The sequence below is a fragment of the Streptomyces erythrochromogenes genome, from assembly GCF_040684695.1.
Lineage (GTDB): Bacteria > Actinomycetota > Actinomycetes > Streptomycetales > Streptomycetaceae > Streptomyces > Streptomyces erythrochromogenes_C.
This window is the reverse complement of sequence record NZ_JBFBGM010000038.1, coordinates 1-55,357: the sequence shown is the minus strand read 5'-3', so window position 1 is coordinate 55,357 and position 55,357 is coordinate 1. Positions and strand designations below refer to the sequence as shown.

Sequence of the window (55,357 nt, the reverse complement as noted above, 5' to 3'; positions counted from 1 at the left end):
CGGGCGCTCGTGGAGGGCCTCGGGGCCGACACCGTGCGCGCGGCCCTGCTGCCGCTGCTCGCCCTCGTCGGGCGGCCCCGCACCTTCGCCCTGGACCGGGCGGAGTACGAGCCGGACGTCGACCACACCTTCGACCCCTACAACGCCAACGCCCTGCGCGGCCTGGTCTGGCTGCTGGCCCTGGTGCCGGCGCACCCCGACACCGTGCGCGCCCTCGGTGCGCTCGTGGAGACCTCGCTGCGCAAGGTTGCCGGGATCGGCCCGCGCAACCCCAAGGCGGCCAACGCCGCGGTGGGCGCCCTGGCCCGGACGGACGGGGAGGCCGCCCTCGCCGAGCTCGCCCGGCTCGGCACCCGGGTGACCTACCGGGGCACCCTCAAGCTCGTCGACGCGGCGCTCCAGGAGCGGGCCGCCGCGCTCGGGCTGAGCCGTGAGGAGATCGAGGAACTGGCCGTTCCCGCGTACGGCCTCACGCAGGTGGGCACAGCCGCGTTCCGCTTCGACGGGGCCGCCGCGCAGCTCGACGTGCACGGGACCCGGGCCGTACTCGCCTGGCGCAACGCCGCGGGCAAGCAGGTCAAGACCGCGCCCGCCACCGTGCGGCGGGACCACGCCGAGGAGCTGCGCGCGCTCAAGGCCCTGGTCAAGGACATCGAGAAGTCGCTGTCGGCGCAGGCGGAGCGGCTGGACCGGCAGTTCCTGGCCCGCCGCCGCTGGGCGTACGGGCAGTGGCGCGAGCGCTACCTCGACCACCCGCTGGTGGGCACCCTGGCCCGGCGGCTGATCTGGACCGTGGACGGGACGGCCGTGTGCTTCGCCGACGGGGCGCTGCGCACCCTCGCCGGAGCACCGCTCGCGGGCGCCGCCCCCGCCGAGGACGTCACCGAGGACGCCACCGTCGAGCTCTGGCACCCCGTCGGCCGGGAGCCCGCCGAGGTGCTGGCCTGGCGGGAGTGGCTGGAGCGGCACGCCGTGACCCAGCCCTTCAAGCAGGCCCACCGCGAGGTGTACCTGCTGACCGATGCCGAACGCACGACGCGGACGTACTCCAACCGGTTCGCCGCGCACGTCCTGCGCCAGCACCAGTTCAACTCGCTCGCCGCGGCCCGGGGCTGGCACAACAAGCTCCGCCTGTGCGTCGACGACTCCGCCCCGCCCGCCACCCGTGAGCTGCCCCAGTGGGGGCTGCGGGCCGAGTACTGGATCGAGGGCGAGGGCCACGAGTACGGGATCGACACCACCGAGTCGGGGACCTACCTGCGGCTCCACACCGACCAGGTGCGCTTCTATCCGATCGACGCCCCGCCGAACGGGGCGAGCACCTACGGCGGCGGATACGCGATGTGGCGGGTCGACGGACGGCCGGCCGTCGATCCGCTGCCGCTCACGGAGGTGCCGGAGCTGGTGCTGAGCGAGGTGATGCGCGACGTGGACCTGTTCGTGGGCGTGGCCAGCGTCGGCAACGACCCGACCTGGTCCGACGGCGGGCCCGAGGGACGTTTCCGCGACTACTGGACCTCCTACGGCTTCGGCGAGCTGGGCGCGAGCGCCGAGACCCGGCGGGCGCTGCTGGAGCGGCTGGTGCCGAGGCTGGCCGTGGCGGACCGCTGCACGGTCGAGGGCCGCTTCCTGCACGTCCGCGGTGAGCTGCACACGTACAAGATCCACCTGGGCTCGGGGAACATCCTGATGTCGCCGAACGACCAGTACCTGTGCATCGTGCCCGGAGGTTCGGGCGGGGCGGGCGCCGCCGACCCCGGCTACCTGCCCTTCGAGGGCGACCGGACCCTGGCCGTCATCCTCTCCAAGGCGCTGCTCCTCGCGAAGGACACGGAGATCACCGACCCGACGATCACCAGCCAGCTGCGGCGCCGCTGACGGCGCCGCCCGCGACGCACGAGGGCCCCGCCCCCGGAAGAACCGGGGACGGGGCCCTCGTACAGGCAGGGACCCGGAGGTCAGAAGCGGCGCGTGATCAGCGCACGCTTGACTTCCTGGATCGCCTTCGTGACCTCGATGCCGCGCGGGCACGCGTCGGTGCAGTTGAAGGTCGTGCGGCAGCGCCACACGCCGTCCTTGTCGTTCAGGATCTCCAGCCGCTGCTCGCCGGCCTCGTCACGCGAGTCGAAGATGAAGCGGTGCGCGTTGACGATCGCCGCCGGGCCGAAGTACTGGCCGTCGTTCCAGAACACCGGGCACGAGGACGTGCACGCGGCGCACAGGATGCACTTGGTGGTGTCGTCGAAGCGCTCGCGGTCCTCGGCGGACTGCAGGCGCTCGCGCGTCGGCTCGTTGCCCTTGGTGACCAGGAACGGCATGACGTCCCGGTACGCCTGGAAGAAGGGCTCCATGTCGACCACGAGGTCCTTCATCACCGTGAGGCCCTTGATGGCCTCGACGGTGATCGGCTTCTCGGGGTTGATGTCCTTGATCAGCGTCTTGCAGGCGAGCCTGTTCTTGCCGTTGATCCGCATCGCGTCCGAGCCGCAGATGCCGTGCGCGCACGAGCGGCGGAAGGTCAGCGTGCCGTCCAGGTCCCACTTGATCTTGTGGAGACCGTCGAGCACGCGCTCCTTCGGGTCGATCTCGATCTGGAAGTCCTGCCACTGCGACTCGTCCGAGATCTCGGGGTTGAAGCGGCGGATCCGGAAGGTGACCGTGATGTACGGGGAGGCCGCGGCCGCCTCTTCCATCTTGTCCAGGGTGGGGGTAGCCATCAGTACTTACGCTCCATCGGCTGGTAGCGGGTCGTGACGACCGGCTTGTAGTCGAGCCGGACCGAGTCCGAGCCGTCGGCTCCGACCTCGCGGTACGCCATGGTGTGGCGCATGAAGTTGACGTCGTCGCGGTTGGGGTAGTCCTCGCGGTAGTGACCGCCGCGGGACTCCTTGCGCGCGAGGGCGGACACGGCCATGACCTCGGCCAGGTCGAGCAGGTTGCCCAGCTCGATGGCCTCCAGCAGGTCCGTGTTGAAGCGCTTGCCCTTGTCCTGGACGGACACGTTCTTGTAGCGCTCGCGCAGCTCCGCGATCTTCTCGACCGCGGTCTTGATGGTCTGCTCCGTGCGGAACACCATCACGTTCGCGTCCATCGTCTCCTGGAGCTCCAGGCGCAGGTCGGCGACCCGCTCCTTGCCCGTGGAGTTGCGCAGGTGCTCGACGAGGTCGACGACCTGCTGCGCCGGGTTCTCCGGGAGCTCGACGAAGTCGTTCTCCTGCGAGTACTTGGCGGCGGCGATGCCGGAGCGCTTGCCGAAGACGTTGATGTCCAGCAGCGAGTTGGTGCCCAGGCGGTTCGCGCCGTGCACCGACACGCACGCGACCTCGCCGGCCGCGTACAGGCCCGGGACGACGGTGGTGTTGTCCGACAGGACCTCACCCTCGACGTTGGTCGGGATGCCGCCCATGGCGTAGTGCGCGGTGGGCTGGATCGGGATCGGGTCCGTGTACGGCTCGATGCCCAGGTAGGTGCGCGCGAACTCGGTGATGTCCGGGAGCTTCGCGTCGAGCTGCTCCGGCGGGAGGTGCGTCAGGTCCAGGTACACGTGGTCACCGGCCGGACCGCAGCCGCGGCCCTCACGGATCTCGGTGTAGATGGAGCGCGAGACGACGTCACGGGACGCGAGGTCCTTCATGACCGGCGCGTACTTCTCCATGAAGCGCTCGCCGTCCTTGTTGCGGAGGATGCCGCCCTCACCGCGGGCGCCCTCCGTCAGCAGGATGCCCATGCGCCAGATGCCCGTCGGGTGGAACTGGAAGAACTCCATGTCCTCCAGCGGCAGGCCGCGGCGGTAGCAGGCCGCCTGGCCGTCACCCGTGAGGGTGTGCGCGTTGGAGGTCACCTTGAAGAACTTGCCGGTGCCGCCGGAGGCGTAGATGACGGCCTTCGCCTGGAACACGTGGATCTCGCCGGTGGCGAGCTCGTACGCGACCACACCGGCCGACTTCTTGACGCCGTCCTCCTCGACCAGGAGCTGGTCCAGGACGTAGAACTCGTTGAAGAACTCCACGCCCTCCTTGACGCAGTTCTGGTACAGCGTCTGGAGGATCATGTGACCGGTGCGGTCCGCGGCGTAGCAGGACCGGCGGACCGGCGCCTCGCCGTGGTTGCGCGAGTGGCCGCCGAAGCGGCGCTGGTCGATGGTGCCGTCCGGGGTGCGGTTGAACGGCAGGCCCATCTTCTCCAGGTCGAGGACCGCGTCGATGGCCTCCTTCGCCAGGATCTCGGCGGCGTCCTGGTCGACCAGGTAGTCACCGCCCTTGACCGTGTCGAAGGTGTGCCACTCCCAGTTGTCCTCCTCCACGTTCGCCAGCGCGGCGGCCATGCCGCCCTGCGCGGCGCCCGTGTGGGAGCGGGTGGGGTAGAGCTTCGTCAGCACCGCGGTGCGGCTGCGCTTCGTCGACTCGATGGCGGCGCGCATGCCGGCGCCACCGGCGCCGACGATGACGGTGTCGTACTTGTGGATCTTCATTGGTTTCGCCTCAGCCCCGTTGCCTAGCGGATGTTCGGGTCGAAGGTGAAGATCACCAGCGTGCCCAGAAGGATGGTGAACACCGTGGCGGTGTAGAGCAGGCCCTTCAGCCACAGCCGCGTGTTGGCACGCTCCGCGTAGTCGTTGATGACGGTACGCAGGCCGTTCGAGCCGTGCAGCATCGCCAGCCACAGCATCAGCAGGTCCCAGACCTGCCAGAACGGGGACGCCCAGCGGCCGGCCACGAAGGCGAAGCCGATCTTGGAGACGCCGCCGTCGAGCACCAGCTGGATCAGCAGGTGGCCGATGACGAGGACGACGAGCACGATGCCCGAGAGGCGCATGAAGAGCCACGCGACCATCTCGAAGTTGCCGCGGGTCGAGCGGGGCGTCTTGCCCGTGCGCTTGCGCGGGGCCTCGATGTACGGCGCGGGGTTGTCGACGTCGTAGAGGGAAACACCCTCCACGTCGCCGATGACCTTGGCGGAAGAAGTGTCAGAGGACATGCGCGTCACTTCCCGAACAGTTCGAGGTAGGCGTGGCCGAGCACGGGGTAGAGAGCCCCGACCATCAGCACGACCCAGATGCCCACGACCCACCAGAGCATCGTCTTCTGGTGGCGCGGGCCCTTGGACCAGAAGTCCACGGCGATGACACGGAGACCGTTGAGCGCGTGGAACAGGATGGCGGCGACGAGGCCGTACTCCAGCAGCGCGACGATCGGAGTCTTATAGGTAGCCACGACATCGTCGTACGCCTCGGGGGAGACGCGGACGAGAGCGGTGTCGAGGACGTGTACGAACAGGAAGAAGAAGATGAGGACGCCGGTGACTCGATGAGCCACCCAGGACCACATTCCTTCCCGGCCGCGGTACAACGTTCCAGCCGGCACGGAAAACCCTCCGGAAGCGGGGCGGGGGCCAGCCGGCTTCTTTGTCGGTCGGGCCCGGCCGGGTACGGTCCACCGGCCCCGGACATCGTAGCGACGAGTTGTCGGTTCCCTCGCGCGGGGTCCGGCTGTGTGATCAAACAGGCACGTACGGGCTATCCCACAGGGGCGAATAGCCCGATTTCAGCCGCAGACGCCCCGTCGGAGCGAGTCAGTCGGCGCGTCAGGTCCAGCAGCCGGGACTGCGCGACGCGGCGCAGCTCGTCCGCGGAGATCGAGCGCTCCTCGTCCACCTCGTGCCCCATCCTGCGGCGGATCGCCCCCAGCAGCTGGTCGGCCCGCTCCTCCGGCGGGTGCCCGTCCAGGCAGATCACGAAGGCGTGGCCGAACTTGCGTTCGTACTCCGCGTGGGCGGCGTCGAGCGCCAGCAGCGCGGCGTACGGCGCCCCGTGGCCCAGTTCCGCCGAGTGCTCCGCGGCCAGCGCCTCGGTCAGGTCGGCCTGCGAGAGGTCGTACGAGGCCTCGTCGGCGGCGGCGAGCAGGGCCCCGGCGTCGGGGTAGGGGCGGTGCGTCGCCACCCGGTGCGCCCAGCGGCGGCTTCCGCAGCACTGCAGGAGGGCTGCCCGGGCGGCCTCGGGGGACAGGACGTTGAACCGCGTCAGTCCGGGGCCGTGGGAGGGGTCGGAGCAGCCGCGGGCCTGTGCCGGAAGGTGGCTGGACAGCGGGGGGCTCCTCGGGGCGTGGCGCGGGTGTGCCGCAACGCTATCGACGCAGGGCAGGGTGTGTCGTACCCATGCGGGGATTTCACCCGGAAGTGAGCCGAAAGGATGACGTGAGCGCGACGGGCAGGCATGGTGGGATGCCCGAAAGGGGGAGGGCGACCGAGGCCGCCACCCCCCACAGGAGAGGCCCCGGCCGCCATCCGTCACGGGCTCGTGCGACAAGCCCGTACCCCTGTCAGCGCCTCGGGTGCGTTTTGTGTCACACCTCGCTCCGCGCAGGATTGGTTGCACGTTGTATCACTCGTGGACGAGAGGTGCTTGAAAGCCGTAACGTGCTGATTTGCGCCACACGTACAGGACAGGTTGGGGACTTTGCTGGGGGACGACGCGGAGCTGACCGCCGCGGTGCTCGCGGCACAGGACGGCGACGAAAATGCGTTCCGTGCTGTGTACCGTGCCGTGCACCCACGCCTGCTCGGATACGTACGCACGCTCGTCGGGGACGGCGATGCCGAGGACGTGACCTCCGAGGCCTGGCTGCAGATAGCCCGCGACCTCGACTCCTTCACCGGTGACGCCGACCGCTTCCGCGGCTGGGCCGCCCGCATCGCCCGCAACCGGGCTCTGGACCACATACGCATGCGCGGCCGGCGCCCCGCCATCGGCGGCGACGACACCGAGCTGACGAGCTGGGCCGCCGAGTGCGACACCGCCGGCGCGGCGATGGAGTCCCTCGACACCGGGCGCACCATGGCGCTCATAGCCCAGCTGCCGCAGGACCAGGCCGAGGCCGTCGTCCTGCGGGTCGTGGTCGGCCTGGACGCCAAGAGCGCGGCCGAGACCCTGGGCAAGCGGCCCGGCGCCGTGCGCACCGCCGCGCACCGCGGCCTGAAGAAACTGGCGGAACTGCTCGCCGCGCAGGGCACGGACGGCGGCTTCGACGCAGGTCAGGGCACCGGCTCCAAGGCGGGAGCCGCGGTCGGCCATAATGCCGGTGGCCATGCGTGGGACGGCGGGGGCGGGAGGGATCTCGACGCCGTACCCGCACAGCGTGGCCGGGGTGGCAGCTACGCAGAACAAACCGGTGTGACGCATTCACGTTGGCGGACGCAGAAGGACATGTGATGGCCGACGAGCGCGACAGGTGGCTGGACGAGGCCGCGGCGGAAGCATTCCTGCGCGGCGGACCGGCGGAACCTGTGGGGCCCGCCGCCGATGCACGTGCCGCGATGGAAGCTGCCCGGCTGCGGGCCGCCCTGGACGCCCTGGCCGCGGTGGCGGCGGCTCCCGGGGGCGGGGAACTGCCCGGTGAGGGTGCGGCGATGGACGCCTACCGCGCCGCGCGCGGCGCCGCGCGCCGCACCGGTGTGCCGTCCGTCACGGACACCTCCGGCGAACCCCTGATCGACCTCGGCCGTGTCATTCCCGCACCCGTACCCGCACGCCGGCGCGCCCGGACCGTGAGCTTCGGCCTGGCCGCGGCCCTCGCGAGCGTCGCCGCGGGCGGACTGGCCGCCGCGGCCGGCGCCGGGCTGCTCGACCGGTCCCGGCACGACACCGCGGGACCGGGACCGGCGATGTCCGTGAGCGCCGGCGAGAGCCCGGCCCCGGGCCTCGGCACCAGTGCCCCCACGCCCGCCCCGAAGCTCCTGCCCACCCCGCAGCCGGACGGCTCGAACCCGGCGTTCGCCCCCGCGGTGCCCTCGCCGAGCACGGACGGCCGTACGCCGCCGGGCACGGGAACCGGCCCCGACACCTCCTCGGGCTCCTCGACGAGCGGCGGCTCGGGCAAGCACGAACCGGACGACCGCACCGGTCCGGGCGACGGGGAAGGCAGCCGCGACAACCTGGGCACCGGCGAACTCGGCAAGGACCGCCAGCGCGAGCTGGACAGCCGGCTCAAGGCCGACCTCTGCGAGGAGTACCGCAAGGGCCGCCTCAACGAGGACCGGCGCGAGCGGCTTTCGCGTCTGGCCGACGGGCTCCTGCGGATACCGGCCTACTGCGCCTCGGTGCTGGAGCGCGACGCCGACGGCACCAAGCGCCGCGACTCCCCGCTGGGAGGCGACGGGACGCTCAGGGCTCCGAGCCTGACGCCCGCCGTTCCGCAGGGCTCCACGCCCCTGCACACGGTCCGCTGAAACATATGCCGACCTGCCTGTAACACTTTTCGAATCGACGGCGCAGTACTTATCGAGCCGACTGGTCATCGGCCGCGCATGAGCCGGGGTTCCCCCCGTACCCCTGGGCTCTGCGCAACCGGCGCGGGCGGGGCACGTTCCCCCGGCCCTGCCCGCGCCCTTTACTTCGACCCGCCGGACGGGACAGCCGCTCAACGCGACAGGCCGCCCTGTGCGCAGCCCGCCGCACCGGCGGGCCCTGCACAAGGCGGCCTGTCGCGTTTCACCGGCTCGGGGCCGGCCGCACGGTCGGGGCCCGGAACCCGGGCCCCCGTCATCACCCTCAGCGGGCTCACCAGTAGACGACGACCTTGTCGCCGACCTGCACGTCGTCGAAGAGCTTCGACAGCTTGCCCTTGTCGCGGACGTTCACGCAGCCGTGCGAGGCGCCGTTGTAGCCGCGGGCCGCGAAGTCGGCCGAGTAGTGGACCGCCTGGCCGCCGCTGAAGAACATCGCGTACGGCATCGGCGTGTGGTAGATCGTCGACGTCCAGTCCTTGGCCTTCCAGCCCACGTTGAACACGCCCTCGCGGGTCGGGGTGTTCTCGGAGCCGAAGCGGACGTCCATCGTCGAGACGACCTTGCCGTCGATCATCCAGGCGAGCGTGCGGCTCTCCTTGCTGATGCACATGACGCGGCCGGTCATGCAGCGCGGGTCGGGCGCGGCGACCTCGTTGACGGTCGGCGGGCGCAGCTCGTCGGCGGTGGGCTTCTTGCTGGAGCTCTGGATCTTCTTCCAGGTCTTCTCGTCGACCCCGCCGGTCGCGTCCAGACCGTTCTTCGACTGGAAGGACTTCACCGCGGCCGTGGTCTTCGAACCGTAGAAGCCCGTCGGCGCCACCGTCATCAGCTTGAGCTGCTTCAGGCGGGCCTGGAGCTCGCGGACCTGCTCGCTCTCGTCGCCGTTGGCCATGATCTGCTTCACCGAGGGCGACGGCGAGGCCGACGCGGAGGCGGACGCCGAGGCCGAGGCCGACGGCGAGGGCTCGCCGGGCTTGTTGTCGGTGGACGGGGAGGCTTCGGGGGTGGCGCCCGCCGTGGGCGAGGACGGTGCCGCGGAGGAGGAGCCGGCGGACTCCGTCTTCTGCGGGCCGCAGGCGGTCGCGGCGAGCGCGACGGCGGTGGCCACCCCGATCGTGCGGATTATGACTCTCTGGCGCTGCATTGCAGTCCCCCGGTTTCTACGTCGTGTATCTAGGTGATGCCTGGCGCGCGCGGAGAGTTGCACAGGGTGCCGGGATGTTGCGCCATTGTGACCAGCAACCGTCCGCAGCCTTAAGAAGCGACGCGCGGGCAAGGTTGTATCAGCCCCGGGCCCGGTTGCTCTACGGAGGACTTCGTCACATGGCCAGCACGGAGAGCGGAATCCCGGTCGAACCGGTCTACGGGCCGGGCGATCTGACGGAATGGGACCCCGAGGTCCAATTGGGTGCACCTGGGGACTTCCCCTACACCCGGGGGATTTATCCAAACATGTACACCGGTCGGCCGTGGACCATGCGGCAGTACGCCGGCTTCGGCACGGCCACCGAGTCCAACGCCCGCTACCGCCGGCTCATCGAGGGCGGCGGCACCGGGCTGTCGGTCGCCTTCGACCTGCCGACCCAGATGGGCCACGACTCCGACGCGCCCCTCGCCCACGGAGAGGTCGGCAAGGTCGGGGTGGCCGTCGACTCCCTCGACGACATGCGGACGCTGTTCGACGGGATCCCCCTGGACCGGGTCTCCACCTCGATGACGATCAACGCGCCCGCCGCGCCGCTCCTGCTGCTCTACCAGCTGGTCGCGGAGGAACGGGGCATCCCGGGCGCGGAGCTGACGGGGACGATCCAGAACGACGTCCTGAAGGAGTACATCGCCCGGGGGACGTACATCTTCCCGCCCGGGCCCTCGCTGCGCCTGACGGCCGACACCTTCCGCTACTGCCGGGCCGAGATCCCCCGCTGGAACACCATCTCCATCTCCGGCTACCACATGGCCGAGGCCGGCGCCTCGCCCGCGCAGGAGGTGGCCTTCACCCTCGCCGACGGCATCGCCTACGTCCGCACCGCCCTCGCCGCCGGGATGGCGGTCGACGCGTTCGCACCCCGGCTCTCCTTCTTCTTCGTCGCCCGCACCACCCTGCTGGAGGAGGTCGCGAAGTTCCGCGCCGCCCGGCGGATCTGGGCCCGCGTCATGCGGGACGAGTTCGGGGCGCGGGACCCGAAGTCGATGATGCTGCGCTTCCACACCCAGACCGCCGGAGTCCAGCTCACCGCGCAGCAGCCCGAGCTGAACCTCGTACGCGTCGCCGTGCAGGCCCTGGCCGCGGTGCTGGGCGGCACCCAGTCGCTGCACACCAACTCCTTCGACGAGGCGATCGCGCTGCCCACGGAGAAGTCGGCCCGCCTGGCGCTGCGCACCCAGCAGGTCCTCGCACACGAAACGGACGTCCCGCACACCGTGGACCCCTTCGCCGGGTCGTACGCGGTCGAGCGGATGACGGACGAACTGGAGGCGGCGGCCCTCGACCTGATGCGGCGGGTCGAGGAACGGGGCGGGGCGGTGGCCGCCATCGAGGCCGGCTTCCAGAAGGCGGAGATCGAGCGGAACGCCTACCGCATCGCGCGGGAGACCGACAGCGGGGGGCGGGTGGTGGTGGGGGTCAACCGCTTCGCGCTGGAGCGCGAGGAACCGTACGAGCCGCTGCGCGTGGACCCGGCGATCGAGGAGCGGCAGTGCGCGGCGCTGGCGCGGCTGCGGGCGGAGCGCGACGGGGCGGCGGTGACGGCGGCGCTCGGGGCGCTGCGCGAGGCGGCGGCGGGCACGGCGAACGTGCTGTACCCGATGAAGGAGGCGCTGCGCGCGCGGGCCACGGTGGGCGAGGTCTGCGGGGCGCTGCGGGAGGTGTGGGGCACCTACGAGCCCACCGGTTCCACATGGTGAAACCCATTGGACTGTCAGGTGTGTCTCCATGGGACACTCCTGCACATGCTGGGTGTCACCGATCTGCCGACGTACCTCGCCGGCCTCGTCCTGATCATTCTCCTGCCGGGACCGAACTCGCTCTACGTGCTGTCCGTCGCCGCCCGCCGGGGCGTGCGCACGGGCTACAAGGCCGCCGCCGGGGTGTTCACCGGTGACGCCGTCCTGATGGCGCTGACCGCCGTGGGCGCCGGGGCGCTGCTGCGGGCCAGCCCGCTGGTCTTCACCGTGGTGAAGTTCCTCGGCGCCGGGTACCTGGCCTGGCTCGCCGTCGGGATGATGCGGGGCGCCTGGGCCCTGTGGCGGACGCGCCGGGAGCGGGACGAGGAGCGGGCCGCGGGCCCCGGCGACGCGGCGGAGAACGAGCGGCCCTACCGCCGTGCCCTGCTGATCAGCCTCCTCAACCCGAAGGCCATCCTCTTCCTGATGTCCTTCTTCGTGCAGTTCGTGGACCCGTCCTACGCCTACCCCGCGCTGTCGTTCCTGGTCCTCGGCGGGCTGCTGCAGACCGGCAGCTTCCTCTACCTGACGCTGCTGATATTCGGCGGCACCCGCCTCTCGGAGGCCTTCCGCCGCCGCAAGCGGCTGTCGGCCGGGGCGACCTCGGCGGCGGGCGTGCTGTTCCTGGGCTTCGCGGCCAAGCTCGCCACCGGCTGACGCCCCTCGGGACGCGCCGGGTCGGGACGCCTCAGTTCAGGACGCGGCGCAGCGTCCGGGCCATGCGCCGCACGGTCCGGCTGCGCGGCAGGAACGACAACTGGGCGGGGATGCCGCCGGGCAGGCCCAGCGAGGTCAGCCGGCGGCGCGTGAAGTACCGCCAGGTGTCCGGGGTCAGGTGCGCGGCCAGGTACGCCTCGGCCGCGGCCCGCCGCGCGGACAGGACCTGCGGCTGCATGGTGAACCCGACGGCGGCCAGGAGCCCCGCCCGGTCCGCTCCCGCCCGCCCCAGGGACGCGGGCGTCCAGGCGCGGACCGCCTCGGGGTCCGCCAGGTCCGGCAGCAGCGCGTCCACCAGCACCAGCGGCACCCGGTTGCTGTTCTGGTACGGGGCCAGGCGGGCCAGCACCGGCCCGGTGCCGGTGCGTGCCACGGGCAGCCCGTACAGCGTGGCGGCGGTCAGCAGTCCCGTCGAGAAGCAGCCGACCACCAGCGCCGGGCGCAGCCGCCGGTAGAGGGTCTCGGCCAGGACCGGGCTGCTGGTCACGGTGAGCCGGGCGCCCAGCCGTTCGGCCTCCGCCGCGGCCTTGCGGGCGTACGCGGCGGGCGCGCCGGGATGGGGCTTGAAGACCAGCTCGCGGTGGCCGAGCGCGAAGGCCCCCCGGACCATCGAGGCGTGCAGCTCCTCCTCCTCGTCCGGGGTCATCAGGTCGAGCGCCGACAGGTACTGGCCCAGCAGCAGGGCCGGGGACTCCCCGCCGCCGTCCAGGTCCGCGCCGTGCGGCGGGAGCTCCGCGAGGACCTTCAGGAAGGACTCCGCGGGCACCAGCTCCGGCCGCGCCCCGAACTCCGTCAGCAGCAGCGGCTCCAGGCCGGGCACGAGGTCCAGGTGGAGCACCCGCCGTACGCGCATCCCGAGCTGCGGGTCGAGGCGGAAGCGGGTCGGACCGTAGCTCATCAGCCCGTCGGCGTAGACGTCGACCGCGGCGCCCGGGAACAGCCGGCACAGGGACTGGGCCGGCGGCACCTGGAGCGACTCCACGATCAGCTCGACCCGGTCCTCGCCGAGCCCCCACAGCGCGCGCAGGTGCCGCTCCCAGATCGGGACGTCCTCGGCGCGCGGGGCCCAGGTGCTCGGGTGCTGCGGCTCGATCACGGCGTTCCAGTCGAGCACCTCGTCGAAGCGGGTGCGCAGCGCGGCGAAGCCCGGCATGCCGGCCACCCCCGGGGCCACCTCGGCCGTGACGGCGTGATTGCTGGTGAGCAGGATCCGGCGGCCCGCGGGCGGGAAGGAGCCCGCGTCGACGCCCGCCGCGAGCGTGGCGGCACCGTAGAGGGTGGAGGCCAGGAAGATCTGCGTGAGCATCAGGCGGTCGCCCCCGACGGGGTGCGGCGGCTGCCGCGCAGGCGGCGCAGGAGCGCGGAGCGTTCGGCGTCCATCGAGTCCAGGACCTGGTCCAGAACGTCCTGGGGCATGCGGCCGAGCGCGGCGGCGCTCATGAGGCGGAGTTTCTTGGCCACGGCCGGTTCATACCTTTCGATGGATCCGAAATGGTGCGCGATAATTGCGCAGTACGTTCGTACGGATTTCGGGAGAAGCAGATCGGAGTCCCGGTCTTCGGTGACGCCGGCGAGGACCTCGTCGAATGCCCGGATGAAATCGAGCTGCCGTTCGTCCTTGATCTGCGTCAATGACGTGGAAACACCGCGCCGGTAGAAGATCCCGGGCAGCCCGACCGCGGCGAAGGACTCGGCCTCCCGGTGCAGCCGCCAGATCCACGGCCGGTCCTCCGCCGTGCGCAGCCCGTCGGTGAAGTGCAGCAGGCCGCGGTCCAGCAGCCGCCGGTGGTACATCCCGGCCCAGGCGTACGGGTAGTCGACCGACGTCGCCCGGTCGGCGGGCAGGATCGCGCCGCGCGGATCGGCGACGACGGACTGCGGGCCGAAGGGCACGCGCTGCACGCTCCGCGTCCGGCCCGTGCACCGCACATGGTCGGTACGGATGAAATCGCAGTTCAGAGCCTCAATGGCGGCCAGCATCCGGGCCAGGTGGCCGGGGGCCAGCCAGTCGTCGCCGTCCAGGAAGGCGAGGTACTCGCCGCGGGCCGCGTCCAGCCCGGTGTTCCGCGCGGTCGCCAGGCCGCCGTTGCTCCCGTGTCTGAGGTGCACCGCCCCGGGCAGCCCGCCCGCCGCCCGTTCCAGCAGGTCCGACGTCCCGTCCGTCGAGCAGTCGTCGACGAGCAGGAACTCGAAATCCTCCCGGGCGTTCAGTTCGAGACTCTTCAGGGCGTCCGGTGCGTACGTCTGCACGTTGTAGAACGGCACGACAACAGAGAGCTTGGGCACCTGCGAGACATTAGGACGCCGCCCGTCATTGACTGTGGCCCGGACGCGGATTTCATGTGAACGGCGCGGGGCGGGCGGGTTAACCCGTGCGCTTTCGCATTCAGTCGACGCTTTGTTAACCCGCTGTTGTGCGTTCGTTGGGCCGATCACCGAAATCGCCGAATAGCTTCTGCCGCGTGCCAGAACGCAAACGCGTCGCCGTACTCGCCGATTCCGATACGAGATGGAAATGGGGCGCGACCACCGCCCGCCACCTCGTGCCCGACCACGAGCTCAGCGGATACCTGCTGCGCGGCCGGGCCACGCCGACCGCGCGCCAGCTCGGCGAGGTCGGGGTGCGGGCCGACCGGCTGGCCGAGGTGACCTGCGCCGAGTTCCTCGCCGAGATCGAGCGGGAGCGCTACGACGTGGTCGTCCTCGCGCTCGTCGGCGGAGCCGTCCAGGCCGTCCTGCACGGGGCCCGTGCCCTGTGGCCGGCCCCCGCCCGGCGCCCCGTACTCGTCACCGGATACGTCGGGGTCGTATACGAGAAGCTCGCCGACGGGCTGCTGCTGCGGCACGGGGCCGATCTCGTCCTCGCCAACTCCCGCCACGACGCCGAGCGCTTCCGCGCCGTCTACGAAGGGGTCGGCGCGGACGCCGGCGCCGTCACCGAGACCGCGCTGCCCTTCCTCGGCGGGGCGCCGTACGAGCCCGCCGGGAGCCGCGCCCACACGGTGGTCTTCGCCGTGCAGCCCTCCGTGCCCGACAGCCGCGCCGACCGCGCCTACCTGCTGGAGCGGGCCGCGGGCCACGCCCGCAAGCACCCCGACCGGGAGGTGCTGATCAAGCTGCGCAGCAAGCCCGGGGAGCACACCACGCACCTGGAGGAGCAGCCGTACCAGCGCCTCGCGGAGCGGATCCCCGGCGGCCTGCCCGCCAACTGCCGCCTGGTGTACGGGAACATGGGCGAGGTGCTGGACGGCGCCGACCTCCTGGTCACCGTCTCCTCCACAGCCGCCCTCGAGTCCCTGCACCGCTCCATCCCCACGGCGGTCCTCACCGACCTCGGCATCCGCGAGGCCCTCGGCAACCACCACTTCCTGGGCTCCGGCTGCCTGGCCTCCTGGGACCAGCTCGACTCGGGTCTCCTCCCGGAGGGCGACCCGGTCTGGCTGGCCGCCCAGGGCGTACACATCCCCGGCGCGGGCGGTGCGGGCGGCGACGCCCACGCCGTCGCCCGGGCCAAGGTCGCCGGCCTGCTCGCCGCGACCCGGCTGCCCTCGCCCGCCCCCTATTACACGCTCGCCACCGCCCCCGGATACCTGCCCGGCATCCTGGCCCGGCACCGCCTCGCACCCGACGGCACCCCGATGCCGGGCGCCGCACGGCAGGAGGCGGGGGAGTCCCGGCTGCGCCGCCGGCTCCGCGCCCACCTGCGCGAGGCCGCCCGCGGGGCCTACCGGCACGGGGTGCAGCGCGTCGCCCCGGTGATCCGCAGGCTGGGGGAGCTGTGAGGGTCCTCGCCGTCATCCCCGCCCGCGGCGGATCCAAGGGGGTCCCCGGCAAGAACCTCGCCGAGGTCGCCGGCACCCCGCTCGTCGCCCGCGCGGTCCTGGCCTGCCGGGCCGCGCCCACCGTCACCGACGTCGTGGTCTCCACCGACTCCGACGCCATCGCCGGGGCCGCCCGCGCAGCGGGCGCCGACGTGATCGCCCGGCCCACCGCGATCTCCGGCGACACCGCGAGCAGCGAGGCCGCCGTCCTGCACGCGCTCTCCGCCTTCGAGGAACTGCACTCGCTCACCGTGGACGTGGTCCTCCTCGTCCAGTGCACCAGCCCCTTCCTCGCCACCTCCGACGTCGAGTCGGTCGCCGTGGCCGTCGCCTCCGGGGCGGCCGACTCGGCCCTGACCGTGGCCCCCTTCCACGGCTTCCTCTGGCGGGACGACCCCGACGGCACCGGGACCGGGACCGGGGTCAACCACGACCCGGCGTACCGGCCCCGCCGCCAGGACCGGCCGCAGGACCTGCTGGAGACCGGCGCCGCCTACGCCATGGACGCCGCCGGCTTCCGCACCGCCCGCCACCGCTTCTTCGGCCGCACCCTGCCCGTCCCCACCGACCCCGCCCGGGTCCTGGAGATCGACGACCCGCACGACCTGGCCCGTGCCCGGCTGCTCGCCCCGCTGCTCGACCCGCGCCCCGGCGGCGCGCACGCGGACCCGCAGCCCGACGCGGAGCCGGCCCCGCACCACCCCGACCCGCAGCCCACACCCCGAACGCCCCCGCACCGAAGGACGCCTCCTGCCATGACCTCCCTGCCCGACCCCCGTCTGCGTACCTTCGGCTCCCGCACCGCGGGCCCCGGCCGCCCCGTCTACGTCGTCGGCGAGATCGGCATCAACCACAACGGCGACCTCGGCAACGCCTTCGCCCTCATCGACGCCGCCGCCGAAGCCGGCTGCGACGCCGTGAAGTTCCAGAAGCGCACCCCGGAGATCTGCACCCCGCGCGACCAGTGGGACATCGAACGCGACACCCCGTGGGGCCGCATGACCTACATCGACTACCGCCACCGCGTCGAGTTCGGCGAGGACGAGTACCGCGCCATCGACGAGCACTGCGCCAAGCGGGGCATCGACTGGTTCGCCTCCCCGTGGGACACCGAGGCCGTCGCCTTCCTGGAGAAGTTCGACGTCCCCGCCCACAAGGTGGCCTCCGCCTCCCTCACGGACGACGAGCTGCTGCGCGCCCTGCGCGCCACCGGCCGCACCGTCGTCCTGTCCACCGGCATGTCCACCCCGCAGCAGATCCGCCACGCGGTCGAGGTGCTCGGCAGCGCCAACATCCTCCTCTGCCACGCCACTTCGACGTACCCGGCCAAGGCCGAGGAGCTCAACCTGCGGGTCATCGACACCCTGCGCGACGAGTACCCCAACGTCCCCATCGGCTACTCCGGCCACGAGACAGGCCTGCAGACCACCCTCGCCGCCGTCGCCCTCGGCGCCACCTTCGTCGAGCGCCACATCACCCTCGACCGCGCGATGTGGGGCTCCGACCAGGCCGCCTCCGTCGAGCCCGGGGGCCTGGCCCGCCTGGTCCGCGACATCCGCACCATCGAGACCGCCCTCGGCGACGGCGTCAAGCGGGTCTACGAGTCCGAGCTCGGCCCCATGAAGAAGCTCCGCCGCGTCCGCGGCGAGCTCGCCTCCGTCTAGGGGGTGTCCCGTCCGGCTCCGGTCCGGCGCGTACCGGCCCCGCCCCACGACAAGGAGTACGTGTGAGCAGCTCCGCCTCCACCCTGGCGTTCGTCGAGAGCCCGGTCCAACTCCTCAACGTCCTGGAGTGGGCGTACGCGCGCGCCGCCGCGCCCGGCAGAGCGCTGGACGCGGTCCCGAGCCAGCGCGGGCGCCGCGCCGCCGGACCGGGGCCGGAGCCCCGGCCGCGCCCGGCGGGCACCCTCGCCCCCGTGCGGATCGTCGTCCTGCCGCCCACCGACCCCATGTCCCGCGGCCAGCTGCGCCGGATGGCGGCGCTGGCCCGGGACGAGGGGTGCGAGGTGCAGTGGCAGGAGGCGCGCGGCAGCCGGCTCGCGCCGCTGAAGGCGCTCGCCGCACTGGCGCGCGACGTCCGCGCGGCGAGCACCGTCGTCGTCGGCGACCCCTTCTCGCGCTACGTCCAGCTCCTGCTCACCCTGGTGCGCGCCGAGGAACTCGTCGTGGTCGACGACGGCACCGCGACCATGGAGTTCGTCGCGCAGACCGCCCGCGGCGAGCGCCTCGTGCGCTGGCACCGGGTCGGCGGCGGAGGGCTGCCCGGCCGCGTCCGCGAGCTGGCGTACGCGCCCGTCTCGGCGGCCGCGCGGCGCCGCTTCGCCCCGGCCGGCGCCGCCGCGGCGGGGAAGGCCCGCCGCGTCGAGGTGTTCACCTCGATGCCCGTCGCTCCGCACGGCGGGATGACGCTGCGGGCCAACGAGTTCGCCTGGACCCGCGCCCGCTTCGGCCCGCCCCGCCTGACCAGGGGCACCGACCTGGTCGGCACCTCGCTCGTGGAGACCGGCGTCGTCGACCCGGACCGCTACCTCGACGCCGTCCGCTCCCTCACCCTGGAGCACGGCGCCACCCGCTACTTCGCGCACCGCCGGGAGTCCCCGGAGAAGCTGCGCGCCCTGAGCCGGGAGACCGGGCTGGAGATCGTACGCCCGGACCTGCCGCTGGAACTGATCGCCCGTCGGGGTCCCGTCGGCCGGACGATCCTCAGCTTTCCGTCCACGGTCGTCCACACCCTGCCGTACGCCCTGACCGGTACCGGTGTCACCGTCGCCGTATGCGATGTGGACCCGGCCTGGCTCACCGGGTCGGCGTCCCCGCGCGCGAAGAGCTTCCTGGCGGGGGTCACCGACACCGCTCGTGATGTGCACAGACTGCCTGCCCAGGCGGCGCCCACGGGCGGATGAGCGCGCGAGTTTACCCCCGGGCTCACCCGGTCATGCGTCCAGAGGCTGGGTTTCTTTCCCCTAACGGCATGAACTTTTCGTGATCCCCGACCAGTTGAGCCATCCGTGCGCCTACCCTTCAACGGGTGAACCAGTTGATGTCCCGCGAGTCCCAGACCCTCCAGCCCGTCGCGTCCGACCGGCCCGAGCTGCCCGGCAAACTTCCGGACCACCTGCGCACCGAACTGATCGCCTTCCGCCGGGACTTGCACATGCACCCGGAGCTCGGACACCAGGAATTCCGCACCACTGCGGCGATCAAGGCCAGGCTCGAGAAAGCCGGCCTGCGACCACGGGTCCTGAAGTCCGGCACCGGCCTGATCTGTGACGTAGGCACCTGGGACGGGGGCCGGCCGATGCTGGCCCTGCGCGCGGACATCGACGCCCTGCCCATTCCCGATGCCAAGACCCACGTCTCCTACCGCTCGACCGCCCCCGACCGCGCCCACGCGTGCGGCCACGACGTGCACACGGCCGTCGTCCTCGGAGCCGGCCTCGTCCTCGCCGAGCTCGACCGGCAGGGGCTCCTGCCCCGGCCCGTGCGGCTGCTCTTCCAGCCCGCCGAGGAGGTGCTCCCCGGCGGAGCCACCGACGCCATCGAGTCCGGGGTGCTGGACGGCGTGGGCCGGATCGTCGCCGTGCACTGCGACCCCCGGGTCGACGCCGGCCGGATCGGACTGCGGCCCGGCCCCATCACCTCCGCCTGCGACCGGCTGGAGGTCAGCCTCACCGGCTCCGGCGGGCACACGGCACGGCCGCACCTGACCACCGACCTGGTGACCGCCGCCGCCCGGGTGGCCGTCGACGCCCCCGCCCTGCTCGCCCGCCGGATGGACGCCCGCTCGGGCATGTCGGTCACCTGGGGCCGGATCGAGGCCGGGCACGCCTGCAACGTGATCCCGATGCACGCCGAGCTGTCCGGAACTGTTCGGTGCCTGGACCTCGCCGCCTGGCACGAGGCGCCCGACATGATCCACGCGGCGATCGACGAGATCGCCACCATGCACGGGGCCAAGTTCGAGATCAACCACGTGCGCGGGGTGCCGCCGGTGGTCAACGACCCGGTGATCACCGAGCTGCTGCGCGAGGCGATGGCGGCCCGCTGCGGTGCCGAGTCGGTCGAGGACACCGAGCAGAGCCTGGGCGGGGAGGACTTCTCCTGGTACCTGGAGCACGTCCCGGGAGCCATGGCGCGCCTGGGCGTGCGTACTCCGGGCGACACCGCCAAGCGCGATCTGCACCGCGGGGACTTCGACGTGGACGAGGACGCGATCGCCGTCGGCGTCGAGTTCTTCACCGCCGCCGCCCTGATCGACGGCCGCCGTACGCCGCCGTCCCGGTAGGGATCGGGCCGCACTCATTACAACATCGGCGAGCCTTCCGGCCGACGCGTCCAGCCCTTGGTACACAAGGGCTGGACGCCTTGGCAGTTACCGATCGGTCACTGTCCGGTTCGCGACGATCCGATAACGACTCATGAACGGGCCTTTAACTGACATCTACGCGCGTTACGATCGCCGCGAAACCAGCGCCGGTCGTGGCGCTTCGGTCAGGTTTTTAAGGAGCCTCCCCTTGCGCCGGATCACCAGGATCGCCACCGTGGGCATCGCGTCCGCGGCGCTGGCCCTCTCGGCCACCGCCTGTGGCGGTAAGAAGTCCTCTGACGCTGCTGCCTCCCCCTCGGAGTCGGGCGGTCAGAAGTCCGCAGCCATCGCGTACGACATCGGTGGCCGTGGCGACCAGTCGTTCAACGACGCCGCCTACGCCGGTCTGAAGAAGGCCGAGACGGACCTCAAGATCAAGGGCGCCGAGGCGGAGCCCACCGACGGCGAGGGCGAGGCCGACAAGGTCCAGCGCCTCACCGAGCTGGCCCGCAAGGGCAACAACCCGGTCATCGGCGTCGGCTTCGCCTACGCCCCGGCCATCAAGAAGGTCGCGCCGAAGTTCCCGAACACCACGTTCGGCATCATCGACGACACCTCGGTGACCGGCCCGAACGTCGCCAACATGGTCTTCAACGAGGAGCAGGGCTCCTACCTGGCCGGCGTCGCCGCCGCCAAGGCGTCCAAGACCGGCACGGTCGGCTTCATCGGCGGTGTCGAGGTCCCGCTGATCAAGAAGTTCGAGGCGGGCTTCACCCAGGGCGTCAAGGACACCAACCCGAACGCCAAGGTGCTCTCCACGTACCTGACCCAGCCGCCGAACTTCGACGGCTTCGCCAAGCCCGACCTGGGCAAGGCCGCCGCGCAGGGCCAGCTCGACGCCGGTGGCGCCGACGTCATCTACGCCGCCGCGGGTCTGGCCGGCTCCGGTGCCATCGAGGCCGCTTCCGCCAAGGGCAAGTGGGCCATCGGTGTCGACTCCGACCAGTACAACCAGGCCGGTCTGGCGAAGTACAAGGACTCCATCCTGACCTCGGTCACCAAGGACGTCTCGGACTCCGTCTTCAACCTGATCAAGTCGGTCGAGGACGGCAAGCCCACCACCGGTGAGATCCGCTACGGCCTGGACAAGGACGGTGTCGGCCTGGCCGACTCCAACCCGAAGTACAAGGAGATGACCGACGTCATCGCCGCGGTGGAGAAGGCCAAGGCCGACATCATCGCCAAGAAGATCACCGTCAAGACCGCCCCGTAAGGCAGTCTCTGACATGTAGTCCTGGTCTCCGGGGTCCGGGAAGCGGTCGACATCGCTCCCGGGCCCCGAGCCTCGTTCTGTGATCACTAGTCTGTGACCTAGCAGCCTTTGTGGCCGCGAGTTTTCACTTCCGACAGTGCTACGCGCGTAGAAGCATCGTGGACGCGATACTTTCACTCCCCGCCCTGTCCTCCCTGCCTTCCGCTCCTTTCGCGCCAAGGAGAGTGCGTCATCAACGCGTCCAGCCCGCCCCACGCCGTAGAACTGCACGGCATCACAAAGCGCTTCCCCGGCGTCGTCGCCAACAAGGACATCGCGATCACCGTCCGCAAGGGCACGGTCCATGCCCTCATCGGTGAGAACGGCGCCGGCAAGTCGACTCTGATGAAGATCCTCTACGGCATGCAGAAGCCGGACGAGGGCACCATCGCCATCGACGGGGAGCAGGTCGCCTTCAACAGCCCGGGCGACGCCATCGCCCGCGGCATCGGCATGGTGCACCAGCACTTCATGCTCGCCGACAACCTCACCGTCCTGGAGAACGTGGTTCTCGGCGGCGAGAAGCTCTACGGCATCGGCGCCAAGGCCCGTAAGAAGATCATGGAGATCTCGGACGCCTACGGCCTCGGCGTGCGTCCCGACGCCCTCGTCGAGGACCTCGGCGTCGCCGACCGCCAGCGCGTGGAGATCCTCAAGGTCCTCTACCGCGGTGCGAAGATCCTCATCCTCGACGAGCCGACCGCAGTGCTCGTGCCGCAGGAGGTGGACGCGCTCTTCGACAACCTGCGCGAGCTCAAGGCCGAGGGCCTGACCGTCATCTTCATCTCGCACAAGCTGGGCGAGGTCCTGAAGGTCGCCGACGACATCACCGTCATCCGGCGCGGCACCACGGTCGGCACCGCCGACCCGAAGACCGCCACCCCCAAGCAGCTCGCCGAGCTGATGGTCGGTGCGGAGCTGCCGTCGCCCGAGACCCGCGAGTCGACGGTGACCACGACCCCGATGCTCCAGGTGAGCGGCCTGACCGTCGCCGCGGGCGACGCCGTCGTCGCCGAGCCGGAGGTCCTGGTCCCCGCGGGCGCCCCGGACTCCGCGACCCTGGAGAAGGCCGAGGCCGGCCGCCTCCTGCTGGACGACATCAGCCTCACCATCCACAAGGGCGAGATCCTCGGCATCGCCGGTGTCGAGGGCAACGGCCAGACGGAGCTGATCGAGGCCCTCATGGGCATGATGGCCCCCGACGAGGGCGTCATCACCCTCGACGGCAAGGACATCACCAAGCTCCCGGTGCGCAAGCGCCGCGAGGGCGGCATCGGCTACATCCCCGAGGACCGCCACCGCCACGGCCTGCTGCTGGAGTCCCCGCTCTGGGAGAACCGCATCCTCGGCCACGTCACCGAGGCGCCCAACTCCAAGAGGGGCATCCTCGACCCGAAGGCGGCCCGCAAGGACACCGAGCGGATCGTGCGCGAGTACGACGTGCGCACGCCCGGCATCGACGTCACCGCGGCCTCGCTCTCCGGCGGCAACCAGCAGAAGCTGATCGTCGGCCGCGAGATGAGCCACAACCCCAAGTTCCTCATCGCCGCCCACCCCACCCGCGGTGTGGACGTCGGTGCGCAGGCGCAGATCTGGGACGCGATCCGCGAGGCCCGCCGCGAGGGCCTGGCCGTGCTGCTGATCTCCGCCGACCTGGACGAGCTCATCGGCCTGTCCGACACCCTGCGCGTGATCTACCGCGGTCGCCTGGTCGCGGACGCCGACCCCGCGACCGTCACCCCCGAGGAGCTCGGCACCGCCATGACGGGCGCCGCCTCGGGGCACCTGGAAGCAACCGACAACCACTCCGCCGCTGCCGACGGTGACACGACGGAGGACGAGGCCCGATGAAGAAATTCGACAAGGACCGGCTGCTGCTCGCCATCGCAGGGCCCCTGCTCGCGCTGGTCAGCGCCTTCGTACTGACCATGATCGTGCTGGCGGCGACGGGCATCAACCCGATCGAGCCGCTGCGCATCATGGTGGAGAACGGCGGCTACGAGGACATCCAGGTCCTCATCGTCAACCAGGCCGGCACGTACTACCTGGCAGCCCTGGCCGTCGCCATCGGCTTCCGGATGAACCTCTTCAACATCGGCGTCGACGGCCAGTACCGCCTCGCCGCGATGATCTCCGCCGTGGTCGGTGGCGCCATCGCGCTGCCCGGTCCGCTGCACATCCTCCTGATCGTCCTCGTCGCGATGCTCACCGGTGCCTTCTGGGCCGGTATCGCGGGTGTCCTCAAGGCCAAGCGCGGTGTCAGCGAGGTCGTCTCGACGATCATGCTGAACGCCATCGCCACCAGCCTCATCGCCTGGCTGATCCTGCCGAAGAACCTCGGCGTCCAGGTCGAGGGCTCCAACGACCTCACCACCGGTGAGATCGCCCAGTCCGGCTGGTTCCCGGCCCTCTCCCTGGGCGACTCGGGCGAGATCTACGGCTTCACCTTCATCGCCTTCGCCCTCGGCGTCGTCTACTGGTTCGTGCTCAACCGCACCCGCTTCGGCTTCGACCTGCGCGCCAGCGGCGCGAGCGAGTCCGCCGCCGCGGCCTCCGGCGTCGACTCCAAGAAGATGATCATCACCGCGATGCTCATCTCCGGCGCCGTCGCCGGCCTGTCCGGCATGCCGGTGCTGCTCGGCGAGAGCCACACGTACACCCTGGTCTTCCCCGTGGGTGTGGGCTTCACCGGCATCACCATCGCCCTGCTCGGCCGCAACAGCCCCGTGGGCATCTTCTTCGCCGCCCTCCTGATGGCCTTCATCGACAAGGCGTCCGCCGGTCTCGACACGGCCGGCTACGCCAAGGAGATCGGCACGATCATGAAGGGCCTGATCGTGATCGCGGTGGTCGTCTCCTACGAGCTGATCCGCCGCTACGGCATCCGCCGCCAGCAGCAGAAGGTCGGCGAGGAACTGGCTGCGGGCCACGCCATGAAGACCGAGAAGGAGGTCGCGGCGTGAGCGCCAGCACCGTTTCCACGAAGAAGGCGGCACCCGCGCCGGGCGGCCGCAAGAAGCTCACCCTTCCCTGGATCCTGCTGATCATCGCGGGCGCCCTCGCGCTCGTCTCCGTGGTCCGCCTGATCTCCGGGGCCAACGACCTGACCTCCGTCGGCCAGGTCTCCGGCGCCCTCTCCCTCGCCGTGCCGATCGGCCTCGCCGGTCTCGGCGGTCTGTGGGCCGAGCGCGCGGGCGTCGTCAACATCGGCCTCGAAGGCATGATGATCCTCGGCACCTGGTTCGGTGCCTGGGCCGGCTACCAGTGGGGCCCCTGGACCGGTGTGCTCGTCGGCATCGCCGGCGGCGCCGTCGGCGGCCTGCTGCACGCGATCATCACGGTCACGTTCAACGTCAACCACATCGTCTCCGGTGTGGCCATCAACATCCTGGCGCTGGGCTTCACCCAGTACCTGTCGAACTTCACGTTCGCCGAGGCGCCGGGCGGCTCCTCCAAGCAGTCCCCGCAGGTCGAGCCGATCACCAAGATCACCATTCCCGGGCTCTCGGACTGGATGGCCGACCTCCAGGCCAAGCACTGGTTCTTCGTCTCGGACCTCGCCGGCGTCATCGGCGGCCTGATCACCGAGATCTCGCTGCTGACCATCGTGGCCCTGCTGCTGATCCCCGGCACCTGGTGGGTGCTGTGGCGGACCTCCTTCGGTCTGCGCCTGCGCTCCTGCGGTGAGAACCCGATCGCCGCCGAGTCCCTCGGCGTCAACGTCTACAAGTACAAGTACATCGCCGTGATCGTCTCGGGCGCCCTCGCGGGCCTGGGCGGCGTGTACCTGTCCGAGGTCGCCAGCCCCATCTACCAGGAGGGCCAGACCGGCGGCCGCGGCTACATCGGTCTCGCCGCGATGATCTTCGGCAACTGGATGCCGGGCGGCATGGCGCTGGGCGCGGGCCTGTTCGGCTTCATCGACAGCCTCAAGCTGCGCGGTGGCGCCGAGAACGTCCACGCGATGCTGCTGCTGATCGCGATCCTGCTGGTCATCGTCTGCGTCTGGCAGCTCTACAAGAAGAAGTACATCCAGGCCGGCATCTCGGCGGCCTTCGCCGCGCTGCTGTTCGTCTGGTACGCGGTGACCGACGCGGTGCCGAGCCAGTTCGTCGACGCGGCCCCGTACCTGACCACCCTGCTCGTGCTCGCCCTGTCGGCGCAGCGCCTGCGGATGCCCAAGGCGGACGGCATGCCGTACCAAAAGGGTCAGGGCAAGTGACCCGGGAGCAGACCGTGGACTGGGAAGCCCTGCGGACGCACGCCCGGGAAGCGATGACCCGGGCGTACGCCCCCTACTCGGGCTTCCCGGTCGGGGTCGCCGCCCTCGTCGACGACGGCCGCATCGTGACCGGCTGCAACGTCGAGAACGCGAGCTACGGGCTGGGCCTGTGCGCCGAGTGCGGCCTGGTCTCCTCCCTCCAGGCCACGGGCGGCGGCCGCCTCACGCACTTCACGTGCGTGGACGGCAAGGGCGAGATCCTCGTCCCGTGCGGGCGCTGCCGCCAGCTGCTGTACGAATTCGGCGGCGACGAGCTGCTGGTGGACACCCCGGACGGGGTGCTGCCGCTGGCCGCGATGCTGCCCCAGGCCTTCGGGCCCGGTCACCTGAGATAGCCGTGCCGACGGCCCTTCGCCCCCTGCCGGGCGGAGGGCCGTCGCACTTGCCGTTCCCTGATCCCCTCTCCTCCCTCTCTCTATGCGCGTAGAAGGAAGCACCTCATGGACGTCATCTCCGTCATCCGGACCAAGCGGGACCGCGGTGAGCTGAGCCCCGAGCAGATCGACTGGGTCATCGACGCCTACACCCGCGGCGTCGTGGCCGACGAGCAGATGTCCGCCCTGGCCATGGCCATCCTGCTCAACGGCATGAACCGGACCGAGATCGCCCGCTGGACCGCGGCGATGATCGCCTCCGGCGAGCGCATGAACTTCGACGCGCTCTCCCGCCCGACCGCCGACAAGCACTCCACCGGCGGCGTCGGCGACAAGATCACCCTCCCGCTGGCCCCGCTCGTCGCCGCGTGCGGCGCGGCCGTGCCGCAGCTGTCCGGCCGCGGCCTCGGCCACACCGGCGGCACCCTCGACAAGCTGGAGTCCATCCCCGGCTGGCGTGCGCTGCTCTCCAACGAGGAGATGATGCACGTCCTCGACACCACCGGCGCGGTCATCTGCGCGGCGGGCGACGGCCTGGCCCCGGCCGACAAGAAGCTGTACGCGCTGCGCGACGTCACCGGCACGGTCGAGGCGATCCCGCTGATCGCCTCCTCGATCATGTCCAAGAAGATCGCCGAGGGCACGGGCTCGCTCGTCCTGGACGTGAAGGTCGGCACCGGCGCCTTCATGAAGAACATCGAGGACGCGCGCGAGCTCGCCCGCACCATGGTCGGCCTCGGCACCGACTCGGGCGTCAAGACCGTCGCGCTCCTGACCGACATGTCCACCCCGCTCGGCCTGACCGCCGGCAACGCCCTCGAAGTCCGCGAGTCGGTCGAGGTCCTCGCCGGCGGCGGCCCCGCCGACGTCGTCGAGCTGACCATCGCGCTCGCCAAGGAGATGCTGGACGCGGCGGGCATCAAGGACGCCGACCCGGCGAAGGCCCTGGCCGACGGCTCCGCGATGGACCACTGGCGCCGGATGATCGCGGCCCAGGGCGGCGACCCGGACGCGGCCCTCCCGGTCGCCCGCGAGCAGCACGTGGTCACCGCCCCCGAGTCGGGCGTCCTGACCCGCCTGGACGCGTACGGCGTGGGCGTCGGCGCCTGGCGCCTCGGCGCGGGCCGCGCCCGCAAGGAGGACCCGGTGCAGGCGGGCGCCGGCATCGAGCTGCACGCGAAGCCGGGCGACACCGTCACGGCCGGGCAGCCGCTGATGACCCTGCACACGGACACCCCGGAGAAGTTCGAGTACGCCCTGGGCGCGCTCGAGGGCACCTTCGACATCGCCCCGGCGGGCACGTCCTTCTCCGCCACGCCGATCGTCCTGGACCGCATCGCCTGACCTGCGGCTTCCCGTACGAGTGAACGGGACCGGTGGACCCCCGCCGGTCCCGTTCGGCATGCTGGGACCGGTGCCGGACGGTTCAGTCAGAGCCGCGGCAGGGGTTCGTCCGGGCGCGGTTCGCGGCGCTGGTCCAGCCAGAACAGGTAGCCGCGCAGGTAGGCCTCCAGGCCGTCGTCGATGTGGGCGACGAAGTCCCGGTGGCCCCGGGCGGCGTCCTCGTGGTGCCCGCGGTACCGGGGATCCTCCTCGGCCTCCCGCTCCTGCGCCGCCGCCAGGGCCCACGCGCGGACCCGTCCGCGGTCCCGCCACCAGTCGCGGACCGACCCGGCCGTCCAGTGGTCGTCGCCGTCGCAGGCGTAGCCGGAGTACGGCTCGATCCTGGCGGCTTCCACCAGGTGCTCGGTCTCGATGGCGGTGACCGGCTGGCGGTAGACGAACTCGTGCTCACAGTCGTAGGCGACGTGGCGGGGCGCGAACGCGCGCCCGAACTCCATGGTGTCGGTGTTCGCTCCGTAGAACGGCCCCGGAACGTTGAGCCAGTGCCGCTCCGCCCAGACCCCCGTGAAGACGGGAGAGCCGGTCCCGGTCGTGGTGATGCGGCGGGCATGGGGGACCGGGTCCCAGTAGGCGGGCTGCATCGGGCCATTGTGGGGGCGCGGCGATGAGTTCCGGTGGGCGGGGGAGTCACCCCCTCGTGGAGACCACCCGACTCGTGCTGCCCGGACCCGCCCCGACCGCCCGCGACGCCGCGACCCTGTGCGCGCGCCTGGCCCGGCTGTACGAGGGCGGGGCGCGCACCGTGGAGTGCGACGCGCGCGCCGTCACCGCGCCGGGACTGGGTGCCGTGGAGGTGCTGGCCCGGCTGCGGCTGACCGCGCGGGGGCGGCCGCTGCGGGTGACCGGGGCCGCGCCCGCCCTACGCGCCCTGCTGGGCCTCGTCGGACTCGTCGAGCTGCTCGGGGAGGCCGAAGAGCGGGAACCACCGGGCCGTGTCCAGGAAGGCGTTGAGGCCGACGATCCGGCCGTCTGAGACCTCCAGCACCTGGAGCGCCCACGGGGTGTGCCCGGGCCGGCCGTCCTCGCGCGGGCGGTACTGGCCGAAGGCCGGCATGCCGTTCGCGGTCGTCGGGACCAGGCGGGAGCCCTTGCAGCCGATGCCCTGGTTGAGGTGCCACGCGGCGATGTCCGCCCTGCCCTGCAGCCACAGGTCGAAGGGCGGCATGGACAGGACGGCGTCCTCGTGCAGCAGCGTCGTCAGGCGCGAGATGTCGTAGGACTCGAAGGCGGCGAGGTACTGCTCCAGCAGCTTCGACTGCTCCGCGTCCAGCGGGTCGGCCGACTCGCTCTCGCGCATCCGCTGCCCGGCCAGCGTGGCCCGCGCCCGCTGGAGCGCGCTGTTCACCGAGGCCACCGTGGTGTCCAGCAGCTGCGCGACCTCGTCCGCCTTCCAGGCGAGCACCTCGCGCAGGATGAGCACCGCGCGCTGCTTGGCCGGCAGGTGCTGGAGGGCGGCGACGAAGGCCAGCCGCACGGACTCCTTCGCGAGCGCCATCTCGGCCGGGTCCGCGGTCTGCGGCAGCACCCGCCCGTCGGGGACGGGCTCCAGCCAGGTCACCTCGGGCCGCTGGTTGAGCACGGCGGAGGACTGGTGCTGCGGGGCGGTCAGGTCCATCGGACGGGCCCGCTTGTTCCCGGCGTTGAGCAGGTCCAGGCAGACGTTGGTGGCGATCCGGTAGAGCCACGAGCGCAGCGAGGAGCGGCCCTCGAACTTCTCGTAGCTGCGCCAGGCGCGGATGTAGGTGTCCTGCACCGCGTCCTCGGCGTCGAAGGCGGAGCCGAGCATGCGGTAGCAGTAGCCCGTGAGCTCGACCCGGTAGCGGTCCATCGCCGCGTCGAGGTCGCTGCTGGTGGTGGCGAGGTCGCTCATGTCGGTCCGTCCCCCTGAGGTTCGTGGCTGCTTCGGAACCTACCCGAGGGGTCTGACAACGGCAGCCGGAAGCGGAGAGCCGGCCAGGTCTGTCGACGTCAAGTATCTTGACGTCGAGATTAATCTGATGCAGGCTTCCGCTGTATCTCGACGTCGAGATACTTGGCTCGGCGGGCGGGGAGGCCTGGGATGCGGCGCGGCGGGGAGATCCGGAAGGCACGGCGCGGGGAGCGGGAGCCCGGCCTGGTGGCGCAGCTGCGGCGGCCGCCCGGCGGCCGCGACGCGCGCATCATGCTGCTCGCCCAGGCACTGGACCGTGCCGGCACCGGCGTCTGGGCCGCGGCCTGCGTCCTCTACTTCACCTTCGTCATCGGCCTCGACGCCGGGCAGGTCGGCCTCCTGCTGGGCGCGTCGGGCGTCGCGGGCATCGCCGGCTCGCCCCTGGCGGGCCACCTCGCCGACCGCTTCCCGGTGCGCTCCCTGCTGATCGGAGCCCACCTGCTGCGCCTGGTCGCGCTCTGCCTGCTGCTCGTCGTCACCGACTTCGCGCTGCTCCTGCCGGTGGTGGCCGTCACCCACCTCGGGGACCGTGCCGCCAAGACCCTGGAGATGCTCTTCGCCACCCGGGTCGCGGGCGACCGGCGCGCCACCTACCAGGCGCTGTCGCGCAGTTCGGCCAACGCCGGCTACGCCCTCGGCGCCGGACTGGCCGCCATCGGCCTCGCCGTCGGCACCCGCGGCGCCTACCACGTGCTCATCCTGGCCGACGCGCTGTCCTTCCTGGTGGCCGCCGCCCTGGTGTGGCGCACCCGGGAACCGCGCGGCCACGGGCTCGTGACCGCACCCGAACCCGCCGACGGCGATGCCACCGCATCCCGAGCCCCGGTCGCGCCCGCCGGCCCGAGCCCGTGGCGGGACCGCGGCTACCTCCGGTTCGTCCTGCTCGACATCCCGATGAACCTCGACGACTCGATCCTGGCCATCGGCATCCCGCTGTGGCTGGTGAGCCGCACCGACGCGCCGCACGAACTGATCCCGGCCTTCCTGGTCGTCAACACCGTGCTCGTCGTCGCCCTCCAGCTACGGGTGACGGCGAAGGTCCGGGGCCCGCGCCCGGCGGCGGGAGCGGTCGCCTTGTACGGGCTGACCACGCTCGTGTGCTGCGCCCTCCTGGCCGCCGCGCCCGGCGGCGGCGCCTGGGCCGCCTCGGCCGCCCTGCTCGCCGCGGCGGTGCTGGCCACCGCGGCCGAGCTGATGCGCTCGGTGAGCTCGTGGGAACTCGCCGTCTCCCTCGCGCCCCGCCGGGCGCGCGCCTCGTACCTCGGCGTGGCCGGCATGGCGCAGTCCGTGCAGAAGTCCGCGGGCCCGCTGCTGCTGACCGGCGCCGTGATGGCGGCCGGCCCGGCCGGGTGGATCGCCCTCGGCGCGGCCGTGGCCGGCCTGTCCCTGGTCCAACGCCGCGCCGCCCTGCGCAGGTTGGACGCCCTGGCCGCGGCGCCGGGCCCGGCCCCGGCCGCCGCGGCGGCCGCCTGAGGCTACGTGCCCGGCTTGCGGCCGTACACGTAGACGTCCTCGCCCTTGCCGAGCAGGTTCCAGTACGCCTTGGCGTCGGCGGACCGCATGTTCACGCAGCCGCCCGAACCGGGCGGGTTCCACATGCTCTTGGTGGTCGAGTGGAAGGCGATGCCGCCGTCGAAGAACTGGGCGTACGGCATGGACACGTTGTAGACCGTCGACCAGTGGTCGATGCTGCGGTGGTAGATCTTCTTCAGGCCGGTCCGGGTCTCCGTGCCGTCCTTGCCGGTGCGGACCGGGACGGGACCGTACTTCAGCGCGGCGCCGTCCTGGATCCAGCTGAGCTGCCGCGTCAGGTCCACGCAGGCGATCCGCCCCCGGTTCACCGGGCAGTCGCCCGCCCGGTTCGGGGTGCTGCCCGCCGCCCGCTGGGCCAGCATCGTGTTCATCGCCTGCCAGGTCAGCGGCCCGGCGTAGCCCTGGGCCGGGCTGATCCCGTGCCGGGACTGGAACGCCCTGACGGCCGTGCAGTCGGCCGCCGACTGCCTCCCGTCCACGGGCCGCCCCAGGAACTTCTCCACCTGGCGCTGGTACGGCCCGGTGGACAGGTTGCAGGAGGCGGCCCCTGCCGATCCGCCTCCCGCCACCACCAACGGCAGCGCCAGCGCCACCGCCCCGCCCCACACCGCCGCGCGCCGACCTGCGCGTCCGCGCGCCTTCCGCGTCCCCATCCGGTCCTCCCCTGCTCACCGCACTTCGTTCTCCGTGTTGAATGCCCGGAAAACGAGCAGGGGTTGCCTCCGGTGGAAGCGAAGTCCCGTCAGCGCGCGCCCGCTGCGGAAGCCGGTACGCGCCGCTGTGCGCGGGCCGCGTGCGTCCCGTACAGGGTGATCGAGACGACGCCGAGCACCGCGAGCAGCGCGATGCCGACCGTGCCCGCCCAGCCGGCCCCGTGGTAGGCGAGGGCGCCGAGGGTGCCGCCCGCGCTGGAACCGAGGTAGTACGCCGACTGGTAGAGCGCCGAGGCCTGGGCGCGGCCCGTCTTCGCGGTCCGGCTCACCGCGGCCGAGGCCACCGCGTGCCCGGCGAAGAAGCCCGCCGTGATCAGGACCAGCCCCAGCACGATCGTCACCAGGGAGTCCGACAGCGACAGCAGCAGCCCCAGCGCCGTGGTGGTCACGGCCAGGTACAGCGCGCCGCGCCGCCCCGTACGGGCCACCAGCTTGCCGGCGACGGCGGAGGACACCGTACCGACCAGGTAGATCAGGAAGATCGACCCGATCACGCCCTGGCCGAGCGAGAACGGCTCGTCCACCAGGCGGTAGCCGATCACGGTGTAGACCGCGCCGAAGACCGTCATGAACAGCGCGCCGATCCCGTACAGCCGCAGCAGCAGCGGATCACGCAGATGACCGGCGACGGTACGGCCCACCGCGCGCGGGTTCAGCGACGCCGGGCGGAAGAACCGCGCCCGCGGCAGCATCACCAGGAAGACCACGGCGCAGGCCAGCGCCATCACGGCGACGGCGGCCAGACCCGCCCGCCAGCCTCCCAGCTGCGCCGCCCAGCCCGTGACGAGGCGGCCGCTCATGCCGCCGATGGAGTTGCCCGCCACGAACAGGCCGATCGCGCCCACCAGCGCCCGCGGCCGGACCTCTTCCGCCAGGTACGCCATCGCGGAGGCCGGAACGCCGGCGATCGCCGCACCCTGCACGGCCCGCAGCACCACCAGCCACTCCAGGTTCGGCGCGAAGGGGATGAGGAGCGCGACGCCGACGGCGACCGCCATCGACCAGGTCATCATCCGGGTGCGGCCGAACCGCTCGGAGAGCGCGCTGAGCGGGAGCACGAACAGCGCCAGGGCGCCGGTGGCCGCGGACACCGTCCAGCTGGCCTGACCCGCCGTGACCCCCAGGTCGCCGGAGATCGCCGGCAGCAGTGCCTGGGTGGAGTAGAGGAGGGCGAAGGTCGCCAGTCCGGCGGCGAAGAGCGCGAAGCTCATCCGGCGGTAGCCGGGGCGGCCGGGGGAGTGGGGTTCCGGTGCGGGGGACGACGCGGTGGAGGCACCCGGTGTGACGGGTGCCCCGGTATGAACGGGAGGCATGCTTCGACGGTAGGCCGGTGTTTTTCATGCGTCCAATGCACAGAATCGCGATAATCGATCCACTGTCGCATCAGTAAAGGTCAGGAGCGCGGATGTCGACGAACCGTTACGTAGAAGACATGGCGGTGACAACCTCGCTGGCGCCCCGGCTGGCGTATTTCGTCGCGGTCGCCCGGCACGAGCACGTCACCCGCGCCGCCCAGGAGCTGGGCGTACCGCAGTCCACCCTGTCCCGGGCCATGGTCCGCCTCGAACAGGACCTGGGCGTGTCCCTGTTCGCCCGCAAGGGCCGCACCGTCGCCCTGACCACGGCCGGCCGCACCTTCCTGGCCTCCGCCGAACAGGCCCTCGACGGCATCACCCACGCCGCCGAGTCCGTCCAGCAGGACGCCGACGCGGCCTTCGGCAAGGTCGCCTTCGGCTTCCTGCACACCCTCGGCCCCGAGACCGTACCCGGCCTCATCCGCGCCTTCCGCGCCGACCACCCGCGCGTGCGCTTCTCCCTGGTCCAGAACTACGGGGAGGCCATGCTGGAGAAACTGCGCGCCGGCGAACTCGACCTCTGCCTCACCTCGCCGCTCCCGGACGCCCCCGACCTCGTCGCCCGCCGCCTCGACGAACAGCGGCTGCGCCTGGTCGTCCCCGACGACCACCGCCTCGCGGGCCGCAAGCGCATCCGCCTCGCCGAGGCCGCGGAGGAAACCTTCGTCACGCTGGAGGCCGGCTACGGCCTGCGCCGCATCACCGACGACCTCTGCGCGGAGGCCGGGTTCACCCCCCGCGTCGCCTTCGAGGGCGAGGAGGCCGAGACCCTGCGGGGCCTGGTCGCCGCCGGCCTCGGCGTGGCCCTGCTGCCGCCCCCCGCGGTGGCCCGCCCCGGGGTGGTCGAGCTGAACGTCACCGCCCCGCGCGCCGTCCGCGAGATCGGCGTGGCCTGGCTCGACGGCCACCCCGACACCCCGCCGGTCGCCGAGTTCAAGCGCTTCCTCCTCTCCCGCCGCGGCCGCCTCATCCCGGACGACTCCGGCCCGGCCGGCACGGGAGAGGCGTAGGCGGACGCGGCCGGAGGTACCTGAGCAAGGCATGGATCCGGCCAAATTTTGACGCACCGTCGGCCACGCCGACGAAGGCCGGGAAGAAGCGAGTTGTGCGGACGAGCCGCCAATGCAGCGGCTCCGCAGCCGGTTTACCGGGCCTTGGATCGCCCGGACCGGGCCCTGGCCGGGGAAAACACTCGAACGTCAGTCCGCCCGCGTGGCTATGCTTCCCCAACCGCCGACCGCGACGGCCGCTCACATCCGCACCATGACCCGACCACAGGGTGCGGGTGGAGTCGGCGCCATCCAAGCCTGCCCGCAACTGCGCACTTGGGGGCGTCGCGGTGCCGGTCTGCGTCATTGCGCAGGGCGACCGACCGCCAGGGGGGATGTCGGTCGTCCGACCGGCCGCAGGTGGCGGCCCGCTGGGACTCTCAGCCGGATTCGGGATGCCGAGACCGGTCGCTGATCGCGACCGGCGGGGGTCGCCGATCCCCCGCAGGTATCGACGAAAGCGGACTGCCGCCATGGCTGACCAAATGGTTCTTCAGGCCCAGAAATGGGTCAATGCGACGTACAAGGGCGTCGCCGGCTACAACCCCGTGGCGGAGGACGGGAAGACGGGGTGGAACACGATGTACTCCCTGACCCGTGCGCTGCAGCACGAACTCGGGATCACGGCGCTCTCCAACGCCTTCGGTCCCACCACGCTGTCGACGCTGGCCGCCAGAGGGCCCATCAAGCCCGGCGAGCCGAACAAGAACATCGTCAAGATCATCCAGTGCGGGCTCTACTGCAAGGGCTACAGCGCCGGAGCCATCGACGGCGAGGTCTCCAACCTCACCCTCTTCGGCTTCAAGACGATGATGCAGGACATGGGCCTCGACGCGGCGGACATCGGCAATGCCCTGCCGGCCAAGGTCTTCAAGGCCCTTCTCACCATGGACGCCTACATCTTCCTGTCCGGCGGACTGGAGCAGATCCGCCTGGTCCAGCGGTGGCTCAACGCCCGCTACTGGAAGAAGTCGACCTTCTTCATAGGCCCGTGCGACGGGTTCTTCTCCCGTGACGTCCAGCAGGCCCTGATGAAGGCGATCCAGTACGAGTCGGGGATCGCCGAGGGCTCGGCCAACGGCATCTTCGGGCCCGGCACGGAAGCCGGCCTGCGCGCCCACACGCTCGCCGAAGGGGACTCCGGTACGTGGGTGCAGCTGTTCTCCGCCGCCTGCGTGGCGAACGGACCCTCGAACACGAGCGGTGACATCGCCAGCTTCAGCTACGAGTTCGGCCCGAAGCTCGCGAGCTGGGTGCGGAAGTTCCAGGACTTCTCGGCGCTCCGCGTGACGGGCAAGTCCGACTTCGACACCTGGGCGCAGCTGCTGGTCTCCTACGGAAACCCCGATCGCGACGTCAACTGCTGCGACACCCGCTTCACCATCACCGCCTCCCGGGCGAAGGCGCTCCACGCCGCCGGCTACCGCGCCGTGGGCCGCTACCTCGACGAGCCGGCCGACAGCACCCTCAACAAGGAGATCCAGCCCGGAGAACTGGAAGCGATCTTCGCCGCCGGCCTGAGGGTCATCCCGATCTGGCAGTATGACGCGCGCAAGCTCGCGGACTTCTCCTACCCCAACGGGTACGCGCACGGGCGCCGGGCGCACGAGCGGGCCGAAGGCTACGGGTTCAACCGGAGCACAGTGATCTACTTCGCGGTCGACTATGACGCCACGCAGGCGGAGATGAGCCGGATCGTCGACTACTTCATCGGTGTGAACGACGCCCTGAAGGCCAACGGAAGCAAGTACATCACCGGTGTCTACGGCTCCCGGAACGTCTGTTCCAGCGTCGCCGGAGGCGCCTTCGTGCCGTACGCGTACGTCTCGGGCATGTCCTACGGATTCTCCGGCAACCTCGGATTCCCCCTCCCGCAGAACTGGGCGTTCAACCAGATCAAGGAGTTCAACTTCGTCGCGGGTTCGGACTCCTTCGCACTGGACCGGGTCGCACACCGCGAGGGCTCCGACTTCGGCCAGAACTCGGTCAACCAGTCCGGAAACGCATCGGTCGACCAGTTCATCGCGTACGCGCAGAAGGTCTACGACGCCGCCGTCGCGTACGGGAAGGGCGACGCGAACGAGCTGTGCCTGCAGTTCATGCGCTGGGACAAGTACACGGACTCCCGCTGGGGCAGCCTGTTCGGCGACGTGGACGGCGCCTTCATCCAGTTCGCCACCGGACGGGGACTCGGCCGCGCCAGGGAGCAGGCGTACAGCGACCCGTCGATGGGCGTCACCATCAGCCCGGACCACCTCATCGCGAGTGCCGCCGGGTACTTCCTCAAGGGGAACGCCGGCGTGGGCAAGGCGAACCGCGCCGAGCTCGCCAGCTGGGGCGGGGACCTGCTGACCTTCTACGGGGAGTGGAGCCGTTCGGACAACGCCTCCCCCCTGGACTTCTGCCGCAGGACGCTGGCCAGGCCGGACGTCGCGTCCACCTTCTCGCTCAGCGACCTGATCGAGGACATCGACGGGTTCACGGTCGCCACCCGGCTGAAGGCCGGCGGCACGAACGTCGTCGCCGAACTCAGGAAGATCCTGGTCGAGGGCGGGCACCGGACGCGTTTCAGCGACTTCAAGAAGGCCCGGTTCGGCAACACCACGGACGGCGTCAAGAAGACGGCGAAGGCGTTCCTGGAGGACAGCATCTCCGACGTCCTCCTGTCGGCCACGCGTGCCCTGCTGATCGACCGGAACTGCCCGATCCACAAGAAGCCCTGGCTGGAGTCGGACTCCGTGATGGACGAGTTCTACCGCGGATTCGCCGAGGTCCTGCAGCGTCTCATCGACCAGCAGGCGACGCGCTGAAGCCCGGTGCCCCGGACAAGGAGATGACGCAATGCAGATGGCTCTGATCGGCCTGCTCCTGCTCGTGAGCGCGGCGGCCGTGCCGGCGTGCGCCCTGGTGCTGTTCCTCATGCTGAGGAACCCGCCGCGCCCGCCGTCCAGGATCGCCGCGCTGCTCGCCGTGATCTCCGCCTCCGCGGCCGCGGCCGTGTACTGCTACGGCTGGTTCTCCGTCACCCTGGGCGGACCGTTCCCCGCCCTGTGCGAGGACACGGGCGCGTCCGGCGCCCGGTTGGCGAGCCTGGACCAGGACTACTGGCCCCTTCGCAACGCCTGCATCTACTCCGACGGCTCGACCGTGGAGCACGTCTCCGCGTCGATCAACGTGTCCGTCCACGTACTGGCCGGTCTCGCCGTCGTCCTGACCTGTGCCTCCGTGTTCACGTACCGGCGGGCACGACACCTTCCCGAAGGGACCTCATGACCCACGCATTCTCACGTCGCGTCGTACTCAAGCAGTTCACCGGGGTCGCCGCCGGAGCCGCACTGGTCTCCGGCACGGGCGCGCTGCTGGCTCCGGCCACCGCGTCCGCCGCCGACACCACGTGGCGCAGGGGGACCTCGGCGAACGGCTGGAGCATCCCGGGCGCGCGCTCTGCGATCACCGGTGCCTGCGACATCCAGGGAACCGGCCTCACCGTCGTCCTGCGCACGGGAGACACCGCGACGGTCCTTGCCTACCTGGCGCAGCGCTTCCACTACGACGTCGCCCGGCTGGAGAGCGACCGGGGCGAGATCGTCGGCCACCGCGCCGATCGCAAGGTCAGGGCGGACTTCGAGTCCAACCACCTGTCCGGAACGGCACTGGCGCTGTATCCGGAGACCTACCCGCTGGGAGTCGCGGGGAACTTCTTCCCGTACCAGGTCACGGCGATCCGCGACATCCTCGCGGAGCTGGAGGGCGTGGTGAAGTGGGGTGGCGACATGAAGCCGGCCATGGAATCCGCGTTCTTCATCGACGTGCCGCCGCAGTCGCAGCAGCTCAAGCAGGTCGCGGCCAAGCTCAGGGCGTGGCAGACGACGCCGAGCAAGGGCGCCGGGACCCAGAACGTCGAGGACCCCAAGCGCGTGAAGGAGTCCAAGGCGCTGGCGGAGAGCCAGAAGGCCTGAGCCGCCCCGCCCCGCCCCGTCCGCCCCGCCCCGCCCCGCCCGCCCGCCCGGTCGGGCGGGGCGGGGCTGGGCGCCCGTGCCCTGATCCGCCCCGTCCGGCCCGCTACGACCGGTACAGCCGGTCCGGGCCGCACCGGTCCGGCGGGGCCGGGGCGGGGCGCGGCGACAGCAAGTAGCCTGCCTGGAAACGGGACTTGGCGCCCACCGCCCGCATGATCTCCGCGATGTGGCGCTGGCACGTCCGCTCCGACATGCCGAGGCGGCGCGCGATCACCTTGTCCTCCAGCCCCTCCGACAGCAGCCGTACGATCGTCTGCCGCAGCTCGTCCGAGATCGACCGCGCCGCCTCCGGGCTCACCGACGTGGGGAAGGGCTCCGCACTCAGCCACGACCGCTCGAAGGCCGACGTCATGAAGTGCACGACACTCGGCTCCCGCACCACCAGCGCCGCACCGCTGCGGTCCGGCACCGCCATCAGCCCCGTCCGCCCGTCGAAGACGAGCATCCGCATCAGCCCGTCGCCCAGTGTCCGCACCTGCGCGCCCAGCGCCGTCACCCGCTCCACGTACGCGGCCGTGGGCCGCGAGTACCGGGCCGTGTGCTGGTAGATCGTCCGCATCCGGACCCCGCGCGCCAGCAGCGACTCGTCCCGCCCGATCGACTCCTCCAGGGTCTCCGGCGGACGGCCGCCCCCCGGCTGCGAGGTCAGCAGCTCCTGCTCGCACGCCGCGGCCAGCTCCGCGATCAGCCCCCGCACGGCGCCGAGGTCCGTGACCAGCTCCAGGTGCCCGGCCCCGCTCAGGTCCCGGTGCGCGGTGCCCGCCTCGTACGCGGGCACGAGCGACTCCAGCCGCCCGCGCAGCCGGTCCATCTCGTCGTGGGTCTCCCGTACCAGCAGGGCCAGCGGAGCCAGGGCCCGGGCCGCCGCCGCCCGCGGCGCCACGGCGCTCCACCGGTCCGGCCGGCCGCCCGGCGCCCGCTGGAGCAGGTGCGCGGCGGCCAGCTCGGTGATCGCGGCGGCCGCCCGCACGCCGAGGGCCCGGGTGGCCTCGTCCGCGTCGAAGGCGTGCCGCTCGACGGCGTAGTCGTACAGGCGCCGGGCGGCGGGGGTCAGCTCCCCGGACCCGCCGGGTGCCCCGGCGGCCGCCCCGGACGCTCCGGTTCCCTCGGCTGGCATGTGTGTATTCGTCCCGGTCTGGACCGGTTCGTAAACCCCTCGTGTTCCCGCAAGGCGGCAAGACGACGCCTGAGAAGACCCATTCGGCATATGCCGACCCGGCACAGTGGTCACACGGCGTGAAGGGGGAACGCGGTCGCGCCGGTCCATCCGTGCCATCCGACCGAGAGGGGGCGGAACGGCGGGTACGGACGGACCGGCGCGCGACGGCCGGCGCCGGGGGGCGTCAGCCGGAGGGCCTGGCGTAGTCGGAGAAGCCGGTCCAGTCCAGCGTCACGCAGGGCTCGTCGCCCACCACCCAGGCGTTGTGCCCGGGGTGCACCCGCATGTAGTCGCCCGGACCGAATTCGGCGCTCTCCCCGTCGTCCATGACGACCCTCATGCGGCCGCTCACGACGTACCCGGTGTGGTCGGACCGGCAGCTGTCCGTCCCGGCCAGCGGCTGGACGTGCTCCGACCACTTCCAGCCCGGCAGGAAGACGGCCCGCCCGACCGCCCCGTCCCCGGTGTCCACCAGGTCCAGACGGCCCATGCCGCCGACGAACGGCCTGGTCTCGTCCGGCTGGTCGAAGTTCCTGCGGTCGATTGCGGCCATGGCGGATCGCCTCCGGGAGAGGAGCGAGCACCCCGAGTCCACTTCTCACGGTACGCCGCGGAGCCCGCTTCGCCGCCGCTGTCCCGGCCGGATCCTCACCCCCGCAGCGACCTCCCGAAGCCGGAGGCCAGCGGCATCCGCAGGCCCAGCGGCGGCGGCGCGGCCAGGGCGTCCGTGACGGGGCGCGAGTACCGCCCCGAGAAGACCGCGCCCAGGACGAAGTCCACGCCCAGCGCCACCACTTCCGCCTGGTGCTCGCGCAGCCCGTGCCCGTCCGAGTGCACCTCGAACCGGCAGGTCGAGCGGTTCGCCTTCTTCGCCCGCTCCGCCAGCCGGAAGGAGGTCTCCGGGTCGCTGCGGGCGTCGTTGGTGCCGTGCACGATCAACACCTGCCGCCCCGAGAGGTGTTTCACCGGTTCAGGGGAGTCGGCGGGCGCGCCCTCCCCCAGGCAGGGGGCGAGTGCCAGGACCGCGTTGACGGCCCCGTGGCCCGCCGCCCGCAGTGCGGCCAGGCCGCCCGCGTCGTAGCCGGCCAGGCACACCGGCACGTCTCCGTACCGCCGCACCACCTCGTCCGCGGCCCACCGTGCCTGCTCCTCCCGCGCCGCGTCCCCGCCGTGGATGACGGTGTGCGTGACGAGGCCGTCCCTGCCGCCCGCCCGGGCCAGCGCCCGCGCGAGCGGACGCAGGGGACCGGGGGATAATCTGGACGCCCCGGGAAGCAGGAGCACCACCCCGTTGACCGGGGACAACGTCGGACCCGAGCCGGTTCTCGCGCCGGCCGCCCGCCCCAGGCGGGCCCCGCGCGCCGGCGGCGCATGCTGTGCCATGGCGGAACAGTCTCAGACCTTCGGGTGTACGCCATCCGTACGCGCGGTCTCTGTTACATATCGACGCCCGCAGGGGACACGACGCTCTACGCGCGTAGGAGTAGAGTGCGCAGATGACGAGCGAGACCCCCAACCTGCCGACCCCGGATCAGATCCGTCGTTCCCCGAAGGTGCTCCTGCACGATCACCTCGACGGTGGACTGCGTCCCGGGACCATCATCGAGCTGGCCCGCGAGGTCGGCTACGAGAACCTCCCCGAGACCGACGCCGACAAGCTCGGCATCTGGTTCCGCGAGGCCGCCGACTCCGGCTCCCTGCCGCGCTACCTGGAGACCTTCGCGCACACCTGCGCGGTCATGCAGACGAAGGCGGCCCTCTTCCGCGTCGCCGCCGAGTGCGCCGAGGACCTGGCCGAGGACGGCGTCGTGTACGCCGAGATCCGCTACGCCCCCGAGCAGCACCTGGAAGCCGGCCTGACCCTCGAAGAGGTCGTCGAGGCCGTGAACGACGGCTTCCGCGAGGGCGAGCGCCGCGCCAAGGCCAACGGCCACCGCATCCGCGTCGGCGCCCTGCTGACCGCGATGCGTCACGCGGCCCGCGCGCTGGAGATCGCGGAGCTGGCCAACCGCTACCGCGACAACGGCGTGGTCGGCTTCGACATCGCCGGTGCCGAGGCCGGGTTCCCTCCCACCCGTCACCTCGACGCCTTCGAGTACCTCAAGCGCGAGAACAACCACTTCACGATCCACGCGGGCGAGGCCTTCGGCCTGCCGTCGATCTGGCAGGCCCTGCAGTGGTGCGGCGCCGACCGCCTCGGTCACGGCGTGAAGATCATCGACGACATCGAGGTCGCCGAGGACGGTTCGGTCAAGCTGGGCCGCCTGGCCAGCTACGTCCGGGACAAGCGCATCCCCCTGGAGATGTGCCCGACCTCGAACCTGCAGACGGCCGCGGCCGCCTCGTACGCCGAGCACCCGATCGGCCTGCTGCGCAAGCTGCACTTCAGGCTCACGGTCAACACCGACAACCGCCTGATGAGCGGCACCAGCATGAGCCGCGAGTTCGAGCACCTCGTGGACACCTTCGGCTACACGCTGGACGACATGCAGTGGTTCACCGTCAATGCGATGAAGTCCGCGTTCATTCCTTTCGATGAACGACTGGCCATGATCAATGAGGTCATCAAGCCCGGCTACGCGGAGCTGAAGTCGGAGTGGCTGTTCCGTCAGACCGCTTCCACCAGCGGTTCTGTCTCGGCCTAGGCCATGGCATGACGTACTGAAAGCGCCCGGGAGAGGCAATTTCCGGGCGCTTTCTCGTATGAACGGACGTTTGCGGGCCGGGGTTTGAAGTGACTAGTTTGCGGAGCCGCTCAATTCCCCGTCGCAAGGAATACTTTTCATGAAGCAGTCAGCTGCCAAGTTCCTCGGTGCCGCCGCCGTCGGTGCCGCCCTCGCCGCCGTCGCCGCCGGTACCGCCTCCGCCGCCGTTCCCGCCATCGGCATCACCGACGCGCTCGGCACCGCCACCGGCGCGCTCGAGGGCGTCACCAGCCAGCAGCAGATGAAGGCCGAAGAGGGGCAGCCGAGCGACCCCACCGCGGCGGTCACCGGCCTGCTGGGCCCGGTCACCGGCGCCCTCAACGGCTGACGCCGACGCGAGACGGACGAACGCACGCGCGGCGGTCGCACGCCCCTTCGACGAGGTGTGTGTGCCGCCGTGCGGTGTGCCACGATCACCACCAACTGCCCGCCGACGCACGGGGTATGAGGTTCTCGGTCATGCGCATGAAGGCACGAGCGACACTGGTCGCACTGGTCCCCGCCCTGCTGTTCGCCGCGGTGGGGTGCAGCAGTACGGACGCCCCCGCGACGGGAAGGTCCCCCGACCCCAAGGGGTCCGAGGGCAGCGCCGGCGGCGCGCCCGGCGCCCCCGCGGCGTCCCCGGACCCGGCCGGATCGGCCCCGGCGAAGACCGGCGGCACCAAGCTGGAGCGTTCCGCGCTCACCCAGGGCGACCTGGCCGGCTACCAGATCTCCGCCCAGGGCAAGAACCCGAATGCCCCGGACGGCCAGCCGCAGGCCGACAAGAAGGCCTGCCAGCCGCTCGCCGACATCATGGGCGACAAGCCGGATCCCGCCGCGCGCGAGACCGTCAACCGGGGCATCGGCTCCCAGAAGCAGATGGGGCTCGCGGTCTCCGCCTCCGTCAGCTCCTACTCCGAGGCCGACGCGAAGGCGCTGATCGCCCGGCTCAAGGCCGCCGTGGCCGCCTGCGGCGCGGGCTTCTCCGCCACGGTCGACAAGCAGACCGGCAGCTACCGCGAGGTCCGCACCGCCGACTACCGCACGAGCGGTGACGAGAGCGTCAGCTGGACCACGACCGCGGCCGGCCAGGGCGTCTCGGCCCAGGTCCACCTGGTCGTCGTGCGCGAGGGCGACACCGTCGTGCGGCTGATGGCCCTCAACGTGGCGGGGGGCCAGCAGAAGGCCCTGGTACCGCAGGAAGTGACCGACAAGCAGCTGGAGAAGGTCCGCAAGGCCGGCTGAGCGGCGGCCGGTCCCGCTACCAGGCGGCCGACGACGACTTCTCGTTCGGCAGCAGCACCCAGAGCGCGATGTAGATCAGGAACTGCGGGCCGGGCAGCAGGCACGAGACGACGAATATGGCGCGCATCGCGTTCGCGGAAATTCCGAAACGCCGTGCGAGTCCGGCGCAGACTCCGCCGATCCAACGGCCGTCACGGGGGCGGACCAGGGCGCTCATGGGGTTCTCCTTCGTCGGGATCGCTTTCTTGCGATGACTCAATACTCCCGCTGGACCGCCGACAGAACGTCGGTCCACGGGCCGAGCCCGACCCTGGAAATCTTCGGGGTGTCCCCCTGATAAGCGGCGTGTGAGCGGCGCATCCGTGCCCGCAGCGCCGGTACGACGGCCGCGTGCGCCAGCAGCACGCCGAGGGTGTTCAGCAGGACCGAGTCCACGTCGACGACCCGGCCCGGGACCCCGCTCTGGAGCATCTCGATGCTGAGCGAGACCAGCGCGCCCGCGGCCGTGGTCCGCACCAGGGAGGACCACTCGGCCAGCCGCGACAGCCAGAGCCGCCCGCTGACGAGCGGCACCAGCACCCCGAGCGGGGCCAGCAGCGCGACGCCCTCGCCGATCCGCCGGGCGGCCTCCAGCGGCCCGAGGGCGAGGTCGGCCCGGATCCCCTCCAGCGGGGTCAGATTGCCGGCGGCGGCCCAGGGGACGTCGAGGGGGCGCAGGGTCAGCCAGCCGACGACCAGGAGATGGGCGGCGAGAAGGACCCCGGCGATGAGTCGGAGACGGAGGGGGATCGCGGTGGCGCCGGCGGGAGCGCCGTCGGCCTCAATACGCTGCACACCTGCGAGGACGCGTCACCTGGTAGCCCTGGTTCCGCCCCGGAGGTGTGGCGGCGGGCACGATCCGTGCCGGGCGCCGGGCACGGATGCGGATGCCGGGCGCCGGGCGCCGGATGGGGATGCCGCCCGCCGGCCCGGTCAGCGGAGGGCGATCAGGACGATCAGCAGCAGCGCGCCGGCCACGGCGGGCGCGATGATCTCGTACGACCAGTGCACGCGTACGGCGCCCTGGGCGCCGGGCCGCTCGGCCCCGCGCTCGGCCAGCCTCTGGAGCTCGTCGACGATCCGGTCCGCGCTGGCCCGCATCGGCTCGGCCGGGGCCCGGAGCTTCTCGCCCGGGGCCCGGTCCTCCCGGTCGCGCATGCCCTCGTACCGCAGGCGCTGGCGGTTGGCCTTCTTCCGCTCGCGCAGCGAGACGGGCACGGACCACAGCTGGTACTTCGACCCCTCGGCCAGTACCTCCGCGGAGTAGCCGGAGCGCACGGCGTCCACGGCGGCCCAGGGCAGTTCGATGATCCGGAAGGGGTTCCGCACGCGCATCCGGTCGTCGTTGGCGAAGACGGCCGGGCGGATCGTGAACGCCACGATCAGCGGTACCGCGCACAGCGCCGCCGCCAGGGCGATCCACGGGGTGTTCCCCGAGCCGCGCACCACGGCGTCCCCGCAGAGCCACGCCGTCAGCGCGAGCAGCAGCACCCCCGACACGACGCCCATGGAGGAGCGGTAGACCCGGTCGTCGTAGACCGGTTCATCGGTCGGCTGCTGGCTGCTCATGGGGTCGATTCTGCCCCACGCCGTCTCAGCCCACGAGATCGGCGTACAGGATGATGTTGTCGGGCCGGTGGCCGTCGGTGATCTCGCCGCCGCAGGTGATGACGCGCAGCTCCGGGCGGGTGGTGTCCCCGTACACCTTGGCGGTCGGGAACCGGTCCTTGGAGACCTGCTCCAGCTCGCGGACGCGGAAGACGGCGGTGGTCCCGTCGGCCCGCGCGACCGTGATCTCCTCGCCGGCGCGCACGCGCGAGACGTCCTTCAGCACGGCCGGGCCGCGGGCGGTGTCGAAGTGGCCGATCAGCACGGCCGGACCCGTCTCGCCTGGTGTGACGCCCTTCGTGTACCAGCCGATCCTGTCCGCGTCGGCCACGGAGGGCACCTCCACGGTGCCGTCGGCGGCCAGCCCCAGCCGGAGCACGGGGGAGGTGTCCACCCCGGCCGCGGGGATCGTCACGCGTACGGGCTCGGAGGCGGGCAGCGGGGCGGCCGCGGCGGGTGCCGCCGGGGCGGCGGTGGGCGTGACGGCGGGCGTCGGGCCGGCGGCGGGGGCGCCGGTGGTGGCCGCGCCGGTGGTGGCGGCGCCGCAGCCGGTCAGGGCGGCGGCCAGGAGGACGGCGGCGAGCAGCGGGCGGACGCGGTGGGCCATGGAGTGCTCCGGGAACGGCGTGCGGCGGGCCACCGGATCGGTGGCCCGCCGAAGGAGGGCAGGAGGGCAGGAGGCCGGGGACGCGGGGGAGTCAGTCGCGGGCGCCGTGGCGGCGGCGCAGGACCACGCTGGCGGCCAGCGCGCCGAAGGCGGCGACCAGCGCGGCGCCGGCCGTCATGGTCGCGGTGTCGACGGTGTCCGCGGCGGTCCGGGCCGGGAGCTCGGCGCCCGCGGCGACGGGGCCCTTCGGGACCACCGACGTCTGACCTGCGGTCTGCGGCTTCACCGTGGCGGGGGTGGCGGCCGGGGCGGGGGTGGCGGGCTTCGTCACCGGCTTGTCGTCGGTGAACGCGTAGCCCGGCTTGCACCCCTGGGGGAACGCCGGGAAGGCGACCCGGCCGACCGTGTCGCTGCCGCCCTGCGTCTTCCACTCGAAGACGGGCCTGGCACCGCTCGGGTTCACGATCCGCGCGATGAAGCCGGCGGACTCGGGCAGTGAGGGGTGGGTGCGGTCCAGCCGGGCGAAGTCGCGGCCGCCGTCGCCGGCCTCGAAGAGCAGCACCTTCGGGCCCAGCTCGGAGAGGTACAGCTCGGCCGACATGCCCGCGCCGATCTCCTGCCCCACCGGCCCGACCCGGCAGTCCGTGCTCGCCTCGCCCGCCGGCAGCGGGTAGGACGTGGCGCGGCCGTCCGCGGCGGTGACGACGAGCACGGGACGGGCGCTCGCGGCCTTGGTGAGTTCGAGGTCCAGGCCCTTGGCCGTGTCGTGGGGCAGGGTCCGGTCCAGCTTCGTGACGACGCGGACCATGTAGGTGTCGCCCGGCTTCCACTGGGGGCCGACCTCGCGGATCCACGCCTCGGGACCCTCCGCCTTGTTGCGCAGCACCGCGACCAGACCCTCCCCGATGTAGACCGGCTCGCCCTCGTAGCGGCTGTTGTCCGAGGCCGGGGCCGAGACGGACTGAGGGGCCGTGGCCGTGGCCGTCGCCGCGAACGCGGTGCCCGCGGCCGGGACGAGCATCGCGCCGGCGAGGGCGACGGTGACGACGGAGGTGCGGAGGGCGGTACGCATAACGACTCCTTGAAGCATGGGCGGGCGAGTGGAAGGAGAGCCGCATGCCGCGTTGCGTCTGTTCGGCCTGGTTCACCGGGTCAGGTGTGGCGGGCTGCTGAAGACGAATCTATGGATCGTGTGCGGGCGGACCATCCGCCTCCTGTCATGGTCGCGTAACGGGCGAACGGGTGTCGTATCGGAGGTGTCGATTCCATAGCAATGGGCCAGAACCGGGCGAGGGGGGTGACAGGTCGCTACGCGCGTAGATATGCTCATCTGGTGACCATGCCCACCACCCTCACCGCATTCGCTGACGTGACGACGTCCGACAGTGCGCTGCGCCGCTTCCTGCACGGGCTGCCCGGCGTCGACGCTGTCGGTCTGGAGGCCCGCGCGGCCTCCCTCGGCACCCGTTCGATCAAGACGACGGCCAAGGCGTACGCCATCGACCTGGCCATCTCGATGATCGACCTGACGACGCTGGAAGGCGCGGACACCCCGGGCAAGGTCCGGGCGCTCTCCGCCAAGGCCGTCCATCCCGATCCGACCGACCGCACGACCCCGATGACGGCCGCCGTCTGCGTCTACCCCGACATGGTGGCGACCGCCAAGGCCGCGCTGAACGGGGCCGACGTCAAGATCGCCTCCGTCGCCACCGCCTTCCCGGCGGGCCGCGCCGCGCTGCCCGTCAAGCTCGCGGACACCCGTGACGCCGTCGCCGCCGGCGCCGACGAGATCGACATGGTCATCGACCGTGGCGCCTTCCTCGCCGGCCGCTACCTGGAGACGTACGAGCTGATCAAGGCCGTCAAGGAGGCCTGCGTCCGCCCCGACGGCAGCGCCGCCCGCCTGAAGGTCATCTTCGAGACCGGCGAGCTGTCGACCTACGACAACATCCGCCGCGCCTCCTGGATCGGCATGCTCGCGGGCGCCGACTTCATCAAGACGTCGACCGGCAAGGTGGGCGTCAACGCCACCCCCGCCAACACCCTGCTCATGCTCGAAGCCGTCCGCGACTTCAAGGCGCAGACTGGAATCCAGATCGGCGTGAAGCCGGCCGGCGGCATCCGCACCACCAAGGACGCGATCAAGTTCCTGGTCCTGGTCAACGAGACCGTGGGCGAGGACTGGCTGAGCAACACCTGGTTCCGCTTCGGCGCCTCCAGCCTGCTCAACGACCTGCTGATGCAGCGCCAGAAGCTGAGCACCGGCCGTTACTCCGGTCCCGACTACGTGACGGTGGACTGATCACCATGGCATCCCTCTTCGAGTACGCACCGGCTCCCGAGTCCCGCTCGGTCGTCGACATCGCCCCCTCCTACGGGCTCTTCATCGACGGCGAGTTCACCGACGCCGCCGACGGCAAGGTCTTCAAGACCGTCTCGCCCAGCAGCGAGGAGGTCCTCTCCGAGGTCGCCCAGGCCGGCGCCGCCGACGTGGACCGCGCCGTGAAGGCCGCCCGCAAGGCCTTCGAGAAGTGGTCCGCGCTGCCCGGCTCCGAGCGCGCCAAGTACCTCTTCCGCATCGCCCGGATCATCCAGGAGCGCAGCCGCGAGCTGGCCGTCCTGGAGACCCTGGACAACGGCAAGCCGATCAAGGAGACCCGCGACGCGGACCTCCCGCTGGTCGCCGCGCACTTCTTCTACTACGCGGGCTGGGCCGACAAGCTCGACCACGCCGGCTACGGCGCGAACCCCCGCCCGCTCGGCGTCGCCGGCCAGGTCATCCCGTGGAACTTCCCGCTGCTCATGCTCGCGTGGAAGATCGCCCCGGCGCTCGCCACCGGCAACACGGTCGTCCTGAAGCCCGCCGAGACCACCCCGCTCTCCGCGCTCTTCTTCGCGGACATCTGCCGCCAGGCCGGCCTGCCCAAGGGCGTCGTCAACATCCTCACCGGTCACGGCGACGCGGGCGCGGCCCTCGTCGAGCACCCGGACGTCAACAAGGTCGCCTTCACCGGCTCGACCGCGGTCGGCAAGGCCATCGCCCGCTCGATCGCCGGCACCGACAAGAAGGTCACCCTGGAGCTGGGCGGCAAGGGCGCCAACATCGTCTTCGACGACGCCCCCATCGACCAGGCCGTCGAGGGCATCGTCAACGGCATCTTCTTCAACCAGGGCCAGGTCTGCTGCGCGGGCTCCCGCCTCCTGGTCCAGGAGTCGATCCACGACGAGCTGCTGGACAGCCTCAAGCGCCGCCTCTCCACGCTGCGCCTGGGCGACCCGCTCGACAAGAACACCGACATCGGCGCGATCAACTCCGCCGAGCAGCTCGCCCGGATCACCGCGCTCGCGGACACCGGCGAGGCCGAGGGCGCCGAGCGCTGGTCCCCGGCGTGCGAGCTGCCGTCCGCCGGCTACTGGTTCGCCCCGACGCTCTTCAGCAACGTCACCCAGGCGCACACCGTCGCCCGCGACGAGATCTTCGGCCCGGTGCTGTCCGTGCTGACCTTCCGCACGCCCGACGAGGCCGTCGCCAAGGCCAACAACAGCCAGTACGGCCTGTCCGCCGGCATCTGGACGGAGAAGGGCTCGCGCATCCTCGCGGTCGCGAACCACCTCCGCGCCGGTGTGGTGTGGGCCAACACGTTCAACAAGTTCGACCCGACCTCGCCCTTCGGCGGATACAAGGAGTCGGGCTTCGGCCGCGAGGGCGGCCGCCACGGTCTGGAGGCCTACCTCGATGTCTGAGTCCTCTGTGCGTCTGAACGTCTTCAAGACCTACAAGCTGTACGTCGGGGGCAAGTTCCCCCGCTCCGAGAGCGGCCGGGTGTACGAGGTGACGGACTCCAAGGGCAAGTGGCTGGCCAACGCCCCGCTGTCCTCCCGCAAGGACGCGCGTGACGCCGTCGTCGCCGCGCGCAAGGCCTTCGGCGGCTGGGCCGGCGCGACCGCGTACAACCGCGGCCAGATCCTCTACCGCATCGCCGAGATGCTGGAGGGCCGCCGCGAGCAGTTCGTCCGCGAGGTCGGCGAGGCCGAGGGCCTGTCCAAGTCGAAGGCCGCCGCCGTCGTCGACGCGGCCATCGACCGCTGGGTCTGGTACGCGGGCTGGACCGACAAGATCGGCCAGATCGTGGGCGGGGCCAACCCCGTCGCGGGCCCGTTCTTCAACCTCTCCACCCCGGAGCCGACCGGTGTCGTCACCGTCGTCGCCCCGCAGGACTCCTCGTTCCTGGGCCTGGTCTCCGTGATCGCCCCGGTCATCGCGACGGGCAACACCGTCGTCGTGATCGCCTCCGAGAAGTCCCCGCTGCCCGCGCTGTCGCTGGGCGAGGTGCTCGCCACCTCCGACCTGCCCGGCGGCGTGGTCAACATCCTTTCCGGCAAGGCCGCCGAGATGGGCCCGCACCTGGCGTCCCACCAGGACGTCAACGCGATCGACCTGGCCGGCGCCGACGCGGCGCTCGCCAAGGAGCTGGAGATCGCGGCGGCCGACAACCTCAAGCGCGTCCTGCGTCCACAGCCTGTGGACGACTGGAGCGCCGACCCGGGCACCTCCCGCATGACGGCGTTCCTGGAGACCAAGACCGTCTGGCACCCCACCGGGTCGCTGGGCGCGGGCGGCTCGTCCTACTAGGACCGCAGCCCTGCGAGACCGGCCCCGGCAGCGTCCCCCGCGCTGCCGGGGCCTCCTTCATTTCCGGCTCGGTTCGCCTCCGGCGGCGCTTCTGCCGGCTCCAGGCGGACGTACGTCCTCGAAACCGCTCGTGCCTCGCGGTTCCTCCGGGCGCTCGCCCGCCTTCGCCGGCGCGCCGCCTTCGGCTCACTCGCCGGGGGCCGGAGGGCCCGGAGGCGTCAGCGGGGGGCCAGGGGGCCCAGGAGGGACGAGACCGCCGCCTTGGGGAGTTCACCCACCGACGGGCCCTGGGTGAGGATCCCCGTGACCGCCGTGGTGCCCACCGCGGGGAAGTCCGCGACCTTGGTGGCGACCCCGTTGTCCAGCGGGTCCACACCGGTGTGGGCCAGCGGGTTCACCTTGAGGTTCGCGATGGGGTCCGTGACCCCGGCCACGGCCGCCGGAACGTCCAGCTCACCGGCCTGCGCGCCGCCCGCGGCCATCGCCAGGGCCGCACCTGCCATCGAGAGGGTCAGGCCCGCGCTGCGGAGCCGGTTCGGTGCCGAAGGGGCTGCGTGACGTGCCATGGGGATCCCGCCTGTGGTCGTAGTCGCGTGCGCACGCAGCGTAGTGGAGGTGTGTTCCTGGACACCAACCGGTCACCGGGAGGATCCCCTACCCGGGGGAATGGTTCAGACTGGTGTCCCGTGAGCTCTTCCTCTCCTTCGCCGACGCGAGTCGTTCTGCTGACCGGTCCGTCGGGCTCCGGAAAATCCTCGCTGGCCGCCCGCTCCGGGCTGCCCGTGCTGCGCCTCGACGACTTCTACAAGGAAGCCGACGACCCCACGCTGCCGCTGGTGGAGGGCAGCTCCGACATCGACTGGGACTCCCCGCTCTCGTGGGACGCCGACACCGCCGTCGCCGCGATCGCCGAGCTGTGCGCGTCGGGACGGACGGACGTGCCGGTCTACGACATCGCCACCAGCTCCCGCACCGGCTGGGACACCCTCGACATCGCCCGCACCCCGCTGTTCATCGCGGAGGGCATCTTCGCCGCGGACGTGGCCGCCCGCTGCCAGGAACTCGGCCTCCTCGCGGACGCCATCTGCCTGCGCGGACGCCCCTCGACCACCTTCCGCCGCCGGCTCGCCCGCGATCTGCGCGAGGGCCGCAAGTCCGTGCTGTTCCTGCTCCGGCGCGGCTGGCGCCTGATGCGCGCCGAGCGGGGCATCGTGGCCCGCCACGTGGAACTGGGCGCCCACGCCTGCGGCCCCGACGAGGCACTCGGCCGGCTCGCGTCCGCCGCCGCCGGCCGCCACCGCTCCACGACCCCCGCCGCGGCGTAGGCGCCGCACGGGCCCAGAAAAGGGTGCGCGGGACCGGTCGGACCCCCGGCCGACCGATCCCGCGCTTTCTCCCCCGTTGGCCGCCGTCTCACCCCCGCAAGACGGTCCCCCGTGGCCGGGGTGGTTCATGTGGTGCTGCCGACCGCCCTCAGGCGACCAGCTCCTCGAAGGACTCCGCCTCGTCGCGCCCAAAGCTCAACGACTCGTCCTCCCGCAGGCGCCGCAGCGAGCGCCAGATGCTCGACTTCACCGTGCCGACGCTGATCCCGAGGATCTCCGCGATCTCCGGGTCCGTACGGCCCTCGTAGTAGCGCAGCACCAGCATCGTGCGCTGCGGCTCCGGGATCCGGGTCAGCGCCTGCCACAGCACCGCGCGCAGCTCCGTGCCGCGCATCGCGTCCGTGTCGGAGGCCGTCTCCGGCAGCTCCTCCGTCGGGTACTCGTTCAGCTTGCGCCGACGCCACGCGCTGATGTGCAGGTTGGTCATGGTGCGGCGCAGGTAGCCGCCGACCGCCGCCTTGTCGCTGATCCGGTCCCAGGCGCGGTACGTGGAGAACAGCGCGCTCTGCAGCAGGTCCTCGGCCTCGTAACGGTCACCGGTGAGGTGGAAGGCCGTCGCGTACAGCGCGGCGCGCCGCTCCTGGACGTAGGCGGTGAACTCCGCCTCGGACGTCGAGGACGGGGTCTGCTGCTGGGCGGGAACCGCCTGGTACTGGTGTGCGTCAATGGCTACGACGTGGGCCGGCCGGGGCCGGGCGACCGCCACCGAACGGACACCCGCCCGGCGGTTCACATCGTGCAGCCGCGTGACAACCGCGCTGGTGGTGGTGCTGTGCAGCGTGTTCATCTCGCGCCCCCCGTCGTGGAGTGTCTCTGCTTCGGATCGCTGTGCGTTGAGTAGAAGATTGCCCGGCCGACTTAACCGGGGTGTCCGTCGACTGTCACAGCACTGTCACAGCGACCGTCGCGACCGCCGCCGCGGACTCCCGCAGGATCTCCCCCGCCCGACGGTCGAACTCCCGACGGGCCATGAGACAGAATGAGCCCGTGCCTTTCCTGTTGCTGATCGAGGACGACGACGCCATCCGCACGGCCCTCGAACTCTCCCTGTCACGCCAGGGCCACCGTGTGGCCACCGCGGCGACGGGCGAGGACGGCCTGAAACTGCTGCGCGAGCAGCGGCCGGATCTGATCGTGCTGGACGTGATGCTGCCCGGGATCGACGGCTTCGAGGTGTGCCGCCGGATCCGCCGCACCGACCAGCTGCCGATCATCCTGCTCACCGCGCGCAGCGACGACATCGACGTGGTCGTCGGCCTGGAGTCCGGAGCCGACGACTACGTGGTCAAGCCCGTCCAGGGGCGGGTCCTCGACGCCCGCATCCGGGCCGTACTGCGCCGCGGCGAACGCGAGTCGAGCGATTCGGCGAGCTTCGGCTCCCTGGTCATCGACCGTGCCGCCATGACCGTGACGAAGAACGGCGAGGACCTCCAGCTCACGCCGACCGAGCTGCGCCTGCTCCTCGAACTGAGCCGCCGGCCCGGCCAGGCGCTCTCCCGCCAGCAGCTGCTGCGCCTGGTCTGGGAGCACGACTACCTCGGCGACTCGCGGCTCGTCGACGCCTGCGTCCAGCGGCTGCGCGCCAAGGTCGAGGACGTGCCCTCCTCACCCACCCTGATCCGCACGGTCCGCGGCGTCGGCTACCGCCTGGACTCCCCGCAGTGATCCGCTCGTTGCTCGCGGGCCGGCGCTGGACCAGCCTGCGGCTGCGGCTCCTCGTCGTCTTCGCGCTGGTCGCCCTGACGGCCGCGGTGTCCGCGTCCGGGATCGCCTACTGGCTCAACCGCGAGGCCGTGCTCACCCGCGTCCAGGAGGCCGCCCTCGGCGACTTCCGGCAGGAGATGCAGAACCGTGCCGCCGCGCTGCCCGCCGACCCGACGCCCGAGGAGCTGCAGCGCACCGCCGAGCTGATGGCGGGCAGCAGCCCCGGCTACAGCGTGCTGCTCGTGCAGGAGGGCAAGGACAACCGCCTGACGTACGGCGCGGCCGGTCCCGACAACTTCCGGCTGACCGACGTCCCGAAGTCCCTGCAGAACGCGGTGAACGACCGTCAGAAGACGACCGCGGCCAACGACGCCGAGTACCACGTGTACTGGCAGCGCACGAAGCCGCGCGGCAACCCGTACCTGGTCGGCGGCACGCGGATCGTGGGCGGCGGGCCGACCGGCTACATGTACAAGTCCCTCGCCCAGGAGCGGGACGACCTCAACGCGCTCGCCTGGTCGCTGACCATCGCGACCATCCTCGCCCTGCTCGGCTCCGCGCTGCTCGCACAGGCCGCGGCCCGCACCGTGCTCAAGCCCGTACAGCGGCTGGGGGACGCGGCGCGGCGGCTCGGCGAGGGCGAACTCGACCACCGCCTGGACGTGTCGGGCACCGACGAACTCGCCGACCTGTCGCGCACCTTCAACAAGACGGCCGAGGCGCTGGAGAAGAAGGTCGCCGACATGAGCGCGCGGGAGGAGGCCAGCCGGCGCTTCGTCGCGGACATGTCGCACGAACTGCGCACGCCGCTGACGGCGCTGACGGCGGTCGCCGAGGTGCTGGAGGAGGAGGTCGAAGACCTCGATCCGATGATCGCACCGGCGGTGGCGCTGGTGGTCAGCGAGACCCGGCGGCTGAACATCCTGGTGGAGAACCTGATGGAGGTCACCCGCTTCGACGCGGGAACGGCCAAGCTGGTGCTGGACGACGTGGACGTCGCCGACCAGGTCACGGCCTGCATCGACGCCCGGGCCTGGCTCGACGCCGTCGAACTCGACGCCGAGCGGGGCATCGTGGTCCGCCTCGACCCGCGCCGCCTCGACGTGATCCTGGCCAACCTGATCGGCAACGCGCTCAAGCACGGCGGCTCGCCGGTGCGGGTGTCGGTGACCGTGGAGGGGGACTGGCTGGTGATCGCGGTCCAGGACAACGGGCCGGGCATCCCCGAGGAGGTCCTGCCGCACGTCTTCGACCGCTTCTACAAGGCGAGCGCGTCGCGGCCGAAGTCGGACGGGAGCGGGCTCGGACTGTCGATCGCCGTGGAGAACGCGCACATCCACGGCGGAGACATCACCGCGGCCAACGTGCCGGGCGCCGGGGCGCTGTTCACCCTGCGGCTGCCGGTGGACGTGGGAAGGGCGATCACGGGTGACCTGGATGCGTAGGGTCCTGCCGGCGGTGCCGGCCGTACTGGTCCCGCTCGTCGGGATCGCGCTGCTGGCGACCGCGGGCTGCGGGATCCGGGCGACGACCGTGCCCGTGGACGTGGGCGCGGCGCCGTCGCGCGTCTCGTGCGACACCCCGGCGCAGCCGGCCGGGCAGAGCGGGGCGCCGGGCTTCCGGGCAACCGTGGAACTGGTCTGCGGGTCGCAGCTGGTGGGCGTGGACCGGATCGTTGCGATGCCGGAGAAGGGCGCCGTACGCGATCCCGCCGTGCAGGCCGCGCAGGCGCTGCTGGAGGCGCTGGAGCGGACGCCGAGCGCGGAGGAGCGGGACGCCGGCTTCTCGACCGGGGTGCCGGCCGGACTGACGGCGGGTGCGCCGAAGCCGGGCGACCCGGCGGGCACGGTGCGGCTCAGCCGCAAGCCGGAGGACCTGCCGCCGGTGGCGTTGTCGCAGATCGTGTGCACGCTGGCGGGCAGCGACACGGTGTCGGCCGGTCCGGGACCGGTGGTCCTGGGCGGACCGGACGCCGATCCGCCGCGGGCGTGGGAGTGCACGGAAGCGGTCCGCTCCCGGCCGGAGTCGGTGCCGACGCTGGGCGAGATCGTCCGCCCCTCGGCCTCGCCGAGCTGACCCGGCCCGCTGCCGGGCGTACCGCCGCTGCGGGGGCGCTGCCCCCGAACCCCCGGTCCTCAATCGCCGGACGGGCTGGAATCCAGCCCGTCCGGCGTGCCCGCGCGGTCTCTGGGCCATCACGGACCCGGCCGAACTGGCCACGGTCACGGCGGATCTCAGCCACCGCCAGGC

General features: G+C 71.7%; 53 protein-coding genes and 1 pseudogene (1 of these 54 cut by a window edge). 32 read left to right on the top strand and 22 right to left on the bottom strand.

Annotated elements, in window-relative coordinates; genetic code table 11:
* Positions 1 to 1,878 carry the 3' portion of a DUF4132 domain-containing protein gene (locus AB0O53_RS35730; RefSeq protein ID WP_351001627.1) on the top strand. 573 nt of this gene lie to the left of the window's left edge, so the window shows 1,878 of its 2,451 coding nt (coding positions 574-2,451); its start codon lies beyond the left edge, outside the window; it ends in the stop codon at positions 1,876 to 1,878.
* Between the two features lie 80 nt (positions 1,879 to 1,958).
* Here the strand turns inward: AB0O53_RS35730 and AB0O53_RS35725 are convergent, their stop codons facing one another.
* From AB0O53_RS35725 to AB0O53_RS35705, 5 genes are all read right to left on the bottom strand, one after another.
* Complete coding sequence (locus AB0O53_RS35725; protein WP_030663937.1) at positions 1,959 to 2,717, bottom strand: succinate dehydrogenase iron-sulfur subunit; 759 nt, start codon at positions 2,715 to 2,717, stop codon at positions 1,959 to 1,961.
* A complete protein-coding gene (sdhA, locus tag AB0O53_RS35720; protein ID WP_351001625.1) occupies positions 2,717 to 4,471 on the bottom strand; it encodes a succinate dehydrogenase flavoprotein subunit in 1,755 nt (584 codons plus the stop codon). Before sdhA ends, AB0O53_RS35725 begins: the two co-directional genes overlap by 1 nt.
* A 23-nt stretch (positions 4,472 to 4,494) precedes the next feature.
* Positions 4,495 to 4,977 carry a succinate dehydrogenase hydrophobic membrane anchor subunit gene (locus AB0O53_RS35715; protein ID WP_351001623.1) on the bottom strand — a complete coding sequence of 161 codons (483 nt, stop codon included), beginning with the start codon at positions 4,975 to 4,977 and terminating at the stop codon, positions 4,495 to 4,497.
* A gap of 5 nt (positions 4,978 to 4,982) precedes the next feature.
* On the bottom strand, positions 4,983 to 5,363 hold the full coding sequence (sdhC, locus tag AB0O53_RS35710; protein WP_075970878.1) for a succinate dehydrogenase, cytochrome b556 subunit: 381 nt from the start codon (positions 5,361 to 5,363) through the stop codon (positions 4,983 to 4,985).
* A gap of 152 nt (positions 5,364 to 5,515) precedes the next feature.
* Entirely contained in the window at positions 5,516 to 6,082 is a 567-nt protein-coding gene (locus AB0O53_RS35705; RefSeq protein ID WP_351001652.1) for a 2-oxo-4-hydroxy-4-carboxy-5-ureidoimidazoline decarboxylase, read from the bottom strand.
* Positions 6,083 to 6,454: 372 nt separating this feature from the next.
* Here AB0O53_RS35705 and AB0O53_RS35700 point away from each other — a divergent pair, with 372 nt between their 5' ends.
* Together AB0O53_RS35700 and AB0O53_RS35695 are read left to right on the top strand one after the other, a co-directional pair.
* The gene (locus AB0O53_RS35700; protein WP_351001621.1) at positions 6,455 to 7,207 is read left to right on the top strand and encodes an RNA polymerase sigma factor; all 753 of its coding nucleotides are present in this window, start codon (positions 6,455 to 6,457) and stop codon (positions 7,205 to 7,207) included.
* Positions 7,207 to 8,223: a hypothetical protein gene (locus AB0O53_RS35695; protein WP_365201211.1), complete on the top strand. Its 1,017-nt coding sequence runs from the start codon at positions 7,207 to 7,209 to the stop codon at positions 8,221 to 8,223. Before AB0O53_RS35700 ends, AB0O53_RS35695 begins: the two co-directional genes overlap by 1 nt.
* 331 nt (positions 8,224 to 8,554) lie before the next feature.
* Here the strand turns inward: AB0O53_RS35695 and AB0O53_RS35690 are convergent, their stop codons facing one another.
* Positions 8,555 to 9,427 (bottom strand): L,D-transpeptidase family protein, encoded by an 873-nt coding sequence (locus tag AB0O53_RS35690; protein ID WP_078959227.1) that lies wholly within the window; start codon positions 9,425 to 9,427, stop codon positions 8,555 to 8,557.
* A gap of 179 nt (positions 9,428 to 9,606) precedes the next feature.
* Here AB0O53_RS35690 and AB0O53_RS35685 point away from each other — a divergent pair, with 179 nt between their 5' ends.
* On the top strand, positions 9,607 to 11,187 hold the full coding sequence (locus AB0O53_RS35685) for an acyl-CoA mutase large subunit family protein (protein WP_351001617.1): 1,581 nt from the start codon (positions 9,607 to 9,609) through the stop codon (positions 11,185 to 11,187).
* A gap of 45 nt (positions 11,188 to 11,232) precedes the next feature.
* Positions 11,233 to 11,883 carry a leucine efflux protein LeuE gene (leuE, locus tag AB0O53_RS35680; RefSeq protein ID WP_351001615.1) on the top strand — a complete coding sequence of 217 codons (651 nt, stop codon included), beginning with the start codon at positions 11,233 to 11,235 and terminating at the stop codon, positions 11,881 to 11,883.
* Positions 11,884 to 11,914: 31 nt separating this feature from the next.
* Here the strand turns inward: leuE and AB0O53_RS35675 are convergent, their stop codons facing one another.
* A complete protein-coding gene (locus AB0O53_RS35675) occupies positions 11,915 to 13,249 on the bottom strand; it encodes a polysialyltransferase family glycosyltransferase (protein WP_351001613.1) in 1,335 nt (444 codons plus the stop codon).
* On the bottom strand, positions 13,249 to 14,229 hold the full coding sequence (locus AB0O53_RS35670) for a glycosyltransferase family 2 protein (RefSeq protein WP_351001611.1): 981 nt from the start codon (positions 14,227 to 14,229) through the stop codon (positions 13,249 to 13,251). Before AB0O53_RS35670 ends, AB0O53_RS35675 begins: the two co-directional genes overlap by 1 nt.
* 176 nt (positions 14,230 to 14,405) lie before the next feature.
* Here AB0O53_RS35670 and AB0O53_RS35665 point away from each other — a divergent pair, with 176 nt between their 5' ends.
* The 11 genes and pseudogenes from AB0O53_RS35665 to AB0O53_RS35615 all read left to right on the top strand — a co-directional run bounded on the left by AB0O53_RS35665 (position 14,406) and on the right by AB0O53_RS35615 (position 27,381).
* The gene (locus AB0O53_RS35665) at positions 14,406 to 15,725 is read left to right on the top strand and encodes a DUF6716 putative glycosyltransferase (RefSeq protein WP_351001609.1); all 1,320 of its coding nucleotides are present in this window, start codon (positions 14,406 to 14,408) and stop codon (positions 15,723 to 15,725) included.
* A pseudogene (locus AB0O53_RS35660) lies at positions 15,722 to 16,087 on the top strand (acylneuraminate cytidylyltransferase family protein); the annotation flags it as partial. The gene AB0O53_RS35665 and the pseudogene AB0O53_RS35660, both read left to right, overlap by 4 nt.
* Positions 16,088 to 16,528: 441 nt before the next feature.
* Complete coding sequence (locus tag AB0O53_RS35655) at positions 16,529 to 17,428, top strand: N-acetylneuraminate synthase family protein (RefSeq protein WP_351001651.1); 900 nt, start codon at positions 16,529 to 16,531, stop codon at positions 17,426 to 17,428.
* Positions 17,429 to 17,490: 62 nt separating this feature from the next.
* Positions 17,491 to 18,666, top strand: a complete 1,176-nt coding sequence (locus AB0O53_RS35650) for a hypothetical protein (RefSeq protein ID WP_351001607.1) — start codon at positions 17,491 to 17,493, stop codon at positions 18,664 to 18,666.
* A 137-nt stretch (positions 18,667 to 18,803) separates the two neighbouring features.
* Entirely contained in the window at positions 18,804 to 20,048 is a 1,245-nt protein-coding gene (locus tag AB0O53_RS35645) for an amidohydrolase (RefSeq protein ID WP_351001649.1), read from the top strand.
* Between the two features lie 229 nt (positions 20,049 to 20,277).
* Positions 20,278 to 21,342 (top strand): BMP family lipoprotein, encoded by a 1,065-nt coding sequence (locus AB0O53_RS35640; protein ID WP_351001605.1) that lies wholly within the window; start codon positions 20,278 to 20,280, stop codon positions 21,340 to 21,342.
* Positions 21,343 to 21,573: 231 nt separating this feature from the next.
* On the top strand, positions 21,574 to 23,232 hold the full coding sequence (locus AB0O53_RS35635) for an ABC transporter ATP-binding protein (RefSeq protein WP_351001647.1): 1,659 nt from the start codon (positions 21,574 to 21,576) through the stop codon (positions 23,230 to 23,232).
* On the top strand, positions 23,229 to 24,344 hold the full coding sequence (locus tag AB0O53_RS35630) for an ABC transporter permease (protein WP_351001603.1): 1,116 nt from the start codon (positions 23,229 to 23,231) through the stop codon (positions 24,342 to 24,344). The genes AB0O53_RS35635 and AB0O53_RS35630 overlap by 4 nt, the downstream gene beginning before the upstream one ends.
* Positions 24,341 to 25,603: an ABC transporter permease gene (locus AB0O53_RS35625; RefSeq protein WP_351001602.1), complete on the top strand. Its 1,263-nt coding sequence runs from the start codon at positions 24,341 to 24,343 to the stop codon at positions 25,601 to 25,603. Before AB0O53_RS35630 ends, AB0O53_RS35625 begins: the two co-directional genes overlap by 4 nt.
* Complete coding sequence (locus tag AB0O53_RS35620) at positions 25,600 to 25,998, top strand: cytidine deaminase (protein ID WP_351001600.1); 399 nt, start codon at positions 25,600 to 25,602, stop codon at positions 25,996 to 25,998. The genes AB0O53_RS35625 and AB0O53_RS35620 overlap by 4 nt, the downstream gene beginning before the upstream one ends.
* Positions 25,999 to 26,103: 105 nt before the next feature.
* Positions 26,104 to 27,381 (top strand): thymidine phosphorylase, encoded by a 1,278-nt coding sequence (locus AB0O53_RS35615; protein ID WP_351001598.1) that lies wholly within the window; start codon positions 26,104 to 26,106, stop codon positions 27,379 to 27,381.
* An 86-nt stretch (positions 27,382 to 27,467) separates the two neighbouring features.
* Here the strand turns inward: AB0O53_RS35615 and AB0O53_RS35610 are convergent, their stop codons facing one another.
* Positions 27,468 to 28,022 (bottom strand): ferredoxin, encoded by a 555-nt coding sequence (locus AB0O53_RS35610; protein ID WP_365201203.1) that lies wholly within the window; start codon positions 28,020 to 28,022, stop codon positions 27,468 to 27,470.
* Positions 28,023 to 28,078: 56 nt separating this feature from the next.
* Between AB0O53_RS35610 and AB0O53_RS35605 the strand changes: the two genes are divergently transcribed.
* A complete protein-coding gene (locus AB0O53_RS35605; RefSeq protein ID WP_351001595.1) occupies positions 28,079 to 28,414 on the top strand; it encodes an STAS domain-containing protein in 336 nt (111 codons plus the stop codon).
* On the opposite strand, the gene AB0O53_RS35600 is transcribed toward AB0O53_RS35605, so the two are convergent.
* Positions 28,301 to 29,311, bottom strand: coding sequence for a sigma-70 family RNA polymerase sigma factor (locus AB0O53_RS35600; protein WP_365201199.1), 1,011 nt, complete (start codon positions 29,309 to 29,311; stop codon positions 28,301 to 28,303). The genes AB0O53_RS35605 and AB0O53_RS35600 overlap by 114 nt on opposite strands.
* Positions 29,312 to 29,500: 189 nt before the next feature.
* Here AB0O53_RS35600 and AB0O53_RS35595 point away from each other — a divergent pair, with 189 nt between their 5' ends.
* A complete protein-coding gene (locus AB0O53_RS35595; RefSeq protein WP_351001592.1) occupies positions 29,501 to 30,844 on the top strand; it encodes an MFS transporter in 1,344 nt (447 codons plus the stop codon).
* 2 nt (positions 30,845 to 30,846) lie between these two features.
* On the opposite strand, the gene AB0O53_RS35590 is transcribed toward AB0O53_RS35595, so the two are convergent.
* A complete protein-coding gene (locus AB0O53_RS35590) occupies positions 30,847 to 31,557 on the bottom strand; it encodes a L,D-transpeptidase family protein (protein ID WP_365201197.1) in 711 nt (236 codons plus the stop codon).
* Positions 31,558 to 31,646: 89 nt separating this feature from the next.
* Complete coding sequence (locus AB0O53_RS35585) at positions 31,647 to 32,930, bottom strand: MFS transporter (protein ID WP_351001588.1); 1,284 nt, start codon at positions 32,928 to 32,930, stop codon at positions 31,647 to 31,649.
* 119 nt (positions 32,931 to 33,049) lie between these two features.
* Between AB0O53_RS35585 and AB0O53_RS35580 the strand changes: the two genes are divergently transcribed.
* The 4 genes from AB0O53_RS35580 to AB0O53_RS35565 all read left to right on the top strand — a co-directional run bounded on the left by AB0O53_RS35580 (position 33,050) and on the right by AB0O53_RS35565 (position 37,980).
* Entirely contained in the window at positions 33,050 to 33,982 is a 933-nt protein-coding gene (locus AB0O53_RS35580) for a LysR family transcriptional regulator (RefSeq protein WP_403142699.1), read from the top strand.
* 524 nt (positions 33,983 to 34,506) lie between these two features.
* Positions 34,507 to 36,831, top strand: a complete 2,325-nt coding sequence (locus tag AB0O53_RS35575; RefSeq protein WP_351001584.1) for a glycoside hydrolase domain-containing protein — start codon at positions 34,507 to 34,509, stop codon at positions 36,829 to 36,831.
* Positions 36,832 to 36,862: 31 nt separating this feature from the next.
* A complete protein-coding gene (locus AB0O53_RS35570) occupies positions 36,863 to 37,294 on the top strand; it encodes a hypothetical protein (protein ID WP_351001582.1) in 432 nt (143 codons plus the stop codon).
* Positions 37,291 to 37,980 (top strand): hypothetical protein, encoded by a 690-nt coding sequence (locus AB0O53_RS35565; RefSeq protein ID WP_351001580.1) that lies wholly within the window; start codon positions 37,291 to 37,293, stop codon positions 37,978 to 37,980. The genes AB0O53_RS35570 and AB0O53_RS35565 overlap by 4 nt, the downstream gene beginning before the upstream one ends.
* Positions 37,981 to 38,083: 103 nt before the next feature.
* On the opposite strand, the gene AB0O53_RS35560 is transcribed toward AB0O53_RS35565, so the two are convergent.
* The 3 genes from AB0O53_RS35560 to AB0O53_RS35550 all read right to left on the bottom strand — a co-directional run bounded on the left by AB0O53_RS35560 (position 38,084) and on the right by AB0O53_RS35550 (position 40,582).
* A complete protein-coding gene (locus AB0O53_RS35560; protein ID WP_365201191.1) occupies positions 38,084 to 39,157 on the bottom strand; it encodes a LuxR C-terminal-related transcriptional regulator in 1,074 nt (357 codons plus the stop codon).
* 226 nt (positions 39,158 to 39,383) lie between these two features.
* On the bottom strand, positions 39,384 to 39,752 hold the full coding sequence (locus AB0O53_RS35555) for a cupin domain-containing protein (protein WP_351001576.1): 369 nt from the start codon (positions 39,750 to 39,752) through the stop codon (positions 39,384 to 39,386).
* Positions 39,753 to 39,847: 95 nt separating this feature from the next.
* The gene (locus AB0O53_RS35550) at positions 39,848 to 40,582 is read right to left on the bottom strand and encodes an alpha/beta hydrolase (protein ID WP_351001574.1); all 735 of its coding nucleotides are present in this window, start codon (positions 40,580 to 40,582) and stop codon (positions 39,848 to 39,850) included.
* Between the two features lie 113 nt (positions 40,583 to 40,695).
* On the opposite strand from AB0O53_RS35550, the gene AB0O53_RS35545 reads away from it, so the two are divergent.
* From AB0O53_RS35545 to AB0O53_RS35535, 3 genes are all read left to right on the top strand, one after another.
* On the top strand, positions 40,696 to 41,844 hold the full coding sequence (locus AB0O53_RS35545; protein ID WP_031149714.1) for an adenosine deaminase: 1,149 nt from the start codon (positions 40,696 to 40,698) through the stop codon (positions 41,842 to 41,844).
* 139 nt (positions 41,845 to 41,983) lie between these two features.
* Positions 41,984 to 42,232: a hypothetical protein gene (locus AB0O53_RS35540; RefSeq protein ID WP_030964396.1), complete on the top strand. Its 249-nt coding sequence runs from the start codon at positions 41,984 to 41,986 to the stop codon at positions 42,230 to 42,232.
* Between the two features lie 131 nt (positions 42,233 to 42,363).
* On the top strand, positions 42,364 to 43,131 hold the full coding sequence (locus AB0O53_RS35535) for a hypothetical protein (RefSeq protein WP_351001571.1): 768 nt from the start codon (positions 42,364 to 42,366) through the stop codon (positions 43,129 to 43,131).
* Between the two features lie 16 nt (positions 43,132 to 43,147).
* On the opposite strand, the gene AB0O53_RS35530 is transcribed toward AB0O53_RS35535, so the two are convergent.
* The 5 genes from AB0O53_RS35530 to AB0O53_RS35510 all read right to left on the bottom strand — a co-directional run bounded on the left by AB0O53_RS35530 (position 43,148) and on the right by AB0O53_RS35510 (position 46,457).
* Positions 43,148 to 43,348 (bottom strand): PspC domain-containing protein, encoded by a 201-nt coding sequence (locus AB0O53_RS35530; protein ID WP_351001569.1) that lies wholly within the window; start codon positions 43,346 to 43,348, stop codon positions 43,148 to 43,150.
* A gap of 38 nt (positions 43,349 to 43,386) precedes the next feature.
* Complete coding sequence (locus tag AB0O53_RS35525) at positions 43,387 to 43,956, bottom strand: VanZ family protein (RefSeq protein ID WP_403142727.1); 570 nt, start codon at positions 43,954 to 43,956, stop codon at positions 43,387 to 43,389.
* 147 nt (positions 43,957 to 44,103) lie between these two features.
* Positions 44,104 to 44,739, bottom strand: coding sequence for a PH domain-containing protein (locus AB0O53_RS35520; protein WP_351001565.1), 636 nt, complete (start codon positions 44,737 to 44,739; stop codon positions 44,104 to 44,106).
* A 25-nt stretch (positions 44,740 to 44,764) separates the two neighbouring features.
* Positions 44,765 to 45,385: a class F sortase gene (locus AB0O53_RS35515; protein WP_351001563.1), complete on the bottom strand. Its 621-nt coding sequence runs from the start codon at positions 45,383 to 45,385 to the stop codon at positions 44,765 to 44,767.
* Between the two features lie 91 nt (positions 45,386 to 45,476).
* On the bottom strand, positions 45,477 to 46,457 hold the full coding sequence (locus tag AB0O53_RS35510) for a hypothetical protein (protein ID WP_365201184.1): 981 nt from the start codon (positions 46,455 to 46,457) through the stop codon (positions 45,477 to 45,479).
* A gap of 267 nt (positions 46,458 to 46,724) precedes the next feature.
* Between AB0O53_RS35510 and deoC the strand changes: the two genes are divergently transcribed.
* From deoC to AB0O53_RS35495, 3 genes are read left to right on the top strand one after another with little or no spacing between them, the layout of a single operon-like run.
* Complete coding sequence (gene deoC, locus AB0O53_RS35505) at positions 46,725 to 47,687, top strand: deoxyribose-phosphate aldolase (protein WP_351001645.1); 963 nt, start codon at positions 46,725 to 46,727, stop codon at positions 47,685 to 47,687.
* 5 nt (positions 47,688 to 47,692) lie between these two features.
* The gene (locus AB0O53_RS35500; RefSeq protein ID WP_351001559.1) at positions 47,693 to 49,129 is read left to right on the top strand and encodes an aldehyde dehydrogenase family protein; all 1,437 of its coding nucleotides are present in this window, start codon (positions 47,693 to 47,695) and stop codon (positions 49,127 to 49,129) included.
* Entirely contained in the window at positions 49,122 to 50,018 is an 897-nt protein-coding gene (locus AB0O53_RS35495) for an aldehyde dehydrogenase family protein (RefSeq protein ID WP_365201180.1), read from the top strand. The genes AB0O53_RS35500 and AB0O53_RS35495 overlap by 8 nt, the downstream gene beginning before the upstream one ends.
* A 218-nt stretch (positions 50,019 to 50,236) precedes the next feature.
* Here AB0O53_RS35495 and AB0O53_RS35490 read toward each other — a convergent pair whose 3' ends face one another.
* Positions 50,237 to 50,584: a hypothetical protein gene (locus tag AB0O53_RS35490; RefSeq protein ID WP_351001555.1), complete on the bottom strand. Its 348-nt coding sequence runs from the start codon at positions 50,582 to 50,584 to the stop codon at positions 50,237 to 50,239.
* Positions 50,585 to 50,635: 51 nt separating this feature from the next.
* Between AB0O53_RS35490 and AB0O53_RS35485 the strand changes: the two genes are divergently transcribed.
* Complete coding sequence (locus AB0O53_RS35485; protein ID WP_351001553.1) at positions 50,636 to 51,343, top strand: uridine kinase family protein; 708 nt, start codon at positions 50,636 to 50,638, stop codon at positions 51,341 to 51,343.
* A 148-nt stretch (positions 51,344 to 51,491) separates the two neighbouring features.
* On the opposite strand, the gene AB0O53_RS35480 is transcribed toward AB0O53_RS35485, so the two are convergent.
* Complete coding sequence (locus tag AB0O53_RS35480; RefSeq protein ID WP_351001551.1) at positions 51,492 to 52,190, bottom strand: SigE family RNA polymerase sigma factor; 699 nt, start codon at positions 52,188 to 52,190, stop codon at positions 51,492 to 51,494.
* 200 nt (positions 52,191 to 52,390) lie between these two features.
* Here AB0O53_RS35480 and afsQ1 point away from each other — a divergent pair, with 200 nt between their 5' ends.
* Genes afsQ1 through AB0O53_RS35465 form a run of 3 tightly spaced genes read left to right on the top strand, consistent with a single transcriptional unit; the run spans position 52,391 to position 55,183 of the window.
* Positions 52,391 to 53,068 (top strand): two-component system response regulator AfsQ1, encoded by a 678-nt coding sequence (gene afsQ1 / locus AB0O53_RS35475; protein ID WP_063754818.1) that lies wholly within the window; start codon positions 52,391 to 52,393, stop codon positions 53,066 to 53,068.
* Positions 52,966 to 54,552: a sensor histidine kinase gene (locus AB0O53_RS35470; RefSeq protein WP_403142723.1), complete on the top strand. Its 1,587-nt coding sequence runs from the start codon at positions 52,966 to 52,968 to the stop codon at positions 54,550 to 54,552. Before afsQ1 ends, AB0O53_RS35470 begins: the two co-directional genes overlap by 103 nt.
* Entirely contained in the window at positions 54,545 to 55,183 is a 639-nt protein-coding gene (locus AB0O53_RS35465; protein WP_365201175.1) for a hypothetical protein, read from the top strand. Before AB0O53_RS35470 ends, AB0O53_RS35465 begins: the two co-directional genes overlap by 8 nt.
* Positions 55,184 to 55,357 lie beyond the last annotated feature (174 nt).

Bases quoted from the DNA above. Each gene is read 5' to 3' on its own strand.
- AB0O53_RS35580 (WP_403142699.1), top strand. From the start codon at position 33,050: ATGGCGGTGACAACCTCGCTGGCGCCCCGGCTGGCGTATTTCGTCGCG.
- AB0O53_RS35615 (WP_351001598.1), top strand. From the start codon at position 26,104: ATGGACGTCATCTCCGTCATCCGGACCAAGCGGGACCGCGGTGAGCTG.
- AB0O53_RS35600 (WP_365201199.1), bottom strand. From the start codon at position 29,311: ATGAGCGACCTCGCCACCACCAGCAGCGACCTCGACGCGGCGATGGAC.
- AB0O53_RS35560 (WP_365201191.1), bottom strand. From the start codon at position 39,157: ATGCCAGCCGAGGGAACCGGAGCGTCCGGGGCGGCCGCCGGGGCACCC.
- AB0O53_RS35690 (WP_078959227.1), bottom strand. From the start codon at position 9,427: ATGCAGCGCCAGAGAGTCATAATCCGCACGATCGGGGTGGCCACCGCC.
- AB0O53_RS35510 (WP_365201184.1), bottom strand. From the start codon at position 46,457: ATGCGTACCGCCCTCCGCACCTCCGTCGTCACCGTCGCCCTCGCCGGC.
- AB0O53_RS35550 (WP_351001574.1), bottom strand. From the start codon at position 40,582: ATGGCACAGCATGCGCCGCCGGCGCGCGGGGCCCGCCTGGGGCGGGCG.
- AB0O53_RS35645 (WP_351001649.1), top strand. From the start codon at position 18,804: ATGTCCCGCGAGTCCCAGACCCTCCAGCCCGTCGCGTCCGACCGGCCC.
- AB0O53_RS35675 (WP_351001613.1), bottom strand. From the start codon at position 13,249: ATGCTCACGCAGATCTTCCTGGCCTCCACCCTCTACGGTGCCGCCACG.
- AB0O53_RS35500 (WP_351001559.1), top strand. From the start codon at position 47,693: ATGGCATCCCTCTTCGAGTACGCACCGGCTCCCGAGTCCCGCTCGGTC.
- AB0O53_RS35585 (WP_351001588.1), bottom strand. From the start codon at position 32,930: ATGCCTCCCGTTCATACCGGGGCACCCGTCACACCGGGTGCCTCCACC.
- AB0O53_RS35575 (WP_351001584.1), top strand. From the start codon at position 34,507: ATGGTTCTTCAGGCCCAGAAATGGGTCAATGCGACGTACAAGGGCGTC.
- AB0O53_RS35545 (WP_031149714.1), top strand. From the start codon at position 40,696: ATGACGAGCGAGACCCCCAACCTGCCGACCCCGGATCAGATCCGTCGT.
- AB0O53_RS35465 (WP_365201175.1), top strand. From the start codon at position 54,545: ATGCGTAGGGTCCTGCCGGCGGTGCCGGCCGTACTGGTCCCGCTCGTC.
- AB0O53_RS35535 (WP_351001571.1), top strand. From the start codon at position 42,364: ATGCGCATGAAGGCACGAGCGACACTGGTCGCACTGGTCCCCGCCCTG.
- AB0O53_RS35530 (WP_351001569.1), bottom strand. From the start codon at position 43,348: ATGAGCGCCCTGGTCCGCCCCCGTGACGGCCGTTGGATCGGCGGAGTC.
- AB0O53_RS35540 (WP_030964396.1), top strand. From the start codon at position 41,984: ATGAAGCAGTCAGCTGCCAAGTTCCTCGGTGCCGCCGCCGTCGGTGCC.
- AB0O53_RS35725 (WP_030663937.1), bottom strand. From the start codon at position 2,717: ATGGCTACCCCCACCCTGGACAAGATGGAAGAGGCGGCCGCGGCCTCC.
- AB0O53_RS35565 (WP_351001580.1), top strand. From the start codon at position 37,291: ATGACCCACGCATTCTCACGTCGCGTCGTACTCAAGCAGTTCACCGGG.
- AB0O53_RS35630 (WP_351001603.1), top strand. From the start codon at position 23,229: ATGAAGAAATTCGACAAGGACCGGCTGCTGCTCGCCATCGCAGGGCCC.
- AB0O53_RS35515 (WP_351001563.1), bottom strand. From the start codon at position 45,385: ATGGCCCACCGCGTCCGCCCGCTGCTCGCCGCCGTCCTCCTGGCCGCC.
- AB0O53_RS35610 (WP_365201203.1), bottom strand. From the start codon at position 28,022: ATGCAGCCCGCCTACTGGGACCCGGTCCCCCATGCCCGCCGCATCACC.
- AB0O53_RS35495 (WP_365201180.1), top strand. From the start codon at position 49,122: ATGTCTGAGTCCTCTGTGCGTCTGAACGTCTTCAAGACCTACAAGCTG.
- AB0O53_RS35590 (WP_365201197.1), bottom strand. From the start codon at position 31,557: ATGGGGACGCGGAAGGCGCGCGGACGCGCAGGTCGGCGCGCGGCGGTG.
- AB0O53_RS35685 (WP_351001617.1), top strand. From the start codon at position 9,607: ATGGCCAGCACGGAGAGCGGAATCCCGGTCGAACCGGTCTACGGGCCG.
- AB0O53_RS35595 (WP_351001592.1), top strand. From the start codon at position 29,501: ATGCGGCGCGGCGGGGAGATCCGGAAGGCACGGCGCGGGGAGCGGGAG.
- AB0O53_RS35570 (WP_351001582.1), top strand. From the start codon at position 36,863: ATGCAGATGGCTCTGATCGGCCTGCTCCTGCTCGTGAGCGCGGCGGCC.
- AB0O53_RS35490 (WP_351001555.1), bottom strand. From the start codon at position 50,584: ATGGCACGTCACGCAGCCCCTTCGGCACCGAACCGGCTCCGCAGCGCG.
- sdhA (WP_351001625.1), bottom strand. From the start codon at position 4,471: ATGAAGATCCACAAGTACGACACCGTCATCGTCGGCGCCGGTGGCGCC.
- deoC (WP_351001645.1), top strand. From the start codon at position 46,725: ATGCCCACCACCCTCACCGCATTCGCTGACGTGACGACGTCCGACAGT.
- AB0O53_RS35480 (WP_351001551.1), bottom strand. From the start codon at position 52,190: ATGAACACGCTGCACAGCACCACCACCAGCGCGGTTGTCACGCGGCTG.
- AB0O53_RS35555 (WP_351001576.1), bottom strand. From the start codon at position 39,752: ATGGCCGCAATCGACCGCAGGAACTTCGACCAGCCGGACGAGACCAGG.
- AB0O53_RS35715 (WP_351001623.1), bottom strand. From the start codon at position 4,977: ATGTCCTCTGACACTTCTTCCGCCAAGGTCATCGGCGACGTGGAGGGT.
- AB0O53_RS35520 (WP_351001565.1), bottom strand. From the start codon at position 44,739: ATGAGCAGCCAGCAGCCGACCGATGAACCGGTCTACGACGACCGGGTC.
- leuE (WP_351001615.1), top strand. From the start codon at position 11,233: ATGCTGGGTGTCACCGATCTGCCGACGTACCTCGCCGGCCTCGTCCTG.
- AB0O53_RS35695 (WP_365201211.1), top strand. From the start codon at position 7,207: ATGGCCGACGAGCGCGACAGGTGGCTGGACGAGGCCGCGGCGGAAGCA.